The organism is Eubacterium sp. (genome assembly GCF_057858645.1).
Genome location: NZ_DBLZZO010000021.1, coordinates 1 through 49,886, shown reverse-complemented (window position 1 = coordinate 49,886; position 49,886 = coordinate 1). Strand labels below are relative to the sequence as shown.

Below are 49,886 nucleotides of genomic sequence, written 5' to 3'. Positions count from 1 at the left end.
ACTGTTTATTACAGTTATGAAGAATTGAAAACTGAAATTGAAAAATATATAAGATATTACAATGAAAAAAGAATTAAAGAAAAACTAGGATGGTTGAGTCCTGTCCAATACAGACTCAGCCTCTTGGTTGCATAAAAAATGCGTAACAGATATTAAAACCTGTTACGCAATAAAAGTCTAACTTTTTGGGGTCACATCATTTGTTAAAAAATATGTGGCTTTTTTCTTTGAGTTTATGGACTTTTACATATCAAAGTGCTAGTATATTATGTGGCAAATTTATACAATTTACACACAGAGTATAAAGAACAAACAGAGGAGAAGAATATAGATGAAAAAAGCACTTTACACAGCAATCGTTTCTATGGCATTTGTGGTAGGAATGGGATTTAGTAACAAGTTAGTATTCGCCGATGAACAGGTGACAACACCACAGGTAACAACAGTGGCAGAGACAACTAAAGAAGCGGAAACAACACAGCCTACAACAACACAGCCGGTAACGGAAAAAACTACAAAAATTAATAATCAGACAACTGGCAATCAGAAGAAAAGTTATTGGGTAAAATCAAAAAAAGGAACAAGATATTATTTTAATTCTAAGTCATACGCCAAAAACAGATTGGTCAAAGTAGGAAAGGCACACTATGGTTTTGACAAAAATGGATATAAGGTAAAAGGAATTAAGAAAATCGGAAAGAAAACTTATTATTTTACAAAAAGTGGTAAATTAAGCACAAAAACAGGAATTATTAAGTACAAGAAAAACAAATATTATGTGAAAGCCGGTGTTTTAAAGAAGGGCTTAGTAAAAGTAAAATCTTATTATTACTATTTTGACAAGAAAACTTACAAGATGGTTAAGAATAAGACAAAGAAAGTTGCTTCAAAATACTATGTTTTTGACAAGAAGGGAAAAGCAATTCCAAGAAGTCTTGCAAGATATCAGGCTTACATTACTTTAAAGAAAATCACAAATTCTAAAGATTCTAAGATGACAAAAATAAGAAAAGCTTACTCTTATGTGGTAAGAAGTAGTTCATATAGAATTAAACCGGGATTTGTACAGCCATCAGCAGCTCACTGGGTAGAAGCTTATGGTTATAATATGTTGGTTACACATTCAGGAAGATGCTACAGTTATGCAGCAGAATTTGCTTTAATGGCAAAAGAAATTGGCTTTGATGTTACTGTAGTAAGAGGCGTGATTGAAAGCGCACCACATGCATGGACTGAAGTGAAAATTGGCGGTGGAAGCTATATTTTTGATCCTAACAAGGGTTTTGAAAGATACAGAAAAGGAAGAAGTATGTGGCATTTCTACTATACATCATATGCAAGAATGCCGGGAGTATATTCTGTATATAACAGGTATCCTGTTTTATAAATAAATTGAAAGGGAAAAAGGAAAAAATGAAAGGAAAAATGAAAGGAAAAAAACAAATTGCACTATTAATGTCTTTATGCCTGAGCATTGGCATGTTGAACATTACATTGGCTAACGTAAAAAATAATAATGCAGGTGTAGTAACAAAAAATGTTCAGACTTTAAGTGCAAACAAAAAAACAAAGGCTAAAAAAGTAAGCAAAAAGAAAAAAAGAAAAACAGGTTTTGTAACAAAAGACGGTAAGAAGTATTATTTAAAATCAGGTAAAAAGCTAAAAAGCATAATTCTTGAAACAAAGAAGTACAAATATTTACTTGATAAAAACGGTGTGGTAGTTACCGGCTGGAAACAGTACAAAGGAAAATACTATTATTTTGACCGAACAAGTGGCAAAATGGCAATTAAGAAAAAAGTAGATGGTATTTCTTTGGACAAGTATGGAAGGGCAAAGAAAAACAAATTAAATGTTGCCAAAATTAACACAATGATAAATGCAAGAAAAACTGTAAACAAAGTTTGCAAAGTAAGTGACACAAAAGCTCAGAAGTTAAGAAAATGTTTTGACTATATTGCAAAGGTCCCTTACAGAAGATACAGATTTTTAAAACCTATTTATCACAAAAAAGGTTGGGAGTCTACATTTGCAGATGACGTTTTTGACAAGGGCAGTGGCTGTTGTGTATCAATGTCAGCAGCATTAGCTTTTATGCTTCATGAGTGTGGTTATAGCACAGTTTATGTTGCCCATGATTCAGAACACGCCTGGGTGGAATTAAACGGCAGAGTGTATGATGCCCTTTTTGCAAGAGCAAAAGATTATAATAAATATTATAATTTGTCATATAGCAATTTTAGTTGCCATCCTGTAGATAAAAGAAAAATTTAATTAATTACAAAAATAGATAAAATACAGACGGGAGAAAATTATGGTTTTTAGTTCGGCAATTTTTCTTTTTGTATTTTTACCGGTTGTATGTGCGTTGTATTTTATACTGCCGGGTATAAAAACAAAAAATATATTGCTGATTATAGCAAGTTTAATATTCTATGCTTTTGGAGAGCCGGTTTATGTATTGCTTATGATTGCCTCAATCATATTTAATTATATATTTGGGCTTTTTGAAGGAAAGTTTAGTGACAGTGGAAGTATTGTTGGAAAAAGAATAGTTTTAGTGTTAGCAGTAATTGTTAATATTGGTATGTTGTGTGTTTTTAAATACACATCCTTTATATTAGAGAATGTTAATTACATAGGTAACTTAAAAATTAAAATTCCTGCAATTGCACTTCCAATTGGTATATCATTTTTTACATTTCAGGCTTTATCGTATGTAATTGATGTATACAGAAATCCTGAATTAATGCAGAAGAATTTATTTAATCTAATGCTGTATGTTTCATTTTTTCCACAGCTTATTGCAGGTCCCATTATCAGATATAATGAAATTGCAAAGCAGATTAGTAAGCGTGAAAGTACAATTGACAAAACAGCAGAGGGGATTAGAAGATTTATCATAGGTTTAACAAAGAAACTTATTATTGCCAACGCAACAGGTTATGTTGCAGATGCAATCTTTAAACTAGATATCAGTGATTATAATTTAATTGTGGCATGGGTAGGAGCAATTACCTATACACTTCAGATTTACTATGATTTTAGTGGTTATTCTGACATGGCAATAGGTATGGCAAAAATCTTCGGTTTTGAATTTAGGGAAAACTTTAATCACCCTTATTCAGCCAAGGGTATAAAAGACTTTTGGAGAAGATGGCATATTTCCTTATCAACCTGGTTTAAAGAATATGTTTATATACCTTTAGGCGGTAACAGAAAAGGTAAGTTTAGAACTGAATTAAACAAAATGATAGTATTCTTTTTAACAGGTATATGGCATGGAGCAAATTGGACATTTGTAATATGGGGCTTAATTCATGGTGTTGCAAATGTAATTGAAGATACAATTGGACAGGTAATCAAAATCAAAAACAAAATAGTAAGCAATATTATTACGTGGATTGTTGTAAGTTGTGCCTTTGTTATGTTTAGGGCAGATAGTGTTATGATTGGTCTTAAGATGTTAAAGACAATGTTTACAGGATTTAATATGGGGCTAAAATCAATAAGCTATGTTGGTCAGTTACTAAGTCCATATTATGTATTTATAATATTGTTAGCAATTGCTTTTGCTTATCCGTTAAGAGAAAAAATTGTTAATGTAATCAAAAATAAATGTGGTGAGAATATATCAGGAACATTAATCTATGTTGCAGACATTTTATTTTTACTAATATGTGTTGTGGCACTTGCAACAGCAACCTACAATCCATTTATTTATTTTAGATTTTAACAGGAGAGAACATGAAGAAAAAGATATTTATAGCAATATTTTTTATTATGATATGTTTACCATCACTTGGAATGTTCTTTTATAAAACTGATATAAGTGCAGAAAAAAGAGAAGTTCAGACTTTCCCAAAAGTAAAAGAAAATGGAAAAGTAAATATGGATTTCTTTAATCAGTTAAGTGATTATTTTTCGGATAATTTCGCATTTCGTCAACAGCTTATTGAGACTGATGCAGTAATAAAAAAGAATGTTTTCAAGGAGTCAGGAAACAGTGAAGTAATAGTGGGAAATAAAGGTTATTTGTTTTTTAGCGAAACCCTTAATGATTATTTAGGTCAGAACGTGTTGTCCGGCAGACAAATATATGCTTGTGGCAGAGTTTTATCTCTGTTACAGGAGCATGTAGAAAACAATAATGGTAAATTTTTGTTTGTGGTAGCACCTAATAAGAATTCATTATATCCTGAATTTATGCCTGGCAGATTTGTAAAGATATCAGATAAAAACAACTATTATTACCTAAAGAAACAGCTTAAGGAACAGAAAATTAATACTGTTGATTTAAAAGGAAAATTCCTTAAATCGGGTAAGAAAGTATATCATAAACTTGACAGTCATTGGAACAATGAAGGTGCAGCAATGGCATGTGATTTTATACTTAATAATTTAGGAAAGAAGCATTATAATTATTCAGATGAAAAGTACAGCGTAGCAAAAGACTTTTCGGGAGATTTGTATGAAATGCTGTTTCCTAAAGGTAGTGAGAAGGATTACAATGTTAAGTATGATAAAAAGCATACTTATGAAGTAACATCTCACTTTAAGAAAGTAACAGATATATCAATGGCAACTGAAAACAAGGAAAAGAAAGGCTCTATTGTTATGTATAGAGATTCTTTTGGAAATGCGTTAATTCCGTTTGTAGCTGATGAATATGGAAGTGGCTATTTTACAAAGGCTGTTCCTTATGACATAAATTTGCAAAGTGAAAATAATGCTGAGGCAGTTGTAATTGAGTTAGTCGAAAGACATATACCTTCATTAATTGAGGAAGCTCCATACATGGCAGCCCCTACAAGAATTTTAAATGGAGAAGTCGTAGAAAAAGAAAATTCAGGTACTGTAAATATTGGTGACATGGAAGATTATCTCCCAATAAGCGGTCAGGTTGACAAGAAGTACATTGATGACAATGGCAAGATTTTGATTAGACTTAAGAGCAATGATAAACAGTATGTTTTTGAAGCTTTTCCGGCACCAATTAACAGTAAAATAAAAAATAAAGGTTACAATTATGGTATGTATTTGGACACTTCTTTAATAGATGGTGGCACATACGATATTGATGTTATAACTACAAAGAACAATCAGTATTATAGTTCAGGTGTGAAAACACAGCTAGAACTTGAGGAGTAAAATAACAGATTCATTTACCTCTAAGGGGAGTTTGTAATATGAGTTTGTGTAAATAAAAACTAAAGATTTAAGAGGAGAGAGAAAATGAGAAAAATTTGTGTAATGGCAACAGTAATTGCCACAATGGTATTTATGACTGCATGTGGAGGGAACAAAGAAGAAGCTACAACTGCTGTAACAACAACACAGGAAACAACAACAGTGGCACCTACAACACAGGAGCAGACAACAGTTCAGGAAACTACAAAAAAGAAGAAAAAGAAAAAAGTAAAAGAAACAACAACAGAAGAAACAACAACTGAGGCACCTACAACAACAGTGGCACCTACAACAACAGCAGCTAAGGCAGAAAAGCAGACAAAAAAGAAAGTTGCTAAAAAGAAAACAGTTGTAAAGAAAAAAACAACTACAAAGACAACAAAGAAAGCTAAAGACAAAGGTAGCTCAAACAAAAGCATTGCTAAAAAGTATGTTGGTAAGTCAATTGATTCATTAACAGCAAAAGTAGGAAGCTACAAGAAAATGGAAAAATACAAGAGCTGTCTTGACGAAGGAGAATACGACGGTTTATTCTACTTTGACGGTTTTATTGTTTCTGCATCAACTAAAAATGGCAAGTGGATTATTTCAGGTGTAGAATAAAACAAATAATAGTTAATGTTTTCTTTATAGGAAATAGTATTTAACTAAAAACTGAATATTATAGGTAATGTGCAGACGTTATCTTGCATTAAAAGAAGCATTGTAAACTTTTGATTCTTAAGGAAACAGAGTTTATAAGGCTTCTTTTTTATGTAATAAGAAATCCTTTTAGAATTTCTTATTACATAAAATACGTTCCACTAGGGATGCACCCTAGTGCGAAAAGAAAATAGTTGTATGACAACACGCACTCGGTGCGTAGAATATCGCAAGCGATATTCTTTCTTGCTTTATAGGAAAGTTCGTTATCATGCAGGATAGAAAAAATCCCATACCTGAAATGAAATGGTATGGGAAATAAGATGAGTATGTTAAAAAATGAAAAAACCTTCATCATCATATTCATCATCGTAGTCACCTTCACTTAAAAAGTACGACATATCCAGCAGATCACTGTCACTCATGTTTTTTACGAGTTCAGGAGTCATACCTTCGGGTGGGTTTTCTATGTATTTTTTTTTAAGTTCCGCTACGAGTTGTTTATCTTCCATGTGTAAGCCTCCAATGAATAAATATAAGATAATTGTAGTATATGGAGACAGATAAGTAAAACATAGTCTATGGAAAATGCCGGTATTTACCAATAGTCTTTTCATACATTTCGATAAGCGGAACTGGTTTGTATTCAAAATAGAGTTCAAGAAAGAGCATTTTTTTGCCACAGCATGGGCACTTGACAGGGTCATATCCAAAAGAAAACCCTAATCTCCTCAAGATTGAGGGGCAGGGGAGTTGAAGTGACGAAGACACTTTTTTATACATACTTAAACATCTTAATTTTTTTGTACATTTTTTTGAGAATCGTATTATGGAAAACTATACATAAACATTAAAGAATGATAATATGTTCACATGTAATAGCGTAAATAAATAATAGAAAAGAGGATTTGATATGATTAATGAGGTAAGTGAGTGGGAGCGTATGCTAAGTGGAAAACTATACAATACCTCAAACAAGGAAATAGAAAAAGAACATAAAAAAGGTTTAATAAGATGCGACAAATTTAATAGAATACCGGTTAGGAAATCAAAAGCAAAACAAAAAGCTCTGGAAAAATTAATTCCATCTGCAAAGGGTAAATATTTGTGTGCTTTTGCACCGTTTTATTGTGAATATGGGGTGAATATTCACGTGGGAGAGGAATGTTTTATAAATTATAATTGTACATTTTTAGATGTATCACCTATTACTTTAGGCGATGGCGTTTGGATTGGAGCAAATGTTACATTAGCAACACCTAATCATCCTTTTCTCGCTGAAGAACGTTTAAATGCAGATTATCCTGACGGACGACATGATCTTGAATATTCAGCACCCATAACTATAAAGGACAGATGCTGGATATGTTCAAATGTTACAGTTTCAGGTGGAGTTACAATTGGAGAAAATAGTATTGTGGCTGCCGGGGCGGTTGTTTTGAAGGACATTCCACCAAATAGTATTGTAGCTGGAATTCCAGCAAAGGTAATAAGACAAATTGATGAAGACGATAGAATGAATGTGTGGGAAACATATTTGAAAAACGAAACACCTGTTTCAAAACGAAATAAACATTAGATAATGAGAGGGAAGGAACTGAATGTTACTATGCTATTAAAGTGAAATATGTTGGAGAAGATGTTTATTGGAAAAGTGGATTTGTCCAAGTATGGAATATAAAAAATGTTAAACCGGGGAAGTACAAAGTAGTTGCAGAGATGTCATTTTATTCTTATATAATAAGAAATTTCTTACTTGACAATGAACAACAATACAACTATACTACATTATATCAGTAATGTGGTAGAGAGGAGGAGAAAGCTTGAGAATTGATGAAAACAGCATGATTCCCATTTATGTACAAATCGCTGATGGTATAGAAGATGACATTCTAACAGGCAGGATAGAAGAAGGTGGCACATGTTATTCCCAGGTAACCTTAGCTAAGGAACTACGTGTTAATCCGGCTACGGCTGCCAAAGGAATTAATCTTTTAGTAAATCGTGGAATTTTAATAAAACATAGGGGGCAGGCTATGACTGTATCAGAAAATGCAATTGAAATGATTACAAAGCGTAAGCGACATGAAGAAATCGACCTGGTAGTTGACAATTTAATAAAACTTGGAAAGAAATTGTCGTTATCAAAGGATGAATTAATAGAAATCATAACAAGAAAATATGAAGACTAATTAGAAAATCAAATTATGTAGAAGGAGAAGTGAATAATGGAAATAAAAATTGAAAACATATCCTTTTGGTATATGTCAAAAAGAAGAAAAGTATTAGAAGATTTTTCGCTACAATTACAGCCGGATAATATTATTGGTTTAATTGGCAGAAACGGTCAGGGAAAAACAACATTAATGAAATTGTTGGCTGGAAAGAATCTACCTGATAAGGGAACAATATTATATGATGGCGAAGAAATAAATAAAATAAATGTAATAAACAAAATAGTTTATGCTTCAGATGAATTAGGTTATATAAATAGAAAATTAGAAAGTATAGTTAAAGATTATAAATTAATGTATAAAAATTTCGACTTGGAATTTGCAGAAAAATTATTGGAATTATTTGAATTAAATAAAAAGGTAAGAATTGAACATTTGTCTAAAGGTCAGAAAAGTTTATTTAATTTTTGTCTGGCAATGGCAACAAGATCAGAACTTACAATTTTAGATGAACCGGTTGCGGGAGTGGATGCAGTAAGCAGAAGAAAAGTTTATGATGTGATTTTAAGAGATTACATTGAGCACCCAAGAACGATTTTAGTTTCAAGTCATATGTTAGGGGAAATGGAAAATATGTTATCCCATATTGTGATTTTGGATAATAACAATATTGTATATGATGGGGACCTTGATGAAATAAGAAACAAGGCATACAAAGTTACCGGGGAGAAAGAAAAAGTTGAGAATTACATAGTAGGAAAAAATGTATTATACAAAAACATCGGGGCTTTAAATTCAATGGCAGTAGTTGAAGAAGAAATAACTGATAACATAAGGGAAGCATTAGTTAAAGAAGAGTTAGCTTTTGAAAATCTTACAGCTGAAGAATATTACGTGTTTAAGACAACAAAAACGGATAGTGAAAATATGGAGGAATTATGGAAAAATTAGAATTAAGAAATATAAAGGATTTATACAAATTAAGAATAAGACAATTATCAGGTTACATTAAAGGTCTGGCAGTAATAACCATAGGTATGCTTATTTTGAATTTTTGGGAAATAGTATTAATGATGAAAAATACTTCAAATCACTGTTATGCAGTGGAATTTCCGAAAGGGGTATTTGTTTTTGCAGCCTTAATATTAATGATTGTGTTTTCCTATAATACAAATATTTTTAAGAAATCAACTGGTATGTATCCACAAAACAGAGTAACAAGATATGTTGCAAGCTGGTTAAGCGACATTACTGTTTTAGGAATTTTTTCATTGCTTGAAGTTGTGTGCGTACTAATTATAAAATTTGTTATATTTATTATTTGCGCTACTACAGACTTTTCTGTTTTCACAAAAATAAATGCAAAATTTATCTTAGGTATAACAGTTTACATTTTGGCTGGCTTCCTGTTCTTAACAGCGGTGATTAAACTTACAGCAACCATTGCAAGAAAGAGCATATTAGTATTGCTGGCAATAGTTATGGGAATACTATTTTTAATAAGAAACGGGGTTATAGTATTGTCAGATTCAGATGCCCAATTTAATGTGGTGGGAAAAGACATTTTAGAAATTTTAATTACATGTGTAATTTTTTTCGTAATTGGCTTTTTACTTGAAAAATACATAAAAGACAGCAAGTTTACAATTAACTACGGAAACATTCTCATGGGTATTGTAATTGCAATGATGATTATGTTACTTGCAGTGACACCACTCTTTTATGGATTATCGGGAACAGAAGAGATGGAAGATTATGTTAAGGGAAATAAAGAAAAAGCTGAAAAGGTGGAATATAGTATTAATATACCGGCAGGCATGAAAGTAGTAGAGGAGGGTTACGGACATAGCAACATGGATGCCATTGGAGTTGAAAATGTAGAAATAAGACAGGGAGATAAAGCAAAAGTAGTTGTTAGAAAATATATCCCAACTACTAAAAGTTCTTTGATAGATGATATTTTTGCTGATTCAGACATTAATGTTTCTGTAGAAAACAATAAATTCGTTATAACTAATAAATCTTTAAATAAGAAATATATAGCATTAAATGTTTATGGATTCCAAAATGCAGATATACAGAGATTCATGGGAAATAAAGTTAAAGATTCTGATGATGACTTGGACGATTTTAAAGAAATGATAAGCAGATATACAACATCTTATCGTGTTGTAATTTATGTTCCAAAGGCAAATACATCTGAGAATATAAACTCAGAGTTTATAAAAATTAAATAAATAAGAAACATTTGTGTTATAATGTTTCCTGTAGCTTGATTGAAAGTGATAAAAGTAAGACTGTAGAATGTATTGTTTAAATATATTCTACAGTTTTTAAGAATACAGGAGATAATTATGAGAAAATTAAAAAGAACATTTTATATAGGAACAACTACATTCTTATTAGGTTTGGGAATTGTTTTTTCTAACAATGTTTTAGCCGCAGTGGAACAGGAAACTACAACACAGGTAGAAACAACAACTGTGGAAGAGACTACACCAAATGAAACAACACCCCCGGAACAGACAACACCCGCTGAAACTACGAAACCGCAGGAAACAACAACTGTGGAAAAATACACAGAGTCTAATCTTTCACCTGTTAAGTCCAAAATAATTTTGTTAGATCCGGGACATTGCAAAGTACATATAGGAGCTCATGGTAATGGTTTAAAGGAAGAAATAATCACATTGGATATTGGACTTGCCTGCAGGGACTATCTTAATAAGTTTAGTGACGTGACAGTTTACATGACAAGAACAAATGGTAATTGTTTATCAACTGCAAGTCTTGCAGGTTGTCTTGTAGCAAGAAATAATATGGCAAAAAGACTAGACGCAGATTTTTTAGTAAGTCTTCACATTAATTCAGACCCAAGCCCAAGCAGAAAAGGAGCACTTTTGCTTTCTGCATATAATTCGGGTTACAGAACTTCTGTAGGTATAAAAACAACGAAATTAGGAAAAAAAATTTTGGATAATCTTCAGCTGGCAGGGGTGTATAACGGTGGTTTCCTTTTAAGAAAGTCCAATGATTATTATTATCCAAACAAGGCTAGAGCAGATTACTATTCAATTGTACGAGAAGGCATTTATAACAAGATACCTAGTATTATTGTTGAACATGGATTTATTACCAACAAAAGTGACTGCAAAAAGTTTTTGAAAACAACTGCAAAACGAAAAAAATTAGGTGTAGCAGACGCAAAAGGTATAGTTACTTATTATAATTTAAGTAAAAAGAACATTTCAGGCACCTTAAATAAAAAGGGAAAATCTACATATTACATTAACTCTAGTGGTAAGAAGATTACAGGCTGGGTTAAGGTAAATGGCAGATGGTATCATTTTAACAGCAAAAATGCCAAAATGGATAAAGGTTTCATAACTGTAGGAAAAAATAAGTTTTATCTTAACTCCAAAACAGGTGTTTTAAAAACAGGCTGGTTTATAGTTAAAAACAAAAAATATCTGGCAAAAGGCAATGGAGTTATATTAAGAAGTAAAATTTATAATGACGGTGTTAGCAGCTACTATTTTAACTCAAAAGGTTATAAGAAAAACGGTTGGGTAACATACAAAAATGCTACTTACTATTTTTCAAAGAAAAAGGGCATGCTAAAAGGTAAACAGAAAATAAAGAAAAAATATTATAGATTCAGCAAAAAGACAGGAAAGCTTTTAAGTAAAAGATAGAATGAGGTAGAAAATGGACAAAAAAGTTGTATTTTTAGATATAGATGGAACAATAGTTGATTTCTTTGGTAACATACCTGAATCAACCAAAACAGCCATTAGAAAAGCAAGAGAAAATGGACATTACATGGTTGTCTGCTCAGGTAGAAGTAAATTCCAGATAGCGAAGGAAGTTCTGGACTTAGGGATAGACGGTATAGTTGCAGCAGCAGGAGCGTATGTGGAATATGAAGGAAAAGTTGTTTATCACAAATGTATGACAAAAGAGCAGAGAGAAAAGTTAGGTCATTATTTAAAAGATAACAATTTTATTTTCAGTATTCAAACGGACACAAGACTTATTACAACGGAAAACTGCAAGGAAAAATTAACAGAAGGTTTTGTTAAGGCAGGTGCAAGTAAGAAACATATAGAAAATACTTTTGGTAAAATGGAAATAAGAGAAGATGTTTGGACACCGGACAATCAGGAGAAAGCTGTTTATCAGACAGGACCTTTTCCGGGAGACAAGGTGGCAGCTGATTTGGCACCTGATTTTGAAAATACACCACTTAGTTATAACAATCAGAAAAACGGTGGTGAGATTACCATTGCAGGTGTTAATAAGGCTATAGGCATGAGAGAATTTTTAAAAGCCGCTCAGGTATCGGTTGTCAATTCAGTTGCAGTTGGTGACGGCCCAAATGATTTTGAAATGATTGAGTTTGCAGGAACAGGCATTGCAATGGGTAATGCAATTCCTGATTTAAAAGACAAAGCAGACATGGTAACAACAGACATAAACAACGATGGCATTTATAATGCTTTTGAAAAACTTGGTTTATTGTAAGAAGTATATTGTCAAAAGTGCAAAAACAAAGAGAAAAATACAGGAAAATCTATGAAAAATACTTAAAATTTTTTCAAACTTAAATTTTTTAGTTTACAATATAAAAAAATCAAAGTAATATAATGTGTGGATTGAAATTGTTTTATGGTGCATAGCACCTGATTTAGAAATTAAATATTTATGGTAAGAATACTTTAAATATAATTAATATACTAAAGTTAAGAGAAAAGGAGTTTATATGAAAGTTGCTAAGTCAGAAAATCGTAAGGAAATATTATTAAAAGATATTTTTGAAGATTTTAATAAAGATGATTTAAAAGATATTGCAAAAATGAAAGGCATTAAAGGCATATCTAAACTAAATAAAGGTCCATTAATTGAAACAATTATTGAAAAAATGTTAAGTGCTGAAGAAATGGTGAAATACTTCCAGTATATGACTGATGAGGAAATCGAAGCATTTAGAAATAGAGATAATAGCGAAGAAGATGATACTACAAGCAAGATTTTATATAGTAAATTATATGGTGCTTCATACATGGGTAGAATTTCTGAAAAACAGTATACAGCACCGGCAGATGTAGTTAAAAGATATGAAGAAATTTCAGACGAAGAGTTTGAAGCAAAAAGAAAAATTAACAGTTTTCTTTTCTGTTGCTTAAAGACTTCAGGTTTTTTACACGGTATAGCACCTGTTTCAGTTATTCTTGACATGATGAAAAAAGGTGTTAAGTACGATGAAACAGAAGAACAGCTTATTGAGAGAATTGAAAGTATCCCTTATGAATTAAGTTTATACCAGGTTCACGATGGAAAAGTTTACTATAGTTTCTTTTATCCAAATGACAGAGGTTTAATAAAGGCACAGGGTGACAGAGCATATTATATTCCAACAAAGAAGGAAATTATGTCTCTTGGAACATACGGTATTTTACCTGAAACAATGGAAGCCCAGAACTTTGAAGATTATATGATTCGCAAGATGAACATGACAGAAGAACATGCAACTAACTTATGCCAGCGTGTACAGTCTGAGATTATGTCAGGGGCAGAAATTAGAGAAGTTTTTGAAATGATTAAAAACGAAGAGGGCGTTCATTTAGACAGTGACCTTCAGATTAGTGCCTTGGCACAGTATGTTCAGAATCTTTGGAACAACAGCAGAATGATTTTAAATCGTGGTTTTACACCACTTGAAGCACCAAGAAGAGTTGACTTGAATACACAGAGTAATCAGTCAAAACCAAAGAACACAGGTGTTACACATGGTAAGAAAATTTATCCTAACGATAAATGTCCATGCGGCTCAGGAAAGAAATACAAACAGTGTTGTGGAAGAAAATAGAAAATTAAAATAATGAGGTTATGACAATGTCAGACCTCATTTTTTGTGTAATAAAAATTGCTTCAGAATTTCTTTTCACATATATTGTGACGTGATATACTATAAAATAGTTTTGAATTCAAAGGAGGAAGAATATGAGCGATACATATATTTCAGATGCAATTAAGTACATAGGAGTTGATGACACAGACATAGATTTATTTGAAAGTCAGTATGTAGTTCCAAATGGTGTTTCATACAATTCTTATGTAATTATAGATGAGAAAACAGCAGTAATGGATACTGTTGATGAAAGAAAAACAAGTGAGTGGTTAGATAATCTATCTAATGCATTAGCAGGCAGAAGTGTAGATTATTTAATTGTTTCACATTTAGAGCCTGACCATTCGGGAAGTATTAAGGAAGTTACAGAAAAATATCCTGAAGCAAAAATTGTACTAAGTGCAAAAGCGTTGGCAATGTTACCACAGTTTTTTGAAATTGAAAACTTACAGGAAAGAAGCATTGTTGTAAAAGAAGGCGAAGAACTTAATTTAGGATCTCATACACTTAAATTCGTAATGGCACCAATGGTTCACTGGCCGGAAGTTATGGTGGAATACGAAATGTCAGAGAAGGTACTTTTCTCAGCAGACGGATTTGGAAAGTTTGGTGCCCTATCAGCGGATGAAGATTGGGCATGTGAAGCAAGAAGATATTACTTTAATATTGTAGGTAAGTACGGTATGCCAGTTCAGACTTTACTTAAAAAAGCAGCAGCCCTTGAAATTAATACTATTTGTCCACTTCATGGACCAATTTTAAAAGAGAATCTTTCATATTACATTGGCAAATACGCAACATGGAGTAGTTATGAACCAGAAGACAAAGGTGTTCTAATTGCATGTGCATCTATACATGGAAACACTATTAAAGCCGGTGAAAAAATGGCTGAAATCTTAAAAGAGAAGGGTGTTGAAAAAGTTTCAGTTATGGATTTATCAAGAGATGACATGGCTGAAGCAATTGAAGATGCTTTCAGATATGACAGAATGATTCTTGCAGCAGCTACTTATGACGGCGGAGTTTTCCCAGTTATGGAAGATTTCTTAAACAGATTAGCTAATAAGAGTTACCAGAAGAGAACAGTAGGACTTATTGAAAATGGCTCCTGGGCTCCATTAGCCGGAAAAGTTATGAAGGGGCTGTTAGAGCCAATGAAGGATGTTAAAGTATGCGAGAATATGGTAACAGTTAAGTCTGTTATGAAGGAAGAAAACATAGAACAGATGGAAAAACTTGCAGAAGAAATCATCAATTGTTAATAACAAAAATGAGTTAGGAAAGGTTTATAAGCAAATGGAAAAATGGGATTTGTACACAAAGGACAGAATTAGAACAGGCAACACAATTAACAAAAACGAAGAGGTACCGGAAGGCTTTTACAGAACAGTGGTACATGTTTCTATTTTTAACAGTAAAGGTGAAATGCTTATTCAACAGAGACAGGAAGATAAGAAGTTGTGGCCAAATCTTTGGGATGTAAGTGTTGGTGGCAGTGTGATTGCAGGAGAGACAAGTAGTGAAGCTGCAAGCAGGGAAACTATGGAGGAACTTGGAATTGAGCTTGACTTAAGTGAAGTCAGACCGGCCTTTACAATTAATTTCCATGGAGGCTTTGATGATTGTTACTTAGTTGAAAAAGATGTAGACATTAAGGATGTAACAATTGCTCTAAGAGAAGTTAAAGCTGTAAGGTGGGCTACAAAAGAGGAAATTCTTGATTTAATTGAAAAAGATGAGTTTATTGCTTATCACAGAGCAAAAATTGAATTAATGTTCTTCTTGAGAGACCACGAAGGAACTCATTTAAAATAAAATGTTTGACAAAGATAATTACCACATTTATAATATTTACCTATATTATTACTAGGAATTATAACAATGCGGGTGCAGTGCATCCGCTGTTTATATGTAAGGAGAAAATAATGCTAACACAATTTTCAAGAACAGAATTATTACTGGGAAAAGAAGCAATGGAGAAGTTAAAAAACTCAAGAGTTGCTATTTTTGGAGTAGGTGGAGTAGGCGGCTACGTTGTAGAAGCTTTAGTTAGAAGTGGCGTAGGAACATTTGACTTAATAGATGACGATAAGGTTTGTTTAACTAATTTAAACAGACAGATTATAGCTACAAGAAAAACTGTAGGAAAATATAAGGTAGATGTTTGCAAGGAACGTATATTAGAAATTAATCCTGATGCAAAGGTAAACACTTATAAGTGTTTCTTTTTACCTGAAAATGCTGATGAGTTCCCTTTTGATGAATATGACTACATTGTAGATGCTGTAGATACTGTTACGGCAAAGATTTCATTAGTTATGAAAGCCCAGGAGAAAAATGTAAAAATCATCAGTAGCATGGGTGCAGGAAATAAACTTGATGCTAGTGCATTTAAGGTGGCTGATATATACAAGACAAAGGTATGTCCTTTAGCCAAGGTAATGAGAAGAGAGTTAAAGAAACGTGGTGTAAAAAAATTAAAGGTTGTATATTCAGAAGAGCCTGCAATGACACCTGTTGAAGACATGGCAATTAGTTGTAGAGCAAACTGCATCTGCCCACCGGAAGCAAAACACAAATGCACTGAAAGACGAGCAATTCCGGGTAGTGTGGCATTTGTACCATCAGTAGTTGGCTTGATTATTGCAGGTGAAGTTGTCAAAGATTTATCGGTATAATTTTGATGTAGGTTATTTAGCACATGTTTTCTACAGAAAAATATTTTGGACAAAGTAGAAAAAAATTACAAAAAAAGTAGTTATAAAGATAATTATAAAAGATTATTAGTAATCAAATGATACTTATATAATATTTGGAGGAAAATTATGAACATTTCAGCAAAAGAAATGAAAGCATTGGATAAAGATTCATATCAGGTTATAGACATTAGAAGTGAATTGGATATTTCTTATGGTGCCATACCTGGTTCAATACATGTTTCCCCTGATAACATAGAGAATAATGAGAATATAGATTTTTCAAAAAAATTAATTATATGTTGTGCAAGAGGAAAAAACAGTTTAGAAATAGCAGAGAATCTTTGTGAAAAGGGCTATGATGCAGTGAATCTTGAAGGTGGTTACATTGCGTGGCTTATGGACACAATGAACGAAGAAATTGCAGAAAACAAAGCAAAGGATGTAGAGCAGAGTATTAGAAAAAAATATAAGAAAACTATCTGGTCTAAGTTTGCCAAGGCAATAAACACTTACGAACTGGTAAAACCGGGAGACAAAATTGCTGTCTGTATTTCAGGTGGTAAAGATTCAATGCTTATGGCAAAACTTTTTCAGGAATTAAAGAGACATAACAAATTTGATTTTGATGTGAAGTTTTTAGTTATGGATCCAGGTTATAGTCCTGAAAATAGAAAAGTCATTGAAGACAATGCAAAGAAACTAAACATCCCAATTGATATATATGAGTCAGATATTTTTGAGTCAGTATTTAATGTGGAAAAGTCACCATGTTATTTATGTGCAAGAATGAGAAGAGGCCATTTATATAGTTTCGCACAGGAATTAGGTTGCAACAAAATCGCATTAGGTCACCATTATGATGATGTTATTGAGACAATATTAATGGGTATGTTGTACGGTGCTCAGGTTCAGACAATGATGCCAAAACTTCACAGTACAAATTTCGAAGGCATGGAATTAATCAGACCGTTATATTTAATTCGTGAAGATGACATTAAGTCATGGAGAGACTATAACGACTTACATTTCATACAGTGTGCGTGCAAGTTTACAGACACTTGCACAACCTGTAACAATGAAGAAAACAGATCAAAGCGTGTGGAAATAAAAGAACTTATTAAAAACTTAAAACAGGTTAATCCTTATGTGGAGAGCAATATTTTCAAAAGCGTTGAAAATGTAAATTTAGATACAGTTATTTCATACAAGAAATCAGGGGAGAAACATCACTTCTTAGATGACTATGACAGATGAAACTTATGCTGTAAACTGTACTGTTGACGGTGAAACCAAAAGAGGTCGTAAAGTAATGTTTTTTGTGGCTCTTTTTAGCTGGTGCTATTGGATGGTTGGTTCAGTAATTGGTGGCGTGGTTGGATATATGTTACAATTTCGTTTATAATTGAAAAAGAAAGGATTTACAAATATGACTTTACAGCAGTTAAAATATGTGATAGCAGTTGCAGATACGGGAACTTTGACAAAAGCTGCAAAACAGTTGTTTATATCGCAGCCCAGTTTGACTAATTCCATACATGCCCTTGAAAAAGAAATGAACATTGAAATTTTCAGAAGAACCAATAAAGGCATTGTTATTTCAAAAGAGGGTGAGGAGTTTTTAGGCTATGCAAGACAGGTTTTAGAGCAGTCACAACTTTTAGAGGAAAGATACAAGGGCACAAGTGGCAGAAAATTAAAGTTTTGTGTTTCTACACAGCATTATTCTTTTGCTGTAAATGCTTTTGTAGAACTTATTAAGGAATATGGAAAAGAAAAATATGATTTTTGTTTAAGGGAAACACAGACTTACGAAATCATAGAAGATGTGGCAAAAATGAAAAGTGAAATAGGCGTTCTTTATTTAAATGACTTTAATCAGGTGATTTTAAATAAGGAGTTGAAGTCAAATGAGCTAAAGTTTACGGAACTTTTAGTTGCAAAACCACATGTTTTTATAAGCAGTAAACATCCTTTGGCGAAAGAGAAAAAGGTTACTTTTAAAGATTTGGAAGAATATCCGTATTTGTCCTTTGAACAGGGTGAACATAACTCTTTTTATTATTCTGAAGAAATTTTTTCAAGTGAGGAAAAAAAGAAAAATATTCGTGTAAGAGACAGGGCTACTTTGTTTAATCTTTTGATTGGTCTTAATGGTTATACTGTTTGCAGTGGAGTAATTGATAAGGAATTAAATGGAGCAAACATTATCGCAGTACCGCTTGAGGGGAATGAAAACATGAGAATCGGATATATTACCCACAAAAAATCAGGTTTAAGCCCACTGGGAAAAATATATGTGGAAGCTTTGAAGAAATATATTGGTAAATAAGAAAATATATTTCAAAATAAGTAGTAAATAAATTAAAAAACAAAAATTTATTTCAAAGTAAGTAGTAAATAGATTAGAAAACAAAATTATATTTTAAATCAGGTAAGAAAGATATTAGAAAACATGCATTGAAAAGTAGTAATTTAAATATCACAGCCATAGTTTAAAACTATAACCAAGTAAAAGAAAAATGTATTATACAATTTTTTTTATCGTTGATATATTAACATCATAGCAATTAGCAATATATAAACGAATAGGAGAAAAATATGTATAATAAAACACCATTTAGATACGACCACGTTGGTAGCTTTTTAAGACCTGAATATTTAAAAGAAGCAAGAAAGCAGTACGAACAGGGTGAGATTACAAAAGAACAGTTAACAGAAGTTGAAGACAAGGCAATTACTGAACTTGTAGTCAAGGAAAAAGAAATTGGCTTACATGCCATTACAGATGGAGAATTTAGAAGAGCCACATGGCATTTAGATTTCATGTGGGCTTTTGACGGTGTAGGTCACAGCAAGACAGAACATGGTCTTCCATTCCATGGAGAAGATGCTATGATTGATGACACTTATGTAGTTGGAAAAATCAAGTTAAGTGGCAAGCATCCTTTTATTGAACATTATGAATTTTTAAAACAGTTTGAAGATGAGAACACTGTAGCAAAGCTTACCATACCTGCACCGGCTCAGTTCTTAGAACAGATGATTATGCCTTTTGCATGGGAAAATACTAAAAAGTATTATGATAGCAAGGAAGAATTAGTAAAGGACATTGCAGATGGTTATAAGAAATTCATTAAAGATTTATATGACAAGGGCTGCAGAAATTTACAGTTAGATGACTGCTCATGGGGAATGGTTGTTGATCCAAATGCCTGTGCAATTTTTGATACAGATGAGGAAGGCTTAGAAAAAATCAAGAAACAGTTATTAGATATAAATAATTTAGCAATTGATTCAGCTCCGGAAGATTTGACAATAAATACTCATGTTTGCCGAGGAAATTTCCATTCAACTTACGCAAGCTCAGGAGCTTATGACAGTGTAGCTGAAACATTATTTGCAAAGGAAAATGTTAATGCATATTATTTAGAATATGATGATGAACGTTCAGGTGGATTCCTGCCACTTAAGTCAGTTGGTGAGAATAAGAAAGTTGTACTTGGATTAATTACAACAAAATCTCCTGAATTAGAAAACAAAACAACAGTAATAAACAGAATAAAGGAAGCATCTAAATATGTTTCTTTAGACAGATTATATTTAAGTCCACAGTGCGGATGCGCTTCTTGTGAAATTGGAAATAAATTAACAGAAGAACAGCAGTGGGCAAAGATAAAATTAGTAAAAGAAATTGCCGAAGAAGTTTGGGGATAATATTTCAATCCCGCTTTAATTTACAAAAGAATATAAAACATAAAAAATAGCATTTTTATAACCCTATTATATAGGATTATGGAAGTGCTATTTTTATTCTTTAAAAAGAGATAAAAACAAAACAATATTCTTGCCATAAAAGAAAAATACACACCTAAGGTATGCAGTAAAACTACCAAGGGATGTAGAATAAAACATTTAAACCATATAAAATTCATATAGAATAACTATGGAGATGACAAATGAAGAAAAAGGAAATAACGAAAGAAAATATTGAAATAGGTCAGCGTGTTAAGGCACTTAGAAGAGAGCATAATCTGTCTCAGGAAAAAATGGCATCAATATTGGGGATTGAGTCAGTTCCTTTTTATCAGAATATTGAAAAAGGTGAAAATGATTTACAAATAGACAGATGCATAAAACTTAGTAAGTATTTTGACGTTAGTACAGATTACATATTAAAAGGCGAGGTTAGCGACTGTAGGGAGTTTCAATTGTATTTTGAAAGCCTCAGTGGCAGAGAGAAGAAAAGAGAATTTGATATATTGTTAAACAAAACATTTAGTAAATAATTAAAGCTAAATAACTAAATTGAAGTAATTCAATCAAAATAGCTAAGTTTAATAAATCAAAATAATTCAATCAAAATAACTAGGTTTTGATAGAAAATAAAAATAATTAAATTTGAAATTTTTAAAATGAATAATTAACTAAAAAATAAGAAAAAGGGGATTGAAAAACAAATGCAATCAACAGATAAACAAATATTGATAGTGGAAGATAACAAGAGACACATGGATAGAGCCTGCGATATTTTAGAACAGCTTGAAGATGTTGTGATTTTTAAGGCAGATAATTGTGCTGATGCCTACAGATATGCCATGGAATATAGTATCGATTTATTTATTGTAGACATAATTTTGGAAAAAACAAAAAACGGTGATATGTCAGGTATGACTTTTGCTGATAATATAAGAGAAATAGAAAGATACAAGGCAACGCCAATTATTTTTACAACATCGCTGGAGGATCCAAAACTACACGCCTATGCACATTTACATTGCTATCAGTATTTTGATAAATATTACAGAGAAGATGAATTCAAAGAAGCAGTTCAGTTTACTCTTAAAAATTACACAGCGAAAAAGGAAAGAGAATATATTTATTTTAAAACAAATGGTATTGTATGCCCGGTAAAAATAAATGATATTGTTTACATAGATAACAAAATTTCTACATTGTCAATTTATTGCAAAGATGGAGAGATTGTAGAAGCACCTTACAAGTCGACAAAACAGTTAATTCTTGAATTAGGTTCAACGAAATTTTTGAAGTGTAACAAAAGTGAAATAGTTAATTGCGACTATGTTAAGTTTGCAGATTATTCCAATTATCTTATTAAATTAAAGGAAGATTTCGGAGAGTTAAAAATTGGCAGACGTATTTTGAAAAGTTTTAAAGAAGGCTTTGAAAATAGAATATAAAACCATTGAATAAAATAGGTCTTTAGTGTTAAAATAGTTGAACGCTAAGGACTTTTTTTGAAGGAGAAGATAAATGATTAAGGCAGTAATTTTTGATATGGATGGGCTCATGATTGACAGCGAGAGAGTTACTTATGAGTGGTATCGAAGATATTTACAAAAAAGAGGAGAAGACATGACAGTGGATTTTTACAAAAATCTACTGGGAAAAATACAACCTGTCTGCAAAAGTATTATAGCTAATGAATATGGCGAGGATTTCCCTTATGAGGAATGTATAGATTATGTTCATAAGGGAATGGCAGAAGAGTTTGAAACAAAGGGAGTGCCATTAAAAAAAGGAATTGTTCAGTTACTTAAATATCTTAAAGAAAACAATTATAAAACAATGGTTGCAACTTCCAGTAATAGAGACAGAGTTGATGTGATTTTAAAACAGGCAGGAATTGCACAGTATTTTGACGGCGAAATTTGTGGTGATGAGGTTGTTAATGGAAAACCTAATCCTGAGGTATTTTTAAAGGCATGTAAGAAGGTGAATGTACAGCCTGAGGAAGCACTTGTTTTAGAAGACTCAGAGGCAGGCATAAAAGCGGCTCATGACGGCGGAATTAAAGTTATATGTATACCTGACATGAAATATCCTGAGGAAGAATACAGAAAAATGACTGAAGAAATCTTTGAGGACTTGTCAAAGGTTGTAACTTATTTTTAAAAGTTGTAACTATTTTTTAACAGTTGTTGAGATTATAAATAATAGTGCTATACTATAGATGTTGCCATAAAGTTATTCATTGCATTAACGATAAGAATGTGGAGGAAAATCTCATGAAGATTATTATTGCTGGAGATGGAAAAGTAGGTGCAAATCTTACTAGGAAGTTATCAGCGGAAGGTTATGACATAACCTTAATAGACACTAATGGAGAAGTATTAGACGCAAGCTTGGAGAGATACGATATTATGGCTGTTAATGGAAATTGTGCCTTAATGTCCGTTTTGTCTGAAGCAAGAGTTGACAGAGCTGATGTTTTAATTGCATCTACAAGTGCAGATGAAATTAATTTGCTTTGTTGCATGACAGCACATAAGATGAATCCTGAACTACATACTATTGCAAGAATCAGAAATCCTGAATACAGTGAACAAATATATACCATGCGCGATGCCTTTGGCTTATCTTTAACAGTTAATCCGGAAAAGCAGTCAGCAGTGGAAATTGAAAGATTGTTAAAATATCCGGGATTTTTACAGAGAGATACTTTTGCAAAAGGAAGAGTGGAATTAGTAGAACTTAGAATAAATAGTGACAGCATTATAAAAGATATTTCATTAAATGATCTTTATGGAATTGTAAAATGTAAGGTATTGGTTTGTGCCGTTAGAAGAAACGGTGAAGTGCATATTCCAAATGGTGATTTTATCTTAAAAGAAGGAGATAGAATTTACGTTACAGCACCATCACAGAACCTTACTATTTTATTGAAAAACTTAGGCTTTTTATCTCACAAGGTAAAACATGCAATTATTTGCGGTGGTGGAAAAGTAAGCTATTATCTGTCAAAGATATTAATTGACTCGGGAGTAGCCGTAGAGGTAATTGAAAAAGACGAAGATAGAGCAAGGGAGTTAGCTGAGCTTCTTCCTGAAGTTACTGTAATTCATGGTGACGCAAGTAGAAAAACATTACTTGAAAGCCAGGGCATAAGTGGCTGTGACGCTTTTATTACCTTAACAGGAATGGATGAGTTAAATATAATTATTTCCATGTATGCTAAGGCATGTGGCGTGGAGAAAGTTATTACAAAAGTAGGACATACTGACAGAAGCAGTATTCAGGACAGCCTTAATTTAGGTAGTGTAGTATGCCCAAAGGAATTATGTTGTAATACAATAGTCGGTTATGTTAGAGCCTTAGGGGCACAGACAGGAATGGCTATATCAGTTCATAATATTGCAGATGGACAGGCGGAAGCAGTAGAGTTCATTGCAGATGAGAAAACAAAAAATTGTGGTGTTTCACTTAAAAACATGAAATTAGTAAATAATGTTATTATTGCATGTATAACACATAAAGGAAAAACAGAAATTCCAAATGGTGAATCATGTTTCCAAAATGGAGATACTGTTATTGTGGTAGCAACAGGGGATATAGTATTACATCAATTAAATGATATATTTCAATGATTGAGGGAAAGTTATGAATTATAAAGTTGTAGGAAAATTTATATCACAGATTTTAGCTGTAGAAGCGGCATTTATGCTTCCGGCATTAATTATTAGTGCAGCATGTCAGAATTTGAATGCAGTTATAGGATTTATAGTTTCTATTGTAATTATATTAGGTATTGCTTCGTTGCTATATGTATTATGTAGAAAGGCAAATAAGCGATTTTTTGCAAAGGAAGGTTTGGTTTCAGTGGGTATAGGCTGGATTGTTCTTAGTATATTAGGCTGTTTACCATTTTTTATTTCAAGAGAAATTCCTTCATTTGTAGATGCATTATTTGAGACAGTATCAGGTTTTACAACAACAGGAGCTTCAATTTTAACAGATGTTGAAGCTATGTCAAAAGGCATGCTTTACTGGAGAAGTTTTAGTCATTGGCTTGGGGGGATGGGTGTCCTTGTATTTTTACTTGCTATTGCACCGGCTGATGGAAAAAGCAACAGATTCACAATGCATTTGTTAAGAGCAGAAAGTCCGGGACCAACAGTTGGTAAGCTGGCTCCAAGAATGAGAGATACAGCACTTATTTTGTATTTAATGTATATAGGACTTACGGGACTTAATTTTATCTTTTTAATTATTGGGAAAATGCCTGTTTTTGATGCAGTCTGTACAGCATTTGGTACTGCAGGAACAGGTGGCTTTGGTATTAAAGGAGACAGTATGGCAGGCTACAGCCCATACATACAGAATGTCTGTACCATCTTTATGCTGTTATTTGGCGTGAACTTCAGTTGTTATTATTTAGTATTATTAAGAAGATTCAAGTCAATAATAAAAGATAGTGAACTTAGAACATACGTTGTTATTATTTTATCAAGCGTAGCTCTTATAACAATAAACATTTCGGGTATGTTTTCATCAGTAGGACAAGCACTACATCATGCGGCATTTACAGTATCAAGTATTATTACCACAACAGGTTTTGCTACAGAAGATTTTAATCTGTGGCCTAATTTTTCAAAAACAATAATACTTATGCTTATGTTTGTTGGTGCCTGCGGCGGAAGTACAGGCGGTGGTCTTAAATGTGGCCGTTTACTTATTATTTTAAAAAGTGTAAAAAGAAACATTAGAAAGACTTTAAATCCAAGAAAAGTTGAAGTTATCAGAATGGGTGGAAATGTTGTAAAAGAAGAAGTTGTTTCGGCGGTTAATAGTTACTTTGTTGCATACATAGTTATTGTTTTCTTAAGTTTCATTTTCATTTCCGTTGATGGTCACAGTATACTTACTAATTTTTCAAGTGTAGCATCATGCTTTAACAATATAGGACCGGGACTGGATATGGTTGGTCCGGCATCAAACTATTCAATGTTTAGCGATTGGTCTAAACTGGTTTTAATAGGTGACATGCTTGCAGGAAGATTGGAAATATTCCCAATCTTAATTTTATTGTCAAAAACCACATGGAGTAGAAAGAGATAACATGAAGAAGAGTAGACATATATCAACATCAAGATTTATTTTTTTCGGGTTTTTAGGCGTTATAGTTTTAGGAACCTTTATTTTGACGCTTCCAATTTCAAGTAGCTCAGGAGAATTTACATCTGTAGTGGATGCCTTATTTACAGCAACATCAGCTACATGCGTAACAGGACTTGTAGTTCACGATACGGCTACTTACTGGTCAGCCTTTGGTCAAGGTGTTATTATAGTTTTAATTCAAATTGGCGGCATGGGTGTTATAACAATAGCACTACTGTTAACAAGAATGTCAGGTAGAAAAATAGGTTTAAGGCAGAGAACACTTATGCAGGAGGCAATATCAGCACATAAAATGGGTGGTATAGTAAGACTAACAGGTTTTATTGTGAAGATGATGCTTATTTTTGAATTGGCAGGCGCGGTGTTAATGTATCCTGAATTTGCAAAACAGTTTGGCATTATAAAAGGTATATGGTATTCATTATTTCATTCAATATCAGCCTTTTGTAACGCAGGTTTTGATTTAATGGGTGTAAGAGAGCATTATTCTTCACTAACAACATTTTCATCTTCAGTTTTAATTAATGTTGTAATAATGCTTTTAATTATAATTGGCGGTATTGGCTTTGTTACATGGGATGACATAAAAAAGCACAAACTTCATTTTGGAAGATACAGAATGCAAAGTAAAGTTATTCTTGGAGTAACATCAATATTAATAATTGTACCGGTGCTATATTTTTATTTTTTTGAATTTGGAAAAGCAACTTGGAATTTCGATTCAGAAAAAGACAGAGTTTTGGCATCTTTATTTCAGGCTGTGTCACCTAGAACAGCAGGCTTTAACACAGTAGATTTAAACCAATTATCAGGTGTGGGACAGTTAATTACTATTATTTTAATGCTTATAGGTGCAGCACCCGGTTCAACAGCTGGTGGTATGAAAGTTACTACAGTGGCAGTATTATTTTCAACAGCCGTAGCAGTTTTTAGGAAAAGGCAGGATGCACATTTATTTAAAAGAAGACTGTCCAATGAAGTGGCAAGGTCAGCTTCGGCAACACTGTTAATGTACACATTTTTGTTTATGTTTGGCGGTATTGTTATTAGTATTGCAGATAACATTCCTATAATGAAATCTTTGTTTGAAACAGCATCGGCAGTTGGAACAGTAGGTTTAAGCTTGGGAATTACACCATCTTTGTCCATGGTTTCCAAAATAGTATTAATTGTGTTAATGTTTTTAGGCAGAGTTGGTGGCTTAACAGTTATTTTTGCAACTTTATCAAATAAGAATTATAATGTATCTAGATTACCTGAAGAGAAAATTATGGTAGGATAAAGTAAAATAGTAAAGAATTATAATGCGTCATGATAAATGAAGAATCAGGAATGAAAATGAATGAGGCGTAAAAATACAAGAAATAGAAATGTATATAAATTGTATGGAGGGAAAATGAAGTCAGTTTTATTAATTGGATTAGGTAGATTTGGCAGACATATTGCTAAAACATTAGATGAATTAGGTCATCAGACAATGGCAATTGACGTAAAGGAAGACAGGGTTAATGCGGTATTACCTTACGTCACAAGTGCTCAAATAGGAGACGCGACAAATGAAGAATTTTTGGATACATTAGGTGTGGATAATTTTGATGTTTGTTTTGTGGCAATTGGAGACGATTTTCAAAATTCTTTAGAGACAACATCTTTGTTGAAAGAAAAAGGTGCCAAGATGGTTGTCTCAAGAGCTGCAAGAGATGTACACGCCAAGTTTTTGGTAAGAAATGGAGCAGACCAGGTAGTTTATCCTGAACGTGAACTTGCTAACTGGACAGCAATAAGATATACAGCTAATCATATTTCAGATTACATTGACGTGGGAGAAGGCTGTTCAATAATTGAAGTTGAGATTCCAAAAGAGTGGATTGGAAAAGAAATACAGGATTTAGATTTAAGACGAAAACACAAAATAAATGTCTTGGCAATTAAGAAGGAAAATGATATGAATTTGCAGGTTATGCCTGATACTGTCCTAAAAGAAGGGGCTAACTTATTGGTACTTGGAAAAACACACAACATACAAAAGTGTTTCCATATTTAAATTAAAAGTAATAGGAATATGATAGTAAAAATTTGCGGTATTACAGATGTTGAAGAAACAGAATATTTAAATGAAAATAATGTAGACATGGCAGGCATGGTTTTATATTTTCCAAAAAGTAAAAGAAATATAACTTTGGATAAAGCAAAAGAAATCATGGCTTCTCTAAATGAAAATATAAAAAAGGTTGCAGTGGTTGTGTCGCCTAGCATTGAGCAGGTAAAAAGCATTGAAAATGCAGGCTTTGACTTTGTGCAGATTCATAAAGACTTGCCGGATGGTTTGTTTAATGAAACATTAATTGATGTTTTAAAGGCTTTTAATGTAAACGATTTAGAAGAACTTGGAAAGTACAAAAACATAGGAAATATAAAAGGCTATGTTTTTGATGCACCAACATACGGCAGTGGAGAAACTTTTGACTGGAGCTTATTAAATAACATTAAACGAGACGATAAGTTATTTATATTAGCCGGTGGACTTAACGGAGATAATGTAAGAGATGGCATAAAAGCAGTACAACCTGATGGCGTAGATGTTTCATCAGGAGTTGAAAACGACAACGGAGTTGGCAAAAGCAGAGAGAAAATCAGAGAATTTGTTATGGCTGCTAAAGTAATCTAATTATGTAGATAGTTGAGTAAAAATAAAGTTAAATTAATCGATAAAAAAATAGTTGAGGCAGAATTAGTATAAGAAAAAAGTAGTTATGCAAGAACCGGGGTAAGTAAAATTTAGAAAATGATTGAAGCAAAAAGTCATAAAATTAATAATATCCGTAAACAGATAAAAGGAATAGAATGAAAAAAATATTAATTGTTGAAGATGATGTATCCATAAGGAATGAGTTGCAGAAGTTACTTGTAAACAGTGGCTATGAAACAATAGTAATGGATAACTTTGAAAATCAAATAGAATTTATTTTAGAAAGCAAAGCAGATTTAATATTGCTTGATATAAATATTCCAATTCTAAATGGAGAAATGGTTTTAAAAGAGCTACGAAAAAAATCAGATGTGCCGGTAATTATGGTTACCAGCAGAACAAGTGAAGTAGATGAAGTTTTGTCTATGTCCTACGGGGCTGATGATTTTATTACAAAACCTTATAACCCTACAGTTCTTCTGTTAAGAATTCAAAATATTTTTAAAAGAATGGAAGTAAAAACTGACAATGTTAAATACAATAATCTTAATGTGGAATTAAGCAGGGGCATAATAAAATCAGAGACTAAGCAGGTTGTTTTAACAAAGAATGAAATGATTATTTTTGCATTGCTGTTAAACAACAAAGGCAGAATTGTTTCAAGAGATCAGTTAATGACAGATTTGTGGAACAATGAGGAATATGTTAATGACAATGCACTTACTGTCAATATTAGCAGATTGAGAAATAAACTGGCATCTCTTGGATGCGCAGATGCTATAGAAACTCGAAAGGGACAGGGTTACATATTATTATGAAATTAAGTAAATACATAAAAGATAAATGGCTGACAATAACAATTAGTGCTGTCAGCTATTTTGTTATTTTAATGGTCATGAGAGTTTTTGCCTTACCTGTTGAAATAGTTGCAATAATTACATTTTTGTATTTTTTTACAGGCGGGCTGCAATTACTAATTAATTATTTAAGAAAAAGAAAATTCTATAACAGACTTCTTCTTAATGTGGAAAGATTGGACAAAAAATATTTAGTTTTGGAAACCTTAACTAAACCGGATTTTTATGAGGGGGAACTTATTTGGGAAAGTCTTTATAAAATTAATAAATCCATGACTGAAAACGTAAGTGATTACAGGGAAAACGTGGAAGATTTTAAAGAATATGTTGAAATGTGGATTCACGAAGTGAAAATTCCTATAGCAAGTCTTGTTTTAATGTGTCACAATCACAAAAATGAGTTGGACGAAAAATACATAAAGCAAATCAGACGTCTGGATAATTATGTTGAACAGGTTTTGTATTATGTAAGAAGTAGCTGCAGTGAAAAAGATTACATAATAAAAGACGTGAATTTGGAAGAGGTTGTTGGAAAAGTTCTTATGAATAACAAGGACGATATTTTGGAAAAAAATATTGAACCACAAATAAACATTAAAAACATAACAGTAAAATCTGATAAAAAATGGCTGGAATTTATTATTAATCAGATAGTAAATAACAGTATTAAATACTGCAAAAATATTGCAATGTCTCATAATGATACAAAGGCTGTGCTGAAAATAAGTGCCACAGAAGAAAAAGAAAAAGTCATATTATCCATCTATGATAACGGAATCGGAATTCCAAATCAGGATTTGAAAAAGATTTTTGAAAAATCATTTACAGGTGAGAATGGAAGACTGGGACAAAAGTCTACAGGCATGGGGCTGTACATAGTAAAAAATCTATGTAGCAAATTAGGTCATCAGGTTTCTGCCTGGTCTATCCAAAATGAATATACAGAAATAAAAATCGTGTTTGGTAAGAATGATTATTATGGGTTTTAGATTTAAATAATGTTAAAAATATAATGCTAAAAAATAATATTTAAGAAATTAATATTAAAAATCTAACATTAAGAGCAAATATGAGAATTATTAAAATATAAACATAAAAAACTAATATTACAAAATTGTAATGTTTAGTAATATTAGAAATGCGACAAATCTCAAGGCAAAGTATACACTGTTTATGTAATGTGAAGATTATAAAGCTTTATGAATTACATAAAACATGTGGAAGGGAGATAACAATGGATAATATTTTAACTATTGATAAAATCGAAAAGTATTACGGAAGTAAATCAAGCCTTACAAAAGCAATTGACGGGATTTCTTTTGAAGTGGAAAAAGGAGAATTTGTTGCAATTATGGGGGCATCAGGCTCAGGTGGTCATGTTAAAATAAGACTAAGTTAGCAGATTCCTTATAAAATAAGGGCTCACGCCAATTTAGTCTTTTTTCTATTATACCATAAAGGGTAGAAAATTCATAGACCGGGAATGAATTTCTCATAGTAGAAATGAGAAGGCAGGAGCTCTTAAAGATAGAAACCTATTGCTACTGGTCCTGTCAAAATTATATCCATTCTCACAGGCGGTCAAGTTTGTGAAAAACCATTCGGTTGCAATACATTGTAAAAAAATATGTTAAGGACTAGGTTAGTTAAAAGATTCTGTTAGCTGGCTTGGTCCTTTTTTCTTGGGAGGACGGAGCGATGATAAAAGTGATTATGATTGTTGTAACAGCTATTTTCCTTAGTTCCTGGTATGCGTGCCTGGTGGCAGGCAAAAGAGCAGATGAAGAAATAAGTGCTTTGTTTGAAAAAGAAAAGAAGCAGGGAAGTGAGGAATAAACGAATGAATGGAGGTATCTATAGCACTGGAAATGAAATCGTAGATGAAAATGCAAAACTGAATATATCTGGAAATATCATTCCGCAGGTGTGGTATCGGACAATCATCAGAGAAAGCGGAAAGCCAAATCTGACAGCGATTATTATACTGGCAGATATTGTGTATTGGTATAAGCCTACAGAAATCAGAGATGAAGGAACCGGACAGGTCATTGGGGTAAGAAAGAAATTTAAGTCAGACTTTCTTCAGAGAAGTTACCAGCAGATCAGCGAACAGTTTGGGATTTCCAAGAAAGAAGCGACAAATGCAGTGGTATTTTTAGAGAAGCTGGGTGTGGTAAAACGGGTATTTAGAACCATTTCCATGAATGGGATTGTTGTAAATAATGTTTTGTATCTGGAATTGATCGTAGACCGATTAAAAGAATTGACTTATCCAGAAGAAACAGGAGCAGATCCGGTTTCCTTTGAAAAAAGAAGAGAGAAATCCAAAGCAGAGAAAATCAGTTCCCATACAGCCATAGAGGAAGAGATACATTTTGTAGAAGAGAGGGCTGTCCCTTTCCAAAGGAAGAGGGTGTCACCATTCAAAGAGGGAGCATACCCCGACAGGGAAACAGAGCCCTGGATACCCAAAGAGGTACCTCAGACTGATAGCGGGCAGACAAATACAGAGATTACTACAAAGACTACAGCAGAAAGTACCCAAAAGAATACAACAGAAATAGGGAATGGGTATAGAGATAATCCTATCTTATCCTATCAGGCAGCAGAAGAACAGTTCAAAGATCAGATTGATTATGATGCGATATGGATAGACAGACCTTTTGACAGAAAACTGCTCAATGAGATTGTAGGGCTTGCAGTAGATGTTTTGACGTCCAATGCAAAGACCATAAGGGTAAATCAGGAAGAACGACCTCTTGGCATTGTACAGGGAATGTATAAAAAGCTGGATAAGTTTACCGTAGAGTATGTGATAGACTCAATTAAGCAGTGTACAAGGAAAGCCAATAATATCCGGGCAGTGCTGCTTACCGCTTTATACAATGCCACATTGACAGCAAACAGCTATATATCCAATCTGTTTGCTTATCAGGAAGCTATCCCTCAGACGTAAGGAGCGTGATAGAAAGTAACAAAATTAAGAAAATTCAGGACAGCTCATGGATATACACAGATAGAACTTGCGGCTGTCTTGGGTATCAGTCTTCGGACGTATCAGAGGATTGAATACGGACAGCAAAAGCCCAATGTCTATGTAGTTGTCCGACTTCAGCGGTTATTTCAAAAAGATATTAGTGAGATTATGGAGGAATATACAGAATGAGGGAAGAAAGGTTTCGTATTCAGTGCCCCAAACATTTTCTGGTTGGAGATTCAGGGCGTTTTGAAAAATCTCCACAGGGTAAGGATTCGGATTTTGTAGTAGATTATGCTCCACCGGAAATGTTTGAAGCCGGGATTGTCTTACAGGAGATGGGGACGGAGGGAGATACCTATTGCACAATGTATGTCTATTTTGCACCAGAGGAACACCTTCCGGTTTATATGGACAGCATGAAATACGACCTACAAAAAGTATCCATTCGGAAAATTTTTGTTGATACCGAAGAATACCTCATAAAAGTAAATGAGAAGACAAAAAAGTTTTATGCGGGTGAGGACGGTTGTTGGGGTTCCTATACGGAACTTTACCGGAAAGAGAATGGGGAACGTCTGACTGATGCAGTGATTGTTTTTCTGTGTATGCCAGATGAAATGAAGTTTCAGGAAATGGAAGCTGTGATGGGGGAACTGTTTGAAAAACTTCATGTGATAGATAAAGAAAAGAAAGAAACAGGTCAAGAACCAAAGAGAACAAGATAAAATACAAACTATAACTTTCAGGAGGATAAGAACGTGGAAACTAAAATGATTATTGGAATTGATCATGGAAACCGTAACATGAAAACTGCAAATACTGTATTTTCAGCAGCAATCCAGCCTTTACAGGCAAGGCCGGACAGCCTGGAACATATTCTGGAATACCAGAACCAGTTTTATTATGTGGGAGGGAAAGTACCGGAAAAGGAGTGTGTGGATAAGACAGAGAATGAAAATTATTATCTTCTTACCCTTGCAGCACTGGCACAGGAAATGCGCTGCCGGGGACTGACAGACGCTTCCGTAAAAATGGGAGCTGCCCTTCCGCCTAGAAGATTTCAGCAGCAGAAAGAAAGTTTTAAGAAATATCTGTTAAAGACAAAGGAACTGCATTTCCGTTATGAAGGAGTACATTATCATGTGTCTTTGGAAAATGTGTTTGTTTTTATGCAGGGGCATGTGGTGATCCATACGCTTTTAGAAGCAGTTCCCGGCTATTGCCTTTTAGTAGATATTGGTGGAGGAACTACCGACCTGGTAGAGTTTGTTGACGGAATGCCGGACGGGAAGTATTCGATTTCGGATAAGGCAGCTTTGTACTGTATCGGAAAAGTCAATGAGGAAGCCATTGCCAAAACAGGGGCAGGGGTACCGGCATACATTACAGAAGCATTTATGAGAACAGGAAGCTATGACTGCCCGAAGCAGTATCAGGACGTCATAAAAAACTGTTTGAAGTCCTACGCAGAGGAAATTTATGGTATCATACAGGCAAACCATTATAATCTGGATCTGACCAAAATGGTGTTTATGGGCGGTGGTTCTTCCATTGTGGAGCATTTTGGAGCCAATGAGGGAAAAGATGTACAGTTTGTAACGGATATACATGCCAATGCAAGGGGCTGTGAAGAGGCAGTGAAAAGTATTATCCGGGCAAAACAGAGGAAAATGCGGACAGCATGATAGGAAGTGAAAACTTATGGATACGGAAAAAGTATATACAACTTCACTGCGGCTGTATAAAAACAGACCGGTACATCATCAGGCTTATCGGTATCTGAAGGAGTATAACAAAGATATTTTCAAGACAAAAGACGATTTTATAGCAGAAGCAATCGTTTATTTTGCCAAGTATCTACAGCAGGAAGAAGAAGTACAGCAGATGAAACTATTAAATACCCTTCTGGAAAACCAGAAAGAACAATTTTGTAAAATCGTAAAAGAAGCGGTTTCAAAGGCACAGGAAGAAGCCTTTGAGAAGCGGGGTGTGCTGGAAAAGGCCGTTCAGGGAGAACTTTCTGACGGTGGAACGATAGCAGAGAACAGGGAAAAGGAAGAAGCCTGTATGGAAAAAGATTTACGGTTTGCGGAATTTTATGGGGCATTTGAAGAATAAGGAGGAAAAAGATATGGCAGTAGGAAGAAGTGTATGGGAAGTTGTAAAAGGGATTTTCATTGCAGTGGGGAAACTGCTGTATCTGACAGGGAAACTGGTGATATGTTTGTTTCTGCTGGTTCTGCAGCTTGTTTTGGCAGTGTTCCATGCAGGAAGCAGGGAATAGAAAGGGGATTGACAGGTGCATTGGATACGGGACAGACCGTATACAAAAGATAGAAAAAAGAAGATAGAAAATGGAAAGCAGGCTTGTGTGGCCTGCTTTTTTTGACGAAAAAATGAAAAGGAGCAAAGCTATGATGAAAGGAAAAAAGAAAAGGCTGCTGGCTGGGACGCTGGCACTTCTTCTTAGTTGTTCTACGTTACTCAATACAGGGATCACCGCACTGGCTTCTGAACAGTCTGAGGAACATGCACAGATACAGGAAGTAAAACAGGAGGAGGCTGCTTCAGAAACATTACCGGAGTTGGAAGAGGTAAAGGAGCAACTAACAGAAGAAGAACTGGTGTATGCAGAGGACCTTACCATAAAAGCAGGAGAGTCCTTTGACTTGGAAACAGATTACAGGGGTTTTCAGAAAAATGATGAAAAAGTAAAGGTAACGTTTCTGAAAGCAGAAGGGGACTCCGGCAATTCTTTTGATTTCAATACCCCAGGTTCTTACCAGGCATTTTATCGTGTTGATCCGTTAAGCGGAAACCCTTCCTATCAGATTATGAGAAGAATTGTGGTAGAAGCAAGGGAAAACAGTACACAGGAACCCCAGGGAGAAGTAAGCCAGCATACCGAAGATGGCTCCGGTGAGGACGGTGAGGCGGACCCTGACCTGGAGATACCGGAGGTACTGACGGAAGAACCGGAAATGCCAGATGCAGGGGCAGAGTTGATTGATCTGACACCAAAAGAGGATAAGGGAATGTTCTTATCGGTTGTTCCGGCAGCAATGGAGCAGCAAAAAGGAAGCAATGTACATCTGGTACAGGGAGAGAAAATCCCATACCCTTCTAACGTGGGGAACTATTCTACTTCCTATTTCACCGTAAATGGCCATGTGGCATATTGTCTGGAGTCTATGAAGGCTTCCCCGCCGACCTCGGATTATGTAGCCAATGAATTTGAAAGCAACCCGGAATTACAGAAAGTCCTTTATTATGGATATGGCGGTCCCGGGGACATTACTGGGGAGTATATGCCCTCTTTTGACTGGAAGACAAAGTATATTTTTACGCATTTAGCTGCCGCTTATTCTTATTGTGGCACGGACGGTTTTTATGGCTGTACCTTTGAAGATATTAAGGCAAGCGGTGTGTGGGGATATATCCAGCATATTTACAGCCTGGAAGCACCTCCGACAGCAGCAATCACATTGTCCCCAAAGGAAGCAAAGGCTTATGAAAGTGGAAAGGAACAGCGTACCGGAGAATTTACTTTAAAAGGTGACCATAGAAACTATATTACTTTAAAAATGCCAGAGCATGTGACTTATCACAGTGGAAGTACAAAACAGACAGGAACCGTAAAGATCAATGGGAATACCACATTCTATTTCAGTGCTCCCAAAACTGTAACTGGTACATGGAACAGTGGTAAGCTGAAAGGACAAATGGGAACTCAGTGGAAGACCTTAGTATTGTCTACGGGTTCTGGTTCTCAGGATATTGGGTATGGGGCATTTTTTGAAGAAGAAAGTGCTTCTGTGGAATTTACGGTGAAGTGGCTGGACCTGGCAAGGGTAAAGGTAACAAAAAAAGATAAGAACAGTAAAGTAAATCTGTCCGGCGCTGTTTTTGGTATTTATTCAGACAGTGCATGTAAAAACCTTCTTGTACAGATGCCGGCCACAGACAGCAACGGTACTTCTGAGGTGGAAATTCCGAAAACCCAGGATACGGTATATTTAAAAGAAATTTCTGTTCCAGAAGGATATAAGCTGAATACAGAGTCTTTTAACGTGAAGCTGGAAACAGGAAAAACAACTTCTGTTGCAGTGACGAATGAGGAACAGAAAGGAAAAATCACAATCCGTAAAAAAGGTGAGGTTCTGACCGGAGTAACCGGAGAAGAGGGAAACCTGACTTTTGTATATGGAAATGCGGACTTTGCAGGGGCAGAATATAACATTTATGCGGCAGAGGATATTTACAGCCAGGATAAAGTGACGAAGGTGCATAAAGCAGGGGATCTGGTAGAAAGTCTGACAACAGGGGAAGATGGAAGCGCTGTTTCCAAAGAATTGTATCTTGGAAAATATAAGGTTGTAGAACAGAAAGCACCGGAAAATCTGGTGATTGGGAAAACAGAACAGGAACGTACCCAGTTTGTAACCTTGTCCTATGCAGGACAGAATGTAGAGCTATCCCAGGGGGAAACCGTTTTTACCAATGCAAGACCGGAGATTTCCGTAAATGTAGTGAAAAAATCGAAACATGATGATGTTACCCTGGAAGGTGCGACGTTTGGCTTGTATGTAGAAGAAGACCTGACGGCAGCAGACGGAAAGGTCCTTGTAGAAAAAGGAAGCCTGGTGGAACGTGCTGTTTCCGACAGGGAAGGAACGGCTGTGTTCCATGCAGATATTCCTTTGAATTTCCATTACAGCGTGAGGGAAATCCAGGCACCAGATAAGTATTATATGACAGATGAGGTGTATCGTTTCTTCTATGAATATAAAGACGACAGCACCTACACATATACTTTTTCCCATGATTTTAAAAATGAGGAAGTACGGGGAGAAGTTCATGTAAGTAAGATTGACCAGGATTCCCAGGGATTTATTTCTCAGGGTGACGCAACCTTAGTAGGGGCAAAATATGGGTTATATGCTACGGAAGATATTGAACACCCAAATAAGAAAGATGGGATTGTCCATAAAAAAGGGGAACTTGTAGCGCAGGGTACGATTTCCAGTGAAGGAACCGTAGATTTCAAAAACCTGTATCTTGGAAATTATTTCGTAAAAGAAATAGAGCCGGCAGAAGGGTATCTGTTAGATGAAACAGAGTATCCCGTAGAGGTTTCGTATGAGGGACAGGAAGTACAGATTGTACACCGGGAGGTGACTGTAAAGGAAACTGTAAAGAAACAGGCCTTTCAGCTTATCAAGATCTCAGAAGACGGGGAGCAGACAGAAACAGAACTGGTAGAAGGAGCTGGATTTAAGGTATTCCTCATCAGTGAGCTGTCTGGTGTAAAAGACGGAAGTTTGAAGCCGGGAAATGGTTCTTATTATACCCCGGAAGATTTTATCACCTATGATTACAGCAAAGACGAAACCGCTTCTTATTGGGAGAATGGTAAAAAGATTACGGTACCAGAGCTGTTTACGGATAAGAAAGGATATTTAAAGAGTCCAGAACTTCCTTATGGAACCTATGTGGTGTTTGAGTCTACGGTTCCGGAAAATTTAAAAGGGATTCGTCCATTTATTGTACAGATTTCGGAAGACAGCCGGGAACCCCAGGTATGGCGTGTGTTTGATGACCGTCCTTTGCAGTATTACTTCAAGATTGTGAAAAAAGATGCCCAGACGCAGAAGCCGGTGCTGGATAACAGTGCAGCTTATAAGATTTATGATGTGGAAGCAGAAAAATATGTGGAAATGATCGTAAGATATCCAAAAAAAGAAGTGGTATCTGTGTTCAGGACCAACGAAGAGGGATACCTGATTACACCGGAGCAGTTAAAATGTGGCACTTACCGGATTGAAGAAGTGGAAGCACCGGAAAATTATGTACAGGTAGGATTTGAAAATGCCCTCTTAAAAGACGGGAAGGAAGTTCCGCTGAATGAAGTTGCAGACGGAGGAACATACCAGGAGGCAAAGAAAGCGCCGATCACTATTACCGTAGATTCTGATACCGTACACCAGGTAGAGGAGGAAACCGGTAAATTTATTGTTGTCATTGAACAGTATAATGATGAAGCAGTAGGAAGCCTTACAATCCATAAAAAAGGAGAAAAACTTTCTGGTGCTTCTAAAGTAGAAGAAAAGTTCCTGACAAAGATGAAAAACGGTGTAGCAGGTTTCGTAAATCAGGTAAGCAGTTTCTTCACTGGGGAAGAGGTCATGGAAAAAGAGAAAGGTTATGAATTTGACTATGAAGAGGGAAATATGGAAGGTGCAGAATTTGCCATTCATGCAAAGGAAACCATTTATACCCCGGACGGACAGAAAGACGAAGCAGGAAACCGCATTGTAAAATATGAAAAAGATGCCCTGGTAGCCCGTATGGTGACAGATAAAGAAGGAAAGGCAGTCCTGAATAATCTTCCTATCGGAAAATACTATGTAGTGGAAGAAAAAGCAGGTCAGAACTGCGTGCTTGACCCGGAAGCAAAAGAATTTGAAATTGCATATAAGGGACAGGAAGTAGCAGTGGATTATGTAACAATGGAACTTACCAATCAGCGACAGAAAGTTTCCCTTAGTCTTCTGAAGAAAGACGCAGAAACCGGAAAACCGCTGGAAGGAGTGGTATTCGGGCTGTATGCGCAGGAGGATATCAAGAATGCTGCCGGGGAAGTAGTTGTAGAAAAAGATGCCTTGATTGAACTGGGAACAACAGATGAAGAGGGCAAGCTGGTATTTCAGGCAGATCTTCCTCATGGAAAATACTATATTCAGGAAGTAGAGCATAAGCCGGGATACCTGCCAAATGATGAGGTGTATTCCTTTGATGCGTCTTATACAGACCAGACCCTTGAACTGCTCGCTTTTTCAGAAGAAATTTCTAATCAGCCTACCATTACGGAGTTTACGAAAGTAGATTTGACCGGTGGACAGGAAATTGAAGGGGCCAAAATGCAGATCCTGGATCAGGAAGGAAAAGTGGTAGAAGAGTGGGTGTCAAAAAAAGAAGCTCATGTAGTCTACGCACTGGCACCAGGGGAATATATACTGCATGAAGAGCAGGCGCCTACGGAACAGGGATATGTCCGGGCAGAAGATGTGAAATTTGTTGTGGAAGAAACAGGGGACGTACAAAAAGTGAAAATGGAGGACGACCATACAAAGGTTTCTATCTCTAAAACAGATATTACAGATGGTAAGGAGATTGAAGGGGCGAAGCTGCAGATCCTGGATCAGGACGGGGAAGTGGTAGAGTCCTGGACCACAGGAGAAGAACACCTGATTGAGTATCTTCCGGTAGGCACTTATACCCTGCACGAAGAGGCGGCAGTTGACGGATATATTGTGGCCAATGACGTGGAGTTTACAGTAGAAGAAACGGGAGAAATTCAGAAAGTGAAGATGGAAGATGAGCGTGCTATGGGACAACTGGTTATTGTAAAGACTGATACAGACAGTAAAGCAGCTTTAGAGGGAGTAGAATTTGTTCTGCTGGAAAAGGAAACCGGAAAAGAAGTAGGACGTTTGAAGACTGGAAAAGATGGAAAAGCAGTTTCAGAACTACTTCCAATTGGAACTTATGAAAATGGTGTTTTCAAAGAACCGATCACCTATGTGCTGAAAGAAACTGCCACCTTAAAGGGATATGAGAAGACGGAAGAAGAGTGGGAAATCGTATTTACCTATCAGAATGATAAAACACCAGTCATTGAAGTGGTAAAAGAGATCCAGAATAAAAAAATACCAGAAACACCAGGTACCGTAAAACCAGGACCAAAAACGGGTGATGATACAAACTGGTTCCTGCCTTTGCTGGCTCTTGGTGTAAGTGCAGGTATGGTAGCAGGCCTACTTTATTACAGAAAAAGACATAAAAAGGCATAGAAAATAAAAATCAGTTTTTAAACTTGGGAAAGGGCGGCTGCGGCTGTCCTTTCTTTGGCAATATGAGGTGAGAAGCATGGAAGAGAAAAAAAGAATACGGTTTATTGACAGCCATTATCATACCCTGTTCAGCATAGCAGACGGGGACTCCATAGAGATTGTATATCCAGATGGAAAAAGGGAAGAACGGGTTTGTACCTATATTGATGAATACCACACACAGGTAGGGGCAAGGGTGTTCCATATTTGTGAATTTGCAGAAATCATGGAAGCAAATGGAAAATCATATTGCCCGGCAGAATGCAAGGAAAAGGAAGAAAGAAAAGAGGCAGTCAAAGGGGAGAAGAAAACCGGAACTACCCGTATGGAAAGGAGCAGGCGTTGAGGATAGGGATTATAGATGCAGATCTTTTATACCGGAAAAGACACCGGTTTCCTAACTTGGCATGTATGAAACTTTCCGCTTATTGGAAGGAGCAGGGATTTGAAACAGAGCTTCTTTTGGATTATAGCCAGGCAGGGGAATATGACCGGCTCTATGTATCAAAAGTGTTTACGGATACCTTTGTGCCGGAACATATTTTGACGAGGGAAACAACCGTTTATGGAGGGACTGGATTTTTTTACGATAAAGCACCGGTACTTCCAGAAGCGATTGAACACCATACACCGGACTATCATTTGTATGACCAGATGGTAAAAGAACATAGCGAAGGAGAGAAAAAGAAGAAAGAGTTCCAATTTTATACGGAGTATTCCATTGGTTTCCTCACCAGGGGGTGTTTTCGGAAGTGCAGTTTCTGTGTAAACAAAAACAGCACCGGTGCAGCACCAGCAAGCCCATTGGAAGAATTTTATGACCCGTCCAGAAAGAAGTTATGCTTTTTGGACGATAACTTTTTTGCCTGTGCAGGGTGGGAAAAAATCTTTTCCAGTGTCCTGGAAACAGGCAGGCGGTTTCAATTCCGGCAGGGGCTGGATCTGAGGATTATGCAGAAAAGGCAGATGGAACTTCTGGCATCTGGAAAATTGGATAACGGTATGATTTTTGCCTTTGACCATATCAAAGATCAGGAACTTATTGTAAGAAAATTGGAACTTTTGCGGGAAGTGATCCCAGTTTCTTACCAGAAAATTAAGCTGTATGTACTGTGTGGCTATGACTGGGAAGGAACCTGGAAAGCAGATTTTTGGGCAAAGGATATTCGGGACGTTTTCATACGGATTGAGATTTTGATGCGGTATAAGTGCCTGGCTTATTTGATGCGCTATGCCGCATGGGAACGGGCGCCGGAGGTTTATAAGGGAATGTATATCAATCTAAGCCGTTGGTGTAACCAGCCCGCCCAGTATTCAAAAAAGAGCCTGCGGGAATTTTGTACCGGACAGGGAGAGTATAGTTCCTGTTTCCGCTACCTGACTGCTTTTGAAGCTCTGCACCCGGAAATGGCACATTATCTGGATATGAAATATGAAGAGGTGCAGTATGGGAAAATTTACGGCTGAAGAAATTCAGATTGCAAAGGCAGTGGATTTAGTGGATTTGGCGGAGCAGATAGGGATTCCATTGAAAAGGAAAGGCAGGTTCTATCAGGCAGTTGGTATGGACTCTGTGATGATCTTCAACCGGTCTTCCTGGTGCCGGTTTAGCCAGGGGGTAGGTGGCAGCACCATTGACTTTCTGGAATATTTCAGAAACATGGATTTTGTGGAGGCAGTCAAATATCTGCTGGAGTTTGCCGGATATATCCGTACTGAAACCATGCAAAAATTTCAACCGGAAAGACAGGCTGAAAAAATAGAAGAAACAAAACAGAGAAAAGACATACCGAAAGAACCTTTTGTACTTCCTTCAAAATCAGAAACCAGCCGCCGGTTATATGGCTATCTGATAAAACAGCGGAAGCTGTCAAAGCAGATGATTGATTTTTGGGTAAAAAAGGGGATTTTGTATGAGAGCGGAACGTACCATAACCTGGTTTTTGTGGGAAAAGATACGGAAGGTATCCCACGTTTTGCCAGCCAGAGGGGAACCCTGGATAAATATGGAAAACCCTTTAAAGGAGATGTTACGGGGAATGACAAAACTTATGGGGTTAATCTGGTAGACCAAAACAGTGATACGCTCTATGTATATGAGGCGGCCATTGATGCCATGTCCGATATGGAACTGCGGGAAGATTATCAGAACAATATCCTGGTACTTGGAATGCTTTCCGATGGTCCTTTGGAAAAGTTCTTAAAAGATTATTCTCATATCAGGAAGATACAGTTCTGTTTGGATAATGACCTGCCGGGAAGACAAGCGGCAAAAAAATTGGCAAGAAAATATACCCTTATGGAGTATGAGGTTTTTGTACGTCTTCCACCTATGGGAAAAGACTATAATGCTTTTTTGCAGTATAAAAAGGAAAACCAAGAGCTTTCCAGCCTGGTAGAAAAGGAAAGGCCGCTTCTTACTGAAACAAAAGGGACAAACATACAAAAGATAGAAAAAATGGTAGGACACAGGAACATAGTATCATACCAGATAGCACAGGCAAGATAGGAGGGTATTCTTTTGGAAAATAGCTATGATGAGGAATGTTTCAAAAAATGGGAGATCGACGAATGCGAAGCGGAGATGGAAAAAGTAGTGCAGTGGATAGGAAAGAGGAAACTGCATGGACGTGTACGGGTTGCGTTTATCGAAGAGAGCTATGAGCGGCAGGGATACCGCATGGGGATACCCAAGCAGGCGTATGTGTCCAGGGTGCTGGCAAACATCAGAAAAAGAGCGGTAAGAAAGAAATAACCAATCCGAAAGTGGGAGTGTTAGGAAAGGAGGTGGTGCAGACCAACAGAATTTTTGACAGAAGGATAAACTCTGGATACGGGAAGGGGTGATTCTATGATTGTAAGGTAATGCCAGATGGATATTTCGTTTGTAGCTGTGGATTTCTCATGAAGACTATAAAAAATTTAGGAGACAGGAGGAAATAAGTGAGTAATCCTAGGTAAAATGTGTAGCTACACCTCATGAAATATGAGGAATGAAATATAGTTTGGTGAATTTTTGTGAGTTTGATAAATATGCAGCAAAGAGTTATTGTGCGATTCATGGTACAAGTGAAACATTGAATCTGGGAGATATTACAAAAGTGGACGAAAGGGAGATTGAACCGTTTAACATGATCTGTGGAGGAAGCCCCTGTCAGGATTTTTCCCTGGCAGGCAAGCAGGCAGGCGCGGTTTGGAAATGCCGAAGCTGCGGGTATGAGTATAACCCTCTGCAGGTACATTATTCCAAAAGGGACGCCTGCGGCATGTGTGGTTCCCATGATATTGATAAAACACGTTCTTCCCTTCTGGTGGAGTGGCTCCGTATGATACGGGGTGTCAAACCAGTATGGGGAATTTACGAAAATGTAAAAAATATTGTAGGAAAAAAATTCCGGGATACCACATTCCGGTTGTTTGAAGAAGAACTGCATGAATACGGATACCACACCTATTGGAGTGTTCTTAATGCAAAGCATTATGGAATACCACAGAACAGGGAACGGGTATATCTGATTTTGATACAGAAGGAAATGGATAATGGAACATTCCAGTTTCCGGAACCGCTGGAGTCCTTCCAGTGCCTTATGGATATTCTGGAGGATACGGTAGAGGAAAAATACTACTTATCCCAGGAAAAAGTACGCCGCTTGATTGAAGATATGGAAGAGAGAAAAGCGCTTTTGTTTGAGCCGGACGAAAAAAGCCTGAAGGCTTTTCGGGAAAACCGGGTAAAACGGGCCGGAAATATCAAAGGGGTGTTTGAACAGACTGGACGGGTTTATCTGCCAGACGGGTGCTGCCCTACGGTAACTGCCTGTGGTGGTGGCGGACAGCAGCCCAAAATTCTTCAAGTGGGAGATATTCATACCGGCTATGGTTCAAGCGGGGTTATTTATTCCCCTTTAGGAAGCAGCGGTGCGGTTTTAGCAGGGCATGACCAGCCAAAGATTGTAGAAAAATATCCAGGAGCAATCCGGGGCAGGTATGATCGGGAAGGCCGGATTGTGCAGACTTTGGAACTGGGAGAAAAAGAAGTCTGCCATACCCTTACTTCTGTGCAAAAAGATAATATCATTCTGGTACGTCAAAAGACACAGAAAGGTTATGAGGAATGTTTGGAAAATGGTGTTGTAAATCTTAGTTATCCGTCTGTGGAAAAACGGGGAAGGGTACAGGAGCATGGGGAACTCTGCCCTACGCTTACGACATCAAATGGAATACACCGCTTAGAGTCTTTGTTCCGTATCCGGAGGCTGACACCTTTAGAATGCTTCCGGCTTATGGGCTTTTCCGATGCGGATTTTTGGAAAGCAAAAGAAGCAGGCATAAGTAACAGCCAGCTTTACAAACAGGCAGGAAATTCCATTGTTGTTGATGTGCTGTACTATATTTTTCTGGAACTATACAAAGCCATGCCATATCTGTTTGAGGATATCCGGCTTTCTTCCTTTTTCAGTGGGATTGGAGCTTTTGAAAAGGCATTGGAGCGTTTGGAAGAACAGGTAAACCAATAATTTCATAAGAGAAACCCAAAGCGGCAAATGGTCCATAGAGAGTCTTCCCATACTTGTTGGAAAGAGAGAAATTGCGGAAGAAGAAGCAGCCTGCAAGGAGTCTGTGCAAAAGGCGTTGATAGCAGAATGGAAGAACTGCTGTCACATCAGACACAGGAGGCTGGCAGATTTGCTAACAGAACTGGGGTTTTGTTAGCAGAAATAGAAGTAGGAAGTGGAAAAACCGATAGCAGATGTTTGGAACTGCTATCGGTTTTTCCCTATATGGAACGCAGGTCTGCTATCAGTATCTGCGTTGTGCTATCTATTTTATCCGGGGTATTAGGGGGTGCCCCCTAACAAGATGGGATTTTGTACGGTAAAATCCGTATCTTGCAGAGGACTGGCATAGCCAGTCCGGACACCGGGAAGTTATATGGTGACCGATAGCAGGTCTTAGGAGTTGACAGCAGATAGCGTTGGAGTAGAAATCGGTAGATGAAATATGTGATAAAGATAAGGAAAGGGGGAGCATGAAAAAAGAAACAATGAAATGCAGAAAAGAAATCCGGCTGTACTCATGGGAGTTGGAAGAGTTACAAAAACAGGCAGAAAAGATGGGGCTTTCCGATTCCCAGTACCTTCGTATGCTGATTACCAACCGTCCCAGGGATTACCCGGAAATCCGTCAGGAACTGGAACGCATGAACCAGGAAATCAACCGGATTGGCGTAAACATCAACCAGATTACCCATAACAATAACAGCGCCCTTTATTCCAGGGAAGATAAACACCGTCTGTATGTGTTTTTGAAGCAGATAAAAACACTGGTAAGCCAGGTGCAGGAAAGGCTGTAGGTTATGGCAATTACAAAGTGCCTGCACATGAAACAGGCAAAAACGGGCTATCCGGCAAAACATCTGGCAAACGGTCTTCGCTATATTATGAACCCGGAGAAAACAGAACATGGCCGCTATGTCTGTGGACATAACTGTATTCCTGAACAGGCATTATCCCAGATGGTAGATACCAAACGTCATTTTGGAAAGCTGGATAAAAGGCAGGGCTACCATTTCATTCTTTCGTTTGAGGAAGATGAGGTTTCGGAAGAAGAAGCCTTCCAAGTGGTAGGAGAGTTTGTGACAGAATTTCTTGGGAAGGATTTTGAAGCGGTTTATGCAGTCCATAATGATACGGACCATATTCATGGGCACATTATTTTTAATTCAGTACGCTGTACTACGGGATATAAATACGATTATAAAAACGGGGATTGGGAAAACATCATTCAGCCTCTGACCAACCGGATATGCAGGGAGCATGGTTTATCTGTGCTGGATCTGGAAGAAGCAAAGGAAAAACGCAAACAAAAAGGACAGGAAGAAAAATCTCTTTCTGAACGGGACAGGCGGATCAGAAGAGATGTGGACCAGGCATTACAGGACGCAGGTTCTTATGAGGAATTTCTTGAAAATCTTTCCAGCATGGGATATGAGTTGCGGGGGAGAAAGCGCCTTTCTGTTCGGGAACCCGGAGCAGGAAGGGCAAGGCGGCTTGACCAGCTAGGGGAAGAATATACAGAGGAAAGGCTTCGGCAGCGTTTTGGACGCCTTCCAATCCCGGAAATGACCGGAGAGGAGATACCGGTAGAATGGACGTATGTGTTTATCCCATACCGGGAGCGGCATTTGACCAGATACCAGAAGGAATGTTTTCTTCGCAGGTACCGGCAGGGGAAACCAATGGCAGACTCTAAAACCTGGAAATACAGGGCAGCAATCCATGAATTGAAAAAATTGCAGGAGGAATTTGATTTTCTGGCAGCTTATCGCATACAGGATAAGGCGCAGTTGAAAGCTATTTCTGATGCAACAAAGGAACAGCTTTGGGAAAACAGCAGGGCAAGAAAGCAGCTACGAAAAGAAATGGTTCCTTATGAGGAAATGCTTCTGCTTCTCAATAAGCTGCAGGAAAAACAGATGGAAGCAAAACTTTATCAGGAAGGGTATCAGGAATTTTTTCAAGACCACCAGACATACCAAAACCTTCTTGGGCAGTTAAAAGAAATGGGATATTCCTTGTCTGAGGCAGAACAGACAGACGCTTATTTCTTTGAGAAAGAGGAGCGTTTGCGGATTGAACGGAAAAAAATCTTAAAAGAAAAAAGGATTGCAGAGCGTCTGCATGAAAAAGCAGAAGAAAAAGAAAAGTTGGAAGCACAGCAGAAGGAAAAGAATAGGAAACCGTCTGCGAGGGGCAGAGGAAAAGGAGGGTAAATGACAGTAGAAGGACAACGGTATCTGGAAGAATGCCGGAAAGTTTTAAAAGAAGAACAGATGGACGCAGTTTCTATGGGGCTGGATTTTGGTCTTCCTGTTTCGGATATCCAGAAGGTAGTTAAGAGTAACCAGGAAGCCCCGGTGATGAAAGCAATCATCATAGGGCTTATGGAAGGGATTGGGGAAATCGACTTTTTATGTGAAGGAAATTATAACCAGTTCCAGGTACGGGAAATCGTAGAGGGCTTAAAAAACGGGCTGGATCTGGAAGAGGTGAAAACCTATGCCGGAAATGAACTGCCGGCCAGCCGTATGCGGACCATGCGGATACAACTGGAAGAGTCAAAGGCAAAAAAAGAAGTTCCGAAAGATGAAGAAATGCGTTCTTATATGAAAAATCTTATGGGGATCATGGAACAATCCATTCAGCAGTTTCGGGAAAGCAATGACCGTTTTACAGCCTTGTCTTCTCTGGTAAAGGAGCATGTTGTTGAAGAGAAAAACCAGGAGATTAAAGACCTGTATGAGAACCTGCAATATAAAGATAAAAACATACAGGAATTAAAAGAAAAGCTGGCAAAGAAAGAGCAGGAAATTCAGGATCTGAAAAAAGAAGCAGAAAAATACAGGGAAAAAACAGAAGCTGCTTCCAGGGAAACAAAAGTGGTATTGGAAGAAAAAAGCATACAAACAGCGGAAGGGCTACAAAAAAGTAAGCACCGGCTGCTTGGGATTGCCATGCTTGGGAAAAAAGTACCCAAAAGTGTTGTGGAGAAAATTCTGGAATATAACCTGTCCGCAGAACAGTTGGAAGAAATCCGCCAGTGCGTAGAAAGTGGGCTGGCAGATGCAGAAATTCTTCAGGTGATGGAGAACAGCCCTTCACCAGAGAGAATGAAAAAAATGCGGGAAATTATCCTTTTGATGCGGAAACGGAAGGCGGGTGTGTAAATGGCAGAACTTGAACATGTGGTAAAAACATTTTCCCTTTTGGAAACTGCCGAAAAGGAACAGCCCTTTCTTACCAGGGAGCAGAAACAGGATTTGTACCGTATTGCTTTTCATAAGGAGTCTATGGAAGAGGTAGAAAAAATTATTTTGCAGTTACAGGCGCCTCATGCAGGAAAGGAAGAAAAAGAGCGTATTCTTTATCATTACCTTGAACCGTTTTTTCAGGTTCCGGAAAATATTTTGCAGATTGAGAATTATATTTTTCAGCTTCAGTATATGACCTATGAAAAGGAAAAAGCAAACCACATGCTGGAGACTCTCTTAAAACAGGAAAATATCCAGTATGACCTGGAAGCCATGCTTACAGAAGGAAAAATAAAGGCGGCTGTTCCAGTAAAAAAGGACAGGGCAATGGGATAGGAGGGAGAGCATGAGTGAAATACAAGATGCGGCGCAGATTATTAAAGTTTCCTTTGAAGGCGCAGAAATCATTCTGAAAATGGGAAATACAGGCTGGCAGTTTGTAAAAGATATTTGTGCGGTATTTAAAAAAGTTCTGGATCAGGAAAAACTGTCAGGGAAAACTTCTGTACAAAAGCTCCTGAAAATGGGAGGCGATTTACAGGTTTTCCGTTTTGAAACAAAAGACCTGGAGCGGGTAAAAGCCCTGGCAAATAAGTATGGGATTTTATATTCCATTTTGCCGGATTTAAATGAGAAGGACGGTATGAGTGAAATTTTGTTCCATTCCCAGGCAGCGCCCCGTATTCAGTCCATGATGGCAAAAATTGAACATTCCAATATTGGGACGTTAGATGAATACTATGAAAATGCAGAGCCGGATAAGGTAGAGCAGTTGGTAGAAGAAGTAAAAAAGCCTGCCCTGCCGGAGCCGAAGGAGTGTGAACTGGTTGCGCGGGAGCTGGCGAAAAACCAGGTGGAGAAGATCAGTGATGTCCGTTCCCGTCTGAATATGACCTGGCTTCAGATCTGGCCGATTATCTGCTACATGGAAGAACAGGGGATTTTGGAAAAAGGGAAGGAAGGTACGGTGACACTGACCAGGACACCGGAACAGGTTGAAGAATTGGTAGATTCCCAGCAGTGGAAACAGTTGTTTGGGGAAGAGGAAGCCAAAAGACGCAGCACTGGAAGCAGCCAGGAAACAGAAGAAAAGATGCAGGTCATTCGGCGTATCCAAAAGGAGAAACGGAACAATCCAGGTGTGAATGCCATTACCATAGACCAGAAGCTGGTATATGAAGAAACAGAGCATCATATCAAAACCAGGATTCCGTACCGTAAGAATGAATTTATCTGGCTGGATAAATCGGAAATTAGCTGGATTAATGACCATAAGACGATTTTTGCAGGATTGGAAAAGAAGAAGGAGTATGCAATTTTAGACCTGGAGGACCGTTTTCTTAGAAAAACTTCGGGGGAAGATTTATATAGGGAAAGCTATGACCCGGTACACAGGGAACGTGCCAGACAGGAGCAGGAAAAGATACGCAGAAGAAGGGAGCAGAATTACAGGAAGGCACAACAGAACCTGGAAGCAGGGAGAAGAACCATACAGGGGCAAAGGAGGTAGAGAACCGGAGCAATTCAGAAAAAGAAGAAACAGTCCTGGGGCATGTATCTTATTGGTGGCATAGCTTCCGGCTATGGAGGTTATCTCTTGAACGTGTGTTATCAGCCCGGAAAGGATATCAATTATTTTTTAAACCGTCTGGATCAGGTGATGGCAGCCCCGTTTGCCAATTATTGGAACGAAACTTCCTTAAAAGCAATCATTCTGGGGATTTTTGTATATGTGATCGGTATGGTCATGTATGTAACCAGCCGGAAAAACTATATGCCGGGACAGGAATTTGGTACCGCTGTTTTTGCAGATCCGAAAAAGGTGGCAAAGCAGTTTGCGGATAAAGATGAACACAATAATCTGATCTTATCCCAGAATGTCAGGCTGTCCATGAATACCAGAAAGACCAGGAGAAACCTAAATGTCCTGGTAATCGGAGGAAGCGGCGCTGGAAAAACCTTGTTCATGGTGAAACCCAATCTCCTTCAGTTAAGCAGGGCTTCCCAGATCATTACAGATCCCAAAGGGGGTGCGAAACGTTCCATAGTGAAAAGCTATGGCACGATTGCAACTAATAATTGAATAAAAAAAATAGTAGTAAATCGGAGAACTAAACACACGATAT

General features: G+C 36.4%; 50 protein-coding genes and 2 pseudogenes. 51 read left to right on the top strand and 1 reads right to left on the bottom strand.

Annotated elements, in window-relative coordinates:
- The 6 genes from ACZM4J_RS08540 to ACZM4J_RS08515 all read left to right on the top strand — a co-directional run.
- Positions 1-135: IS3 family transposase (locus tag ACZM4J_RS08540; RefSeq protein ID WP_489485984.1), on the top strand; the 135-nt coding region annotated here is incomplete at its 5' end.
- Between the two features lie 196 nt (positions 136-331).
- Positions 332-1,387 (top strand): transglutaminase domain-containing protein, encoded by a 1,056-nt coding sequence (locus ACZM4J_RS08535; RefSeq protein ID WP_022165469.1) that lies wholly within the window; start codon positions 332-334, stop codon positions 1,385-1,387.
- Between the two features lie 26 nt (positions 1,388-1,413).
- Positions 1,414-2,274, top strand: coding sequence for a transglutaminase-like domain-containing protein (locus ACZM4J_RS08530; RefSeq protein WP_489485982.1), 861 nt, complete (start codon positions 1,414-1,416; stop codon positions 2,272-2,274).
- Between the two features lie 40 nt (positions 2,275-2,314).
- Positions 2,315-3,736 (top strand): MBOAT family O-acyltransferase, encoded by a 1,422-nt coding sequence (locus ACZM4J_RS08525; protein ID WP_022165467.1) that lies wholly within the window; start codon positions 2,315-2,317, stop codon positions 3,734-3,736.
- Between the two features lie 11 nt (positions 3,737-3,747).
- Positions 3,748-5,151 carry an alginate O-acetyltransferase AlgX-related protein gene (locus ACZM4J_RS08520; RefSeq protein ID WP_022165466.1) on the top strand — a complete coding sequence of 468 codons (1,404 nt, stop codon included), beginning with the start codon at positions 3,748-3,750 and terminating at the stop codon, positions 5,149-5,151.
- An 84-nt stretch (positions 5,152-5,235) separates the two neighbouring features.
- The gene (locus ACZM4J_RS08515; protein ID WP_022165465.1) at positions 5,236-5,793 is read left to right on the top strand and encodes a hypothetical protein; all 558 of its coding nucleotides are present in this window, start codon (positions 5,236-5,238) and stop codon (positions 5,791-5,793) included.
- A 371-nt stretch (positions 5,794-6,164) separates the two neighbouring features.
- On the opposite strand, the gene ACZM4J_RS08510 is transcribed toward ACZM4J_RS08515, so the two are convergent.
- Complete coding sequence (locus ACZM4J_RS08510) at positions 6,165-6,344, bottom strand: hypothetical protein (RefSeq protein WP_022165464.1); 180 nt, start codon at positions 6,342-6,344, stop codon at positions 6,165-6,167.
- Between the two features lie 401 nt (positions 6,345-6,745).
- Here ACZM4J_RS08510 and ACZM4J_RS08505 point away from each other — a divergent pair, with 401 nt between their 5' ends.
- The 45 genes and pseudogenes from ACZM4J_RS08505 to ACZM4J_RS08285 all read left to right on the top strand — a co-directional run bounded on the left by ACZM4J_RS08505 (position 6,746) and on the right by ACZM4J_RS08285 (position 49,843).
- On the top strand, positions 6,746-7,411 hold the full coding sequence (locus tag ACZM4J_RS08505; protein WP_022165463.1) for a sugar O-acetyltransferase: 666 nt from the start codon (positions 6,746-6,748) through the stop codon (positions 7,409-7,411).
- Between the two features lie 244 nt (positions 7,412-7,655).
- Positions 7,656-8,024: a GntR family transcriptional regulator gene (locus tag ACZM4J_RS08500; RefSeq protein WP_022165462.1), complete on the top strand. Its 369-nt coding sequence runs from the start codon at positions 7,656-7,658 to the stop codon at positions 8,022-8,024.
- Between the two features lie 36 nt (positions 8,025-8,060).
- Positions 8,061-8,957, top strand: coding sequence for an ATP-binding cassette domain-containing protein (locus tag ACZM4J_RS08495; RefSeq protein ID WP_022165461.1), 897 nt, complete (start codon positions 8,061-8,063; stop codon positions 8,955-8,957).
- Positions 8,945-10,243: a hypothetical protein gene (locus ACZM4J_RS08490; RefSeq protein WP_489485980.1), complete on the top strand. Its 1,299-nt coding sequence runs from the start codon at positions 8,945-8,947 to the stop codon at positions 10,241-10,243. The genes ACZM4J_RS08495 and ACZM4J_RS08490 overlap by 13 nt, the downstream gene beginning before the upstream one ends.
- Positions 10,244-10,360: 117 nt before the next feature.
- Entirely contained in the window at positions 10,361-11,701 is a 1,341-nt protein-coding gene (locus ACZM4J_RS08485; RefSeq protein ID WP_022165458.1) for an N-acetylmuramoyl-L-alanine amidase family protein, read from the top strand.
- Between the two features lie 13 nt (positions 11,702-11,714).
- Complete coding sequence (locus tag ACZM4J_RS08480) at positions 11,715-12,530, top strand: Cof-type HAD-IIB family hydrolase (RefSeq protein ID WP_022165457.1); 816 nt, start codon at positions 11,715-11,717, stop codon at positions 12,528-12,530.
- A 238-nt stretch (positions 12,531-12,768) separates the two neighbouring features.
- Entirely contained in the window at positions 12,769-13,875 is a 1,107-nt protein-coding gene (locus ACZM4J_RS08475; protein ID WP_428244588.1) for an SEC-C metal-binding domain-containing protein, read from the top strand.
- A gap of 134 nt (positions 13,876-14,009) precedes the next feature.
- Positions 14,010-15,179 carry an FprA family A-type flavoprotein gene (locus ACZM4J_RS08470; RefSeq protein ID WP_428244589.1) on the top strand — a complete coding sequence of 390 codons (1,170 nt, stop codon included), beginning with the start codon at positions 14,010-14,012 and terminating at the stop codon, positions 15,177-15,179.
- The gene (locus ACZM4J_RS08465; protein ID WP_022165429.1) at positions 15,154-15,732 is read left to right on the top strand and encodes an NUDIX hydrolase; all 579 of its coding nucleotides are present in this window, start codon (positions 15,154-15,156) and stop codon (positions 15,730-15,732) included. Before ACZM4J_RS08470 ends, ACZM4J_RS08465 begins: the two co-directional genes overlap by 26 nt.
- A 110-nt stretch (positions 15,733-15,842) precedes the next feature.
- Positions 15,843-16,595, top strand: a complete 753-nt coding sequence (locus ACZM4J_RS08460) for a tRNA threonylcarbamoyladenosine dehydratase (protein ID WP_022165428.1) — start codon at positions 15,843-15,845, stop codon at positions 16,593-16,595.
- Between the two features lie 147 nt (positions 16,596-16,742).
- Positions 16,743-17,870, top strand: a complete 1,128-nt coding sequence (locus ACZM4J_RS08455; RefSeq protein WP_022165427.1) for a PP-loop family protein — start codon at positions 16,743-16,745, stop codon at positions 17,868-17,870.
- Positions 17,854-18,018, top strand: a complete 165-nt coding sequence (locus ACZM4J_RS08450) for an AzlC family ABC transporter permease (RefSeq protein WP_022165426.1) — start codon at positions 17,854-17,856, stop codon at positions 18,016-18,018. The genes ACZM4J_RS08455 and ACZM4J_RS08450 overlap by 17 nt, the downstream gene beginning before the upstream one ends.
- A gap of 24 nt (positions 18,019-18,042) precedes the next feature.
- The gene (locus ACZM4J_RS08445; RefSeq protein WP_302689243.1) at positions 18,043-18,945 is read left to right on the top strand and encodes a LysR family transcriptional regulator; all 903 of its coding nucleotides are present in this window, start codon (positions 18,043-18,045) and stop codon (positions 18,943-18,945) included.
- 269 nt (positions 18,946-19,214) lie between these two features.
- A complete protein-coding gene (locus tag ACZM4J_RS08440) occupies positions 19,215-20,330 on the top strand; it encodes a 5-methyltetrahydropteroyltriglutamate--homocysteine S-methyltransferase (protein WP_022165424.1) in 1,116 nt (371 codons plus the stop codon).
- A gap of 242 nt (positions 20,331-20,572) precedes the next feature.
- Positions 20,573-20,902, top strand: a complete 330-nt coding sequence (locus ACZM4J_RS08435) for a helix-turn-helix domain-containing protein (RefSeq protein WP_022165423.1) — start codon at positions 20,573-20,575, stop codon at positions 20,900-20,902.
- Positions 20,903-21,073: 171 nt separating this feature from the next.
- Entirely contained in the window at positions 21,074-21,814 is a 741-nt protein-coding gene (locus ACZM4J_RS08430; RefSeq protein ID WP_022165422.1) for a LytR/AlgR family response regulator transcription factor, read from the top strand.
- Between the two features lie 73 nt (positions 21,815-21,887).
- Positions 21,888-22,529: an HAD family hydrolase gene (locus ACZM4J_RS08425; protein ID WP_022165421.1), complete on the top strand. Its 642-nt coding sequence runs from the start codon at positions 21,888-21,890 to the stop codon at positions 22,527-22,529.
- A gap of 113 nt (positions 22,530-22,642) precedes the next feature.
- Complete coding sequence (gene trkA, locus ACZM4J_RS08420) at positions 22,643-24,001, top strand: Trk system potassium transporter TrkA (protein WP_022165420.1); 1,359 nt, start codon at positions 22,643-22,645, stop codon at positions 23,999-24,001.
- Between the two features lie 13 nt (positions 24,002-24,014).
- Positions 24,015-25,472 carry a TrkH family potassium uptake protein gene (locus ACZM4J_RS08415; protein WP_022165419.1) on the top strand — a complete coding sequence of 486 codons (1,458 nt, stop codon included), beginning with the start codon at positions 24,015-24,017 and terminating at the stop codon, positions 25,470-25,472.
- 1 nt (position 25,473) lies between these two features.
- Positions 25,474-26,814, top strand: coding sequence for a TrkH family potassium uptake protein (locus ACZM4J_RS08410; protein ID WP_412335505.1), 1,341 nt, complete (start codon positions 25,474-25,476; stop codon positions 26,812-26,814).
- 114 nt (positions 26,815-26,928) lie between these two features.
- Positions 26,929-27,576: a potassium channel family protein gene (locus ACZM4J_RS08405; protein ID WP_428244592.1), complete on the top strand. Its 648-nt coding sequence runs from the start codon at positions 26,929-26,931 to the stop codon at positions 27,574-27,576.
- Positions 27,577-27,594: 18 nt separating this feature from the next.
- The gene (locus ACZM4J_RS08400) at positions 27,595-28,200 is read left to right on the top strand and encodes a phosphoribosylanthranilate isomerase (protein ID WP_489485977.1); all 606 of its coding nucleotides are present in this window, start codon (positions 27,595-27,597) and stop codon (positions 28,198-28,200) included.
- Between the two features lie 176 nt (positions 28,201-28,376).
- Entirely contained in the window at positions 28,377-29,039 is a 663-nt protein-coding gene (locus tag ACZM4J_RS08395) for a response regulator transcription factor (protein ID WP_412335500.1), read from the top strand.
- Positions 29,036-30,067, top strand: coding sequence for a sensor histidine kinase (locus ACZM4J_RS08390; RefSeq protein WP_412335498.1), 1,032 nt, complete (start codon positions 29,036-29,038; stop codon positions 30,065-30,067). Before ACZM4J_RS08395 ends, ACZM4J_RS08390 begins: the two co-directional genes overlap by 4 nt.
- 245 nt (positions 30,068-30,312) lie before the next feature.
- A pseudogene (locus ACZM4J_RS08385) lies at positions 30,313-30,450 on the top strand (ABC transporter ATP-binding protein); the annotation flags it as partial.
- Positions 30,451-30,776: 326 nt separating this feature from the next.
- Positions 30,777-30,914 (top strand): hypothetical protein, encoded by a 138-nt coding sequence (locus tag ACZM4J_RS08380; protein WP_161276450.1) that lies wholly within the window; start codon positions 30,777-30,779, stop codon positions 30,912-30,914.
- Between the two features lie 88 nt (positions 30,915-31,002).
- A complete protein-coding gene (locus ACZM4J_RS08375) occupies positions 31,003-32,034 on the top strand; it encodes a DUF6017 domain-containing protein (RefSeq protein WP_489485976.1) in 1,032 nt (343 codons plus the stop codon).
- Between the two features lie 33 nt (positions 32,035-32,067).
- Positions 32,068-32,244: pseudogene (locus ACZM4J_RS08370) on the top strand (helix-turn-helix transcriptional regulator); the annotation flags it as partial.
- The gene (locus ACZM4J_RS08365) at positions 32,241-32,783 is read left to right on the top strand and encodes a hypothetical protein (RefSeq protein ID WP_161276452.1); all 543 of its coding nucleotides are present in this window, start codon (positions 32,241-32,243) and stop codon (positions 32,781-32,783) included. The pseudogene ACZM4J_RS08370 and the gene ACZM4J_RS08365, both read left to right, overlap by 4 nt.
- Before the next feature lie 33 nt (positions 32,784-32,816).
- Positions 32,817-33,743 (top strand): ParM/StbA family protein, encoded by a 927-nt coding sequence (locus tag ACZM4J_RS08360; protein WP_092072137.1) that lies wholly within the window; start codon positions 32,817-32,819, stop codon positions 33,741-33,743.
- A 16-nt stretch (positions 33,744-33,759) separates the two neighbouring features.
- Positions 33,760-34,176, top strand: a complete 417-nt coding sequence (locus ACZM4J_RS08355) for a hypothetical protein (RefSeq protein ID WP_161276453.1) — start codon at positions 33,760-33,762, stop codon at positions 34,174-34,176.
- A gap of 33 nt (positions 34,177-34,209) precedes the next feature.
- Positions 34,210-34,395, top strand: a complete 186-nt coding sequence (locus ACZM4J_RS08350; protein WP_270844083.1) for a hypothetical protein — start codon at positions 34,210-34,212, stop codon at positions 34,393-34,395.
- Positions 34,396-34,472: 77 nt separating this feature from the next.
- Positions 34,473-39,911 carry a SpaA isopeptide-forming pilin-related protein gene (locus ACZM4J_RS08345; protein WP_489485973.1) on the top strand — a complete coding sequence of 1,813 codons (5,439 nt, stop codon included), beginning with the start codon at positions 34,473-34,475 and terminating at the stop codon, positions 39,909-39,911.
- Positions 39,912-39,987: 76 nt separating this feature from the next.
- The gene (locus tag ACZM4J_RS08340; RefSeq protein WP_116441961.1) at positions 39,988-40,296 is read left to right on the top strand and encodes a hypothetical protein; all 309 of its coding nucleotides are present in this window, start codon (positions 39,988-39,990) and stop codon (positions 40,294-40,296) included.
- Positions 40,293-41,417, top strand: coding sequence for a radical SAM protein (locus tag ACZM4J_RS08335; protein ID WP_161276455.1), 1,125 nt, complete (start codon positions 40,293-40,295; stop codon positions 41,415-41,417). Before ACZM4J_RS08340 ends, ACZM4J_RS08335 begins: the two co-directional genes overlap by 4 nt.
- On the top strand, positions 41,398-42,459 hold the full coding sequence (locus ACZM4J_RS08330; RefSeq protein ID WP_161276456.1) for a DUF3991 domain-containing protein: 1,062 nt from the start codon (positions 41,398-41,400) through the stop codon (positions 42,457-42,459). The genes ACZM4J_RS08335 and ACZM4J_RS08330 overlap by 20 nt, the downstream gene beginning before the upstream one ends.
- A 12-nt stretch (positions 42,460-42,471) precedes the next feature.
- On the top strand, positions 42,472-42,705 hold the full coding sequence (locus ACZM4J_RS08325) for a hypothetical protein (RefSeq protein ID WP_161276457.1): 234 nt from the start codon (positions 42,472-42,474) through the stop codon (positions 42,703-42,705).
- Positions 42,706-42,943: 238 nt separating this feature from the next.
- Complete coding sequence (gene dcm, locus ACZM4J_RS08320) at positions 42,944-44,467, top strand: DNA (cytosine-5-)-methyltransferase (protein ID WP_195191241.1); 1,524 nt, start codon at positions 42,944-42,946, stop codon at positions 44,465-44,467.
- A gap of 27 nt (positions 44,468-44,494) precedes the next feature.
- Entirely contained in the window at positions 44,495-44,806 is a 312-nt protein-coding gene (locus ACZM4J_RS08315; RefSeq protein WP_118485976.1) for a hypothetical protein, read from the top strand.
- A 173-nt stretch (positions 44,807-44,979) separates the two neighbouring features.
- Entirely contained in the window at positions 44,980-45,303 is a 324-nt protein-coding gene (locus tag ACZM4J_RS08310; protein WP_025577448.1) for a plasmid mobilization protein, read from the top strand.
- A gap of 3 nt (positions 45,304-45,306) precedes the next feature.
- Positions 45,307-46,722, top strand: coding sequence for a relaxase/mobilization nuclease domain-containing protein (locus ACZM4J_RS08305; RefSeq protein WP_161276458.1), 1,416 nt, complete (start codon positions 45,307-45,309; stop codon positions 46,720-46,722).
- The gene (locus ACZM4J_RS08300; protein WP_116441969.1) at positions 46,723-47,676 is read left to right on the top strand and encodes a hypothetical protein; all 954 of its coding nucleotides are present in this window, start codon (positions 46,723-46,725) and stop codon (positions 47,674-47,676) included. It abuts the gene before it with no gap.
- Positions 47,677-48,096: a hypothetical protein gene (locus tag ACZM4J_RS08295; protein WP_116441970.1), complete on the top strand. Its 420-nt coding sequence runs from the start codon at positions 47,677-47,679 to the stop codon at positions 48,094-48,096.
- A gap of 10 nt (positions 48,097-48,106) precedes the next feature.
- Positions 48,107-49,270: a PcfB family protein gene (locus tag ACZM4J_RS08290; RefSeq protein ID WP_116441971.1), complete on the top strand. Its 1,164-nt coding sequence runs from the start codon at positions 48,107-48,109 to the stop codon at positions 49,268-49,270.
- Between the two features lie 42 nt (positions 49,271-49,312).
- On the top strand, positions 49,313-49,843 hold the full coding sequence (locus ACZM4J_RS08285; protein ID WP_489485967.1) for a type IV secretory system conjugative DNA transfer family protein: 531 nt from the start codon (positions 49,313-49,315) through the stop codon (positions 49,841-49,843).
- The last annotated feature ends 43 nt before the right edge of the window (positions 49,844-49,886 follow it).

Excerpts from the sequence above, each read along its gene's own strand:
- ACZM4J_RS08535 (WP_022165469.1), top strand. The coding sequence starts at position 332 with ATGAAAAAAGCACTTTACACAGCAATCGTTTCTATGGCATTTGTGGTA.
- ACZM4J_RS08530 (WP_489485982.1), top strand. The coding sequence starts at position 1,414 with ATGAAAGGAAAAATGAAAGGAAAAAAACAAATTGCACTATTAATGTCT.
- ACZM4J_RS08525 (WP_022165467.1), top strand. The coding sequence starts at position 2,315 with ATGGTTTTTAGTTCGGCAATTTTTCTTTTTGTATTTTTACCGGTTGTA.
- ACZM4J_RS08520 (WP_022165466.1), top strand. The coding sequence starts at position 3,748 with ATGAAGAAAAAGATATTTATAGCAATATTTTTTATTATGATATGTTTA.
- ACZM4J_RS08515 (WP_022165465.1), top strand. The coding sequence starts at position 5,236 with ATGAGAAAAATTTGTGTAATGGCAACAGTAATTGCCACAATGGTATTT.
- ACZM4J_RS08510 (WP_022165464.1), bottom strand. The coding sequence starts at position 6,344 with ATGGAAGATAAACAACTCGTAGCGGAACTTAAAAAAAAATACATAGAA.
- ACZM4J_RS08505 (WP_022165463.1), top strand. The coding sequence starts at position 6,746 with ATGATTAATGAGGTAAGTGAGTGGGAGCGTATGCTAAGTGGAAAACTA.
- ACZM4J_RS08495 (WP_022165461.1), top strand. The coding sequence starts at position 8,061 with ATGGAAATAAAAATTGAAAACATATCCTTTTGGTATATGTCAAAAAGA.
- ACZM4J_RS08490 (WP_489485980.1), top strand. The coding sequence starts at position 8,945 with ATGGAAAAATTAGAATTAAGAAATATAAAGGATTTATACAAATTAAGA.
- ACZM4J_RS08485 (WP_022165458.1), top strand. The coding sequence starts at position 10,361 with ATGAGAAAATTAAAAAGAACATTTTATATAGGAACAACTACATTCTTA.
- ACZM4J_RS08480 (WP_022165457.1), top strand. The coding sequence starts at position 11,715 with ATGGACAAAAAAGTTGTATTTTTAGATATAGATGGAACAATAGTTGAT.
- ACZM4J_RS08475 (WP_428244588.1), top strand. The coding sequence starts at position 12,769 with ATGAAAGTTGCTAAGTCAGAAAATCGTAAGGAAATATTATTAAAAGAT.
- ACZM4J_RS08470 (WP_428244589.1), top strand. The coding sequence starts at position 14,010 with ATGAGCGATACATATATTTCAGATGCAATTAAGTACATAGGAGTTGAT.
- ACZM4J_RS08460 (WP_022165428.1), top strand. The coding sequence starts at position 15,843 with ATGCTAACACAATTTTCAAGAACAGAATTATTACTGGGAAAAGAAGCA.
- ACZM4J_RS08455 (WP_022165427.1), top strand. The coding sequence starts at position 16,743 with ATGAACATTTCAGCAAAAGAAATGAAAGCATTGGATAAAGATTCATAT.
- ACZM4J_RS08450 (WP_022165426.1), top strand. The coding sequence starts at position 17,854 with ATGACTATGACAGATGAAACTTATGCTGTAAACTGTACTGTTGACGGT.
- ACZM4J_RS08445 (WP_302689243.1), top strand. The coding sequence starts at position 18,043 with ATGACTTTACAGCAGTTAAAATATGTGATAGCAGTTGCAGATACGGGA.
- ACZM4J_RS08440 (WP_022165424.1), top strand. The coding sequence starts at position 19,215 with ATGTATAATAAAACACCATTTAGATACGACCACGTTGGTAGCTTTTTA.
- ACZM4J_RS08435 (WP_022165423.1), top strand. The coding sequence starts at position 20,573 with ATGAAGAAAAAGGAAATAACGAAAGAAAATATTGAAATAGGTCAGCGT.
- ACZM4J_RS08430 (WP_022165422.1), top strand. The coding sequence starts at position 21,074 with ATGCAATCAACAGATAAACAAATATTGATAGTGGAAGATAACAAGAGA.
- ACZM4J_RS08425 (WP_022165421.1), top strand. The coding sequence starts at position 21,888 with ATGATTAAGGCAGTAATTTTTGATATGGATGGGCTCATGATTGACAGC.
- trkA (WP_022165420.1), top strand. The coding sequence starts at position 22,643 with ATGAAGATTATTATTGCTGGAGATGGAAAAGTAGGTGCAAATCTTACT.
- ACZM4J_RS08415 (WP_022165419.1), top strand. The coding sequence starts at position 24,015 with ATGAATTATAAAGTTGTAGGAAAATTTATATCACAGATTTTAGCTGTA.
- ACZM4J_RS08410 (WP_412335505.1), top strand. The coding sequence starts at position 25,474 with ATGAAGAAGAGTAGACATATATCAACATCAAGATTTATTTTTTTCGGG.
- ACZM4J_RS08405 (WP_428244592.1), top strand. The coding sequence starts at position 26,929 with ATGAAGTCAGTTTTATTAATTGGATTAGGTAGATTTGGCAGACATATT.
- ACZM4J_RS08400 (WP_489485977.1), top strand. The coding sequence starts at position 27,595 with ATGATAGTAAAAATTTGCGGTATTACAGATGTTGAAGAAACAGAATAT.
- ACZM4J_RS08395 (WP_412335500.1), top strand. The coding sequence starts at position 28,377 with ATGAAAAAAATATTAATTGTTGAAGATGATGTATCCATAAGGAATGAG.
- ACZM4J_RS08390 (WP_412335498.1), top strand. The coding sequence starts at position 29,036 with ATGAAATTAAGTAAATACATAAAAGATAAATGGCTGACAATAACAATT.
- ACZM4J_RS08380 (WP_161276450.1), top strand. The coding sequence starts at position 30,777 with ATGATAAAAGTGATTATGATTGTTGTAACAGCTATTTTCCTTAGTTCC.
- ACZM4J_RS08365 (WP_161276452.1), top strand. The coding sequence starts at position 32,241 with ATGAGGGAAGAAAGGTTTCGTATTCAGTGCCCCAAACATTTTCTGGTT.
- ACZM4J_RS08355 (WP_161276453.1), top strand. The coding sequence starts at position 33,760 with ATGGATACGGAAAAAGTATATACAACTTCACTGCGGCTGTATAAAAAC.
- ACZM4J_RS08350 (WP_270844083.1), top strand. The coding sequence starts at position 34,210 with ATGGGAAGTTGTAAAAGGGATTTTCATTGCAGTGGGGAAACTGCTGTA.
- ACZM4J_RS08345 (WP_489485973.1), top strand. The coding sequence starts at position 34,473 with ATGATGAAAGGAAAAAAGAAAAGGCTGCTGGCTGGGACGCTGGCACTT.
- ACZM4J_RS08340 (WP_116441961.1), top strand. The coding sequence starts at position 39,988 with ATGGAAGAGAAAAAAAGAATACGGTTTATTGACAGCCATTATCATACC.
- ACZM4J_RS08330 (WP_161276456.1), top strand. The coding sequence starts at position 41,398 with ATGGGAAAATTTACGGCTGAAGAAATTCAGATTGCAAAGGCAGTGGAT.
- dcm (WP_195191241.1), top strand. The coding sequence starts at position 42,944 with ATGAAATATAGTTTGGTGAATTTTTGTGAGTTTGATAAATATGCAGCA.
- ACZM4J_RS08315 (WP_118485976.1), top strand. The coding sequence starts at position 44,495 with ATGGTCCATAGAGAGTCTTCCCATACTTGTTGGAAAGAGAGAAATTGC.
- ACZM4J_RS08310 (WP_025577448.1), top strand. The coding sequence starts at position 44,980 with ATGAAAAAAGAAACAATGAAATGCAGAAAAGAAATCCGGCTGTACTCA.
- ACZM4J_RS08305 (WP_161276458.1), top strand. The coding sequence starts at position 45,307 with ATGGCAATTACAAAGTGCCTGCACATGAAACAGGCAAAAACGGGCTAT.
- ACZM4J_RS08300 (WP_116441969.1), top strand. The coding sequence starts at position 46,723 with ATGACAGTAGAAGGACAACGGTATCTGGAAGAATGCCGGAAAGTTTTA.
- ACZM4J_RS08295 (WP_116441970.1), top strand. The coding sequence starts at position 47,677 with ATGGCAGAACTTGAACATGTGGTAAAAACATTTTCCCTTTTGGAAACT.
- ACZM4J_RS08290 (WP_116441971.1), top strand. The coding sequence starts at position 48,107 with ATGAGTGAAATACAAGATGCGGCGCAGATTATTAAAGTTTCCTTTGAA.
- ACZM4J_RS08285 (WP_489485967.1), top strand. The coding sequence starts at position 49,313 with ATGTATCTTATTGGTGGCATAGCTTCCGGCTATGGAGGTTATCTCTTG.